Origin of the sequence: Acinetobacter sp. AS167 (assembly GCF_037152175.1) — a bacterium.
GTDB lineage: Bacteria > Pseudomonadota > Gammaproteobacteria > Pseudomonadales > Moraxellaceae > Acinetobacter.
Window position 1 is genome coordinate 1 of record NZ_JBBCMP010000018.1, and the last position, 57,671, is coordinate 57,671.

Here is a 57,671-nt window from a genome sequence, read left to right on the forward strand (position 1 = left end):
AATCTTAACAACTTAATCAAGTGCCTGATTTATCAGAAGTTTTATTTAACATCACCGCCGATGGATGTGCATTCTACAGCATTCCATTCCCAACACAACCCCTTTTTTTAAACTTTTTTATCGGATGTGCGTTTTTTCCTCAAAATCAGCATTTTTTTATGCTTTTTATCTATTTTTTAAGCATTTTTCATTAGTTTTTTCATATTAAAGTTATTTTTATGCTTTGTTTTCCACTCTCGAATCACAAAATCTGAGCTTTATTCACCTAAATCAGGATTCAAAAAGAAAAACCGCATCAATTTGATGCGGTAAATCCTATACTTTGTGCACTTTTATATTTTGCAGTCATTTCATCTGTTAAATGCTGCAGAATAGAATCCACATTTTCAAAAGGATGAAAACAGGACTGTCGTACAATCACAGAGAAGTCTCCGACACTTAAACGATCTAAAGATTGCAGTTTTACTTTTATATCGGCTTCATGAACAACAAGTTTGAGCTGTATACAGATATTTTCCAGTAAAGCCAAACGCTGTGCATAATTTAAAAAATCAAAATGCATTTTAAAATCGAAACGGCGTAATGCAGCTTGATCAAGTTCATCAAAACGATTGGTTGTCGCCACTACGACGCCATTAAAGCTTTCGAGTTGAACCAAAAACTCATTTACTTGCGAAACTTCCCAAGAGCGGGTTGCTTGACGGCGGTCTTGTAATAAGCCATCTACTTCGTCCAACAACAAAATTGCCTGTAAGTCTTCGGCTTCTTGAAACGCTTTAGCAAGGTTTTGTTCTGTTTCACCCACCCAAGCAGAAATTAAGTCTGAACCACGGTTAATCAGTAAAGGTCTATTGATAGTTTCAGATAACCATCGTGCAAATGCAGTTTTACCTGTTCCAGATGCTCCGTATAAACATAAACGGCCAAAACCATGTTGCAGGATACCAGATGCGATCTCCGCAAGATTCTGCTTACAATTGATATAGTTCAGATCATAGAACTTGGGCAAAGCATTACTATCTTGCAATTTAATGCTTTGATGACCCTGTGCTTTTAAGGTATTGGACACCAATTTGGTCATGCTTTCCTGAACCACTAAATGCTCATTGTGCATTTGAGCCGCTTTGGCAACACGATAACTACGGCGTAAAATTGCTGGAGATAATTGCTCAACATTGGCCAAGGCTTCCTGATACAAAGGATTAAGTTCTTGACCACAATGTTGTTCGATAAAGCTTCTGCGTTGCTTTTTAGGTGGCACTTTAATTTCAAGCACCATATCAAAACGGCGTATAAACGCAGGATCGAGCTGATCAGAATTAGACACCCAAATCGTTGGTGTACGATTTTGCTCTAAAATACGATTGACCCAAGCCTTACGACTTTGTGCAGTGCTTTTCATCCCCACGCCATTTTCGGTGTCATTAAATACATCCTCAACTTCATCAAACAGCAATAAAGCAGATTGACTGTCGAAAATGCACTGCGCTGCACGATACGCACATAAACGGCCTGTGGCTGAAATTGCATCACCATCTTCATCTTCACAGGAGATTTCAAAAAGTTGCACCGCCATTTCATCTGCAAGGGTCTTACACAGTTGTGTCTTTCCTGTGCCTGAAGTGCCATAAAGGAAGATATTTACCCCCTGTTGCTTACTCATTTTGACTTGCTTTAAGTAAGCTAGGAGTAAAGTCAATTCAGTGTGTAAATGAGGATAATCCTCTAAGGTTAATTCAGCAGGCTGACTTTTATTAATGGTTCCAACAAACAGATCCATCACATCATTGGTTTTCACCAATAACTTATCAGCCAATTGGTTTGACACCAAATTCAATTTCCCACGTAAATAATTACGATAGTGTTGTTGAACACTGATTAAGCCACTGCAATGTAAACGCCCTTGTACAGACAAAGCCTGCCGAATTGCTTCATAAGGTAAATCTAAAACCACAGCCACAGCACGTATGGTTTTAGACGCAGTCAATTCACCGATGGTATCCGCAATATCATCTAGAAGTTGTTCACTGTTTAACATCACGATAAAGCCTAAAATCGTGCTTTCAACAGCATTTAAATCCAGTAATTGCTGTATTAACTTTAGGTTATATTGCAATTCAGCATTGAACTGAAAATTATCTAATAAATTTTGCTGTTGGCTATTTTTATGCAAATGGTTAAGTTCCTGATAAGCAGCTTGCTCATCGAACTTATCTGCAAGTAATGCTTCAGAAAAACCTAACTTTTTTGCAATCCATTGATGACTAAAGCAATGATCAGAAATAAATTCTTTTGCACCACCTAACTCGACCAAAAATCGAAAAGCCCAAAGTTTTACAATCGGAGAAATTTCAGCAAAATCCGCTACGTCAACCTGATGCATATTTTGTGCAAAAGGTTGATTAATATATTCGTTCATATATTCACTTTTTTCTTTTCATGACTAAGGCTAAACTTTTTTCAATTTGCATTTTCTGCAAGCAAAGTCATCCCTCAGAACATGTATATTCTTTAAAATAAGGTTTATTTTCGTTTAATTTAAACGATTAAAAATGTATAGGGTCTATTTAAAGCCCAAAATGAGAAATACGTTAAACAACATGATTTTTCTCCCGAATATTGAATTTAACAGCTGATTCAAATCACATTTTAAGCACCCTGCTTAAAATGATGGGTTCAATCAAGATATTATGGTTATCCTGCAACCAGTGAGTGGTTGTAAACAATCTTGTCAAAAGGCAACGTTACAAGATCAAATTGAGGCAAGTAAAAAGAAAATTGAGGTTGTCTTTGTGATTATTTAAGCCATCGTGGCTAAATTTTGGCTCATTTTAAAGTTAAGGATAGATTTTTGCAATTATTTATTACGCATTCATCACGAACATAGGATTTTGTCAGTTTCCACTAACGCCCCAACAAAAAACCCGCCGAAGCGGGATTTTGATTGTCTGTTTCAGTTTATTTTGCTTTATCGATAAATAGCTGGGTACTGTATTCAGCCGTTGCTAATTTATTAATTTTCTTTTGACCTGTCTGACCAGCCAAACCTTGGGCATATTTAAGGAAAGCCTCCGCATAGTCTAAGCCAACATTCACACGGCGCTCACCAGTAATGGTTTTCAAGGTGGTATAGTAGTCACCACCATTCGCAAGAAAATCAATCGTGATCGCTTTGTAAATCTTATTGAGATCAAGATTTTCATATTGCCCAGATGCATTACGTACTTGTATTTGGTTAAGACGCTGGCCTTTGTCTTTAGTAAAGTCAACATTCCAACGCATACCACCAGTATATGGGTAGCTACCCGTATTATTCTGGGCAATCACACCATCTATTGCATCCTCTAAGGTGGCTTTAACTTCAGCACCCGTCAAATCTAAACGCAACAATGTATTCTTGAACGGTAAGACATTATAAATTTTACCAACTGTCACATCCCCTAAAGCAACATCTTCACGGACACCACCACCATTTTGGAATGAGATATCAGCGCCAAAGAAGGTCTTTCCTTGTTGTAAAAACGCTTCAGCAATAATTTGTTGAATATCTCCACCATGTTGATCGACGTGGGTATTCTTATTACAGATATCGCCGAGTGTTGAACGATTTACATCCCGTTGTGTACCAGGGACTCGACGTGAACAGAGATTATCTGTGGCTTGACCTACGATTTCTTGAGCAAATTTTTTCTTTTGTTCCTGATACGGTTTTAAAACATCCAAGGTGTTTTGTAGTGGCATTACAACAGTAAATGGGGCCTGATCTGTTTTAAATTGCGTCAGAATTGCTTGTTTTTCAGTTTCGGTGACTGCTTTTGCGTCTTTGGCGGTACGGGTAAAGTTATTCCCAATGAGTACATGTGGTGTTCCACTACAGCTTTCGACATTCCCGTTTTTGTCAAACTTCACATTTAAATCGCCCACGATATAACTGTACTGCCAAGCTTGCGCGACGCAGACCAATTGACCATCTTTGTTTCTCAGCTGTGTTGGATAAGCACCTTCAGGTGTCATGCCATATTTTTTAAGACTGTCAGGGCCCAATAACGTATGTGAATCACCCCCAATAATCACATCAACATCGGTAAGTGATTTTGCCAGCTGTTGGTCTAAGTCATATCCCACATGGGTTTGAAGAATAATATTTTTAATACCTTGTGCTTTATATTGATTTATTTCTTTTTGTGCTGTTTCAATTTCATCTGCAAACAATGTATCAGCATTCGGTTGAGAAGAGTTTTTGGTTTTCTTGGCAACCGTTAAACCAATGATTGCAAATTTCACTCCCTCCTTTTCAAACACTTGTGACTTCAAAATGCGATTGGTTTTATACAACGGTGAAGATGCACCAAAACTGACATTGGCCGTTAAAATTTGGGTTTTGTCTTTACAAGAACTTTGATCCAAGAAACCAATAAATTTCTTTAATCCATCATCTTTAGAATCAAACTCATGGTTACCCGGCGTAAATGTATCAAAACAAACGGTGTTCATTGCATCTGCGTCTGCTTTACCATCTGTTAAGTTATAGTACAAATCGCCAGTGATCGCATCACCAGCATGTATTTTTAAAGCATTTTTCTTTTCTACTGCAAGTTGGTTAATTAAGCTGGCAACACGTGCAAATCCACCGCTTGCAACACTAAACTCTTCATCCCCTGTCCCCACATTGCTTTTAAATTTAATGCTTTCTTCATCTAAATGTGAATGATGGTCATTAATATGCAAGATATTCAGTTCTAAAGCTTTTGCCTCTATTGGTTTTTCAGTATTTGAATGATCATTATCATCATTACAAGCAACCAACAGCGTAGACAGTACACTTAGCAAAATGATTTGCTTTTTATTATTAATCAACATGATATTTCCAACAAGCAATAAATATTTATGGCCTAGTATGTTGATCATTTGTTTAATTTTGATGAATAATTAAACATTATTGCTCAGCAACAAGGTTTCATCAGAGCTTAAATATTCAAATTGTTTTCTGAACACCGACAAACACAGCATACCGATACTTTGAACAACAGCTCACTTTATGATTTTTTTCTTTAATGTATTTTTTAAACGTTGAAGTTTCAAAAAGTTGTATTCAAATTCAGTTGTTTCAAAAATAAAAAACCAATCAAATTTGATTGGATTTTATAACAAGTTAAACCTTAATCTGCTTGATAAAAAGGTTTATCACCCATCAAAGTGGCTCGATTCATAACACGGTGCTGAGGACGGTAATCATCAACAGCATAATGGAAGGTACAACGATTATCCCAAAATGCCACATCATTGGCCTGCCACGACCAACGCACTACAAACTCTGGTTTCTGAATATGTTCAAACAACATTTTCAAAACAGCATCGCTTTCTTTGGCTTCGAGTTCATTGATTCGTGTGGTAAAACCTTCACTCACAAACAAAGCTTTGCGACCTGTGACAGGATGAGTACGAATCACAGGATGGCTAATCGGAGGATGTTTTTTCTTAGCCTGTTCTAGCTTTTCTAATTCGGCAGGATCACCACCAAAACGATCTACTGGAAATGAACGTGCAATATCATGTGTTGCAGTTAAACCAGACAACATCGCTTGCATCGGTTTGGATAATGCTTCAAACGCCGCTGTTCCACTTGACCAAAGTGTATCTCCACCCCATGCAGGGACTTTTTTTGCACTTAAAATTGCGCCCATTGCTGGTGCTTCAAGAAAAGTCACATCGGTATGCCACAATGCATTATCCCGTAAATCATTTAATTCCGTATCTAAAACCATGATTTCTGGTTGTTCTGGAATATTAGGGTAAATTGGGTGGATGTGTAACTGACCAAATTGACGCGCCAAAGCTGCATGTTGCTGTGCAGTCATCGGCTGATTTCTGAAAAAGATCACCTGATGTTTCAATAAAGCTGCTTCAATCAAAGCCTTTTGTTCAGATGTTAAAGGCTGATTGAAATTCACACCTTCAATCAGCGCACCAATCGTTGGATTTAATGGGGTAACTTTAAAAATATTTGAAACAACAGCGTTCATTTCTTCCTCGATCATCTCACGATATATTAAAATGTTAAAACTAAATATGGCGATATGCTATCGAACAGTGTAGCGAAAATAACTTACTGAGATTGCTTATCCCAAGGGACTAATTTCCTTTGTAAACGACGTAAACCAATTTCCAAAATAAAGGCAATCACAGCAATAATTAAAATCCCCACAATCACCACATCTGTAGCCAAAAGCTGTGAAGAAGATTGCACCATAAAGCCTAAACCTTCAGAAGCTCCAACCAACTCTGCTGCCACCAAAGTCGACCATCCCACCCCAAGACCAATACGGATACCGGTTAAAATACTCGGTAAAGAACTTGGTAAAACCACATGTTTAATAATTTGCATTGGGCTTGCACCCAAAGACTGTGCAGCACGAATTTTAGCTTGATCGACTGAACGTACACCGGTTGCTGTTGCAATAACAATCGGTGCAAAAATTGCCAGATAAATCAGTAGCACCTTGGATAATTCACCAATACCACACCAAATTACAATCAAGGGTAAATACGCCAGCGGCGGAATCGGACGATAAAACTCAATGATGGGATCTAAAATACCCCGTACAACTTTATTACGACCAATCGCAATCCCAACTGGAATCGCAGTGATGACCGCAGCAATTAATGCCGTGCCAATACGACCCAAACTTGCACCAATATGACTCCACAAGCTAATACTCATATAGCCATTGCTGAACAAATCATTGAAACGCTGCAAAACGGCGGTTGGTGATGGTAAGAATAAAGCATCAATCCAGCCTAAAGTGGTGACCAGCCACCAAATTGCAATCAAAGTAATGATCGTGATACTACTAATCAAGGTAATATTGACTTCACGTGGAACCTTCACCACCACAGTCTGAGATTCAACTGTACGAGGGATCAATTTAGGGTCTAATTGTGCTGTCATTACTCCACCTTTTCCACTTGAGTTTGGTCACTCTGAGCAACATGGTATTGATCCTGATTATTTTGAATAAACACACAACTCAACACATGCTCTCGCATTTCAATAAACTTAGGATCTGATTTAATACTTCGTGCTGGCTCACCATGGGCATAGCGTTTAGCAAAATCCAACTCTAGCTTTTCCACAATTCGCCCAGGATTCGGTGCAAGAATAATTAGATCTGTTGCTAGAAAAACAGCTTCTTCGATGTCATGGGTAATTAAGAATGTGGGTTTGGACGTGCTCTTCCAAATATCTAATAATAAGCACTGCATTTGTTCACGAATAAAGGCATCCAAAGCACCAAAAGGCTCATCCATCAATAATATTTTAGGGTCAGAAGCCAAAGCACGTGCTAAACCAACCCGTTGACGTTGCCCGCCTGAAAGTTCCCAGATATGGCGTTGACCAAAGCCTTCTAAATTCACCAATTTGAGTAATGCTTGTGCACGGTTTTGACGTGTTTTTTTATCAAATCCTGCAAGCTCTAAACCAAAAGCAATATTGTCTTCTACATTTTGCCAAGGCAATAAAACATCATCTTGGAACACCACACCACGGTCTCGGCTGGGTGCAATGATTACTTCGCCATCCAGTTTTAATGTGCCTGCTTGTGGCTGAGTAAATCCAGCAATCAGATTTAATAAGGTTGTTTTACCACTGCCTGAAGCACCTAATGCAACCATCAGTTGCTCAGAGCCCAGTTGAAATGAAACATCTTTCAGTACCGGTTGTTCAGCACCCGGATACTGTGCTTGTACGTGTTCTACACTCAATACAGCCATGATGAATACTTCCGATCTCTATTTCGATGTTTGAATAAAACGTGTGTTAATAAACTGTTGATAATTTGGAGAAACTTTTCTCACCAGACCCTGTGCTTTTAAAAAGTTCACTGAATTGACAATATTCTGTGTGGTCCGCCCACCAAGGTATTGAGTGCTTAATTGCGCCTGACGTTCTGGATAGGCGGCACCAGCAAGAAGCGCTGGCACATCTTGAGCATCTACACCAGTAATTTTGGCAATTTTTTGCACTTCAGCCGAGTTGGCAGTCCAACGACTTTTATTCTGGTTATAGGATTGATAATAGTTCAGTGTCACTGTTGAAAACTTTGCTAAGACTTCAGGATGCTTCTGTGCAAAATCTTTACGTGCCACCCAAACTTCAAATGTAGGAGATCCCCATTGCCCAACCTGCCCTGCATCTGTGATGACCTTACCTGTTTTCTTAATATTGGCAAGTGCAGGTGACCAGACAAAAGCTGCATCTATATCGCCTCTGCGCCATGCTGCATTAATTTCAGCTGGTTTTAGGTTCAACAACCGTATTTGATTGGTTTTAATATTCCAATGCTGCAAAGCCCCCAATAAACTGTAATGGGAAGTCGAAGCAAATGGGGTGGCCACCTTTTTCCCAATTAAGTCCTGAGGACTATTAATTCCTGAGCCATTTCTCACTACTAAGGCTTCCGCACTTTTCAGATCGGTAGAAATTAAAAACACCTCTATAGGCAAATTATTGGCAACAGCTGCCCCCAAAGGACTTGAACCAATCAGTGCGATATCTACAGAACCTGAAGCCAATGCAGTTAAAACTTCTGCGCCACTATTAAATAAGCGCCAATCCAGTTTTTCCCCAATTACTTTGTCATACACACCGTCAGCCTGTGCAACTTTGGCAGGTTCTATGTTGGTTTGATAACCAATGACGATAGGGCGAGCATTTGCCAAACCACTATAGCTATATAAACTTATGGCTGAGCAAAGCAAAATCAGTTGCTGAAATTTCATGATCAATGTGTGGACTAGAATAAATAAAAATAGATGGGAATCAGCCTCATGGTACGGTTTTTTTGTATATTATTAAAAATACGTTTTTTAGATTTACTTATATGTTTTATTGATTAACAAAACTTGAAATCTATTTTATTTTTCTAGATCGATCAAAATTAACAAGATTTTAATTAGGCCACTAAACCCACACCAACAAACAAAACAATATCACAATAATATTTTATTAGGATAAATAAATCACATTAAGCAAGCCATTCAATGGTTTACTCATCGGAAATAGAGTAAAAACTCTATTTTTATTCAAATAATATTACTATATTTAGTATAAATAAAACGCGTTTTAAGTATAAGGATATAACATGAAAAAGGAATTTCTTGCCCTTACTACAATCGTATTATTAGGAATATCAAGCACCTCTCAAGCAAAACAAGAAATCTGTGTTTTTGATTTATTAGGGAAAGCTGGCGAATCCTATAAAATGATGGAAGAGTGGGCACTCGCTGCAAAAACATGGAATACCGATGTCCAGCTGATTGCTTACCAAAATGAAGAGCTTGCTGATAAAGATTTTAAAAATGGTAAATGTGATGCTGCCTATATCACCACAATGCGTGCACGCCAATACAATAAATTCGCAGGGTCTATTGACGCGCTGGGGGGGGTTCCAACCAATGCCATTGCACTCAAGGCGATTACCTTTGTTTTGGATAAGCGTAATGTAAAACGCTTAAAAACCAAGATAGACAATGAAGAAATAGAAATTGGTGGAATCGGTCAAATTGGCCCTGCATATATCTTTGTGAACGATCGAACCATTAATACTATTGAAAAAGGTAAAGGTAAGAAATTTGCGGTATTGGCGTATGACAAAGCACAGATTGCAATGGTTGAACGTGTCGGAGCAATTCCTGTTCCTTCGGATATTTCCAATTTTATTAAGAAGTTTAATACAGGTGAAGTACCAATGGTGGGTGCGCCAGCTTACGCCTTTAAACCTTTAGAAATGGAAAAAGGGCTTGGCTCTAAAGGTGCATTGATCAATTTTCCAGTGCTAAATGTCACTGCAGATTTGGTATTTAGATCTCAAAAATTCCCTGCTACTTTTGGCAATGATTCTAGAACGTGGTTTATCAAGCAACTTCCTCGTCAATTCAGTATGGTCAAACGTTTAGAAGAAGGCATTCCAGCTAAATATCGTTTGAATTTAAGTAAAGCAGATACTGAAAAATATCAAAAGCTTTTACGAGATGGACGTATGGATTTAACCCGACAAGGTATTTACGATCCGACCATGATGTCAGTGCTTAAACGGGCGCGATGTACTGTAGATCGAACCAACTTTGAATGTTCTTTGGCGGGTGAGTAACCTCTCATCAAAAGTTGTTGATAAAAATCAGGCAATGGAGGCATCCATAAATTGCCTGATTTTTTATTTTAAAATTTACTGAGCTGAAGGTTGTTCAACTAAACTTGGGTCATTGGTTGCTTGAGCAGGTTGTGATTGCTGAATCGTTGCATCTCCCTCAACAGCAGTACCTTGTTGAGTCGGATCTACAGTCGCAGTTTGTGCCGATTGCTGTTGATCTGCAGAACCCATTGGTGCTGATTGGGTTGTTTCAGGTGCTTGTGTTGTTTCACTTGATGTACACGCCGTACTCATAACCGCAACACCAGCCAATAGCATAAAAATAAGACCTGATTTTTTCATCATAAATTCCTTTATCACTCTATCAAAAAACGGCAACACAGGACTGCGTTGTCGTGCTGACTATGATTGCTATTTTTTCTGCAAACTTCGTTGAAGCTTGGTTAGACTTTTAAGGTGTTGCCGTATAAGTTATGCAAAGTTTATTAAATCAATGATTTATATTGACCGATTTTATTTTTCATTATACTTGTTTCATTTCACTAGATTTTTTGATGGGATTAAATGCGGTTAGGCAAAAGTCTACCTGATAAAAGATATACTTTTACCATAAAAGTTTCGGATTACTTACATTGTTAATGGCTTTTTACAAGACAAAAAAAAAGCTTATCCAAGAAGATTGGATAAGCGATGAAAACATTGTTCAAACTAAAAAAAGAAACTACAGCCATAGAATCTATGGAGCATGATAATTAAATTATTGCTTTTTCGCAAAACCTTATTTTCAATAAGTTTAATCGGTTTTACATGTAAATTAAGCATTTTAATCTGTTCATTCAATTTTAATTTTTGAATTTACTCATCATTTTTGAGCAATAGCTGCATCTATCATCAATAAAGTTAAATTTTTAATCTAAAAAAATAATCACTGATTTGATGATTATTCCAACAAAAATATCTTTAAAGTTTGAGATTTCTCCCTTAGATCAGCTTTTTTCACTGAATTTCATTAAATAATCTCTAAAACTGCTTGAATTTTAGCGGCTCGCCCACATTTCTTATTCATTAATGAATTAAACGATCATGGCAGTTCAAAAATGAACACAGTGCAAAACTGCTGCCGATAAGGACTGTACATGTTTAAGAACCCATTTAAACGGAGTAAATCAATGGCAACTGAGCAGAATCAAGAAGCCCAAGATATTCAAAACGAGCAAGCCGAACAGCAAACTCAGGCTGAAAATGAACAGGTTGAAGTTACCGTTGAAGCTTTACAGGCTCAAATTAGTCATCTTGAAGAGAGCTTAAAACTCGAAAAAGCACGTACTGCAAACGCGGTTTATGAAGCACAGAAAAGTGTAGAACGTATTCAACGTGATGCTGAAAAGCATAAAGACATCGTGTTAGAAAAGTTTGCGAAAGAATTATTAAACTCTGTCGACAACCTTGAGCGTGCCATCCTCGCAGGTGGCGATGAAGAAACACCTGTACTAGAAGGCGTAAAACTGACCTTGAAATCACTTCTCACCACTTTAGAAAAATTCGGTGTTGTTGAAGCAGACACAACCAATGGTTTCAACGCGGACTTACATCAAGCTGTCGGGATCGACCCAAATGCACAAGCCAACCAAATTGGCACAGTTTTGCAAAAAGGCTACACCTTAAATGGTCGACTACTTCGCCCTGCAATGGTGATGGTTGGTCAATAAAGGTAATAAATAGGAGCTTTTTAAAAATATTTTCATGAATTTTCACAAATCATGACTTGAAAATTTTTGAATGGCTCTCATATCGGATAACAAGAAAATCCCTTTTAACTCCCCTTTGTAAAAAGAGGACACAAGGGATTCAAAAGAATTTAGAGGAATTTGATTTATGGCTAAAATTATTGGTATTGACTTAGGTACAACGAATTCATGTGTTGCTGTACTTGAAGGCGATAAAGTTAAAGTAATTGAAAATGCTGAAGGTGCACGAACAACACCTTCTATCGTGGCATATAAAGATGGCGAAATTCTTGTGGGTCAATCTGCTAAACGTCAAGCAGTGACTAACCCTAAGAATACATTATTCGCAATCAAGCGGTTAATTGGTCGTAAGTATCAAGACCAAGCAGTACAAAAAGATATCGGTATTGCACCATTCAAAATCATCAAAGCTGATAATGGTGATGCTTGGGTTGAAGTAAACGACAAAAAACTTGCACCGCAACAGATCTCTGCAGAAATTTTGAAAAAAATGAAAAAAACTGCGGAAGATTATTTAGGTGAAACAGTAACAGAAGCTGTTATTACTGTTCCTGCTTACTTCAATGATGCGCAACGTCAAGCAACAAAAGATGCTGGTCGTATTGCTGGTCTAGAAGTTAAACGTATCATTAACGAACCAACTGCTGCTGCACTTGCGTTCGGTATGGACAAAAAAGAAGGCGACCGTAAAGTTGCAGTATATGACTTAGGTGGTGGTACATTTGACGTATCAATCATTGAAATCGCTGACTTAGATGGCGACCAACAAATCGAAGTATTGTCAACCAATGGTGATACATTCCTTGGTGGTGAAGACTTTGATAATGCATTGATCGACTATTTAGTTGAAGAGTTCAAGAAAGAGCAAAACTTCAACTTGAAACAAGATCCACTTGCATTACAACGTTTAAAAGAAGCAGCTGAAAAAGCTAAAATTGAGCTTTCTTCATCTAATTCGACTGAAATTAACTTACCATACATCACTGCGGATGCAACTGGTCCTAAACACTTAGTGATGAATGTAACACGTGCCAAACTAGAAGGTTTAGTTGCTGATTTAGTTGCGCGTACAATTGAGCCTTGCCGTATCGCACTTAAAGATGCAGGTCTTTCGACTTCTGACATCTCTGACGTGATTTTGGTTGGTGGTCAATCACGTATGCCAATGGTTCAACAGAAAGTACAAGAGTTTTTCGGTAAAGAACCTCGTAAAGATGTGAACCCAGATGAAGCTGTTGCAATTGGTGCTGCAATTCAAGGTGCGGTATTGTCTGGTGACAAAACTGACGTACTTTTACTTGACGTAACACCATTAACACTTGGTATCGAAACCATGGGTGGCGTATTAACTGCAATTATTGAGAAAAACACTACGATTCCTGCGAAGAAATCTCAAGTATTCTCTACAGCAGCAGATAACCAACCAGCGGTAGATATTTCAGTTTACCAAGGTGAACGTAAAATGGCTCAACAAAACAAATTGTTGGGTAACTTCCAATTAGGCGACATTCCACCTGCACCACGTGGTGTGCCACAAATTGAAGTATCGTTCGACATCAATGCTGATGGTATCTTAAAAGTATCAGCAAAAGACAAGAGTACTGGTAAAGAACAATCGATCCAGATCAAAGCAAACTCTGGTTTGTCTGATGCTGAAATCGAAGCAATGATCAAAGATGCTGAAGCAAATGCTGAAGAAGATCGTAAGTTTGAAGAACTTGCAAAAGCACGTAACGAAGCTGATGCTTTAGTTGCTTCTGCAAACAAAGCTGTGAAAGATCTTGGTGAACAAGTTACTGCTGATGAAAAAACGGCAATTGAAGCAGCAGTTTCTGAGTTAGAAGTGACTGCAAAAGAAAATGATGTTGATGCGATTAAAGCAAAAACTGAAGCTTTACAAAACATCATTATGCCAATCACTCAACGTGCTTATGAAGCAGCTCAAGGTCAAGGCGGCGCTGAAGGCTTCGATCCTAACCAATTCGGTGGTGATGCAGGCCAACAACAGCAAAAAGCTGATGATGGCGTTGTAGATGCTGAATTCACTGAAGTTAAAGATGACAAAAAATAATTTGTCACTTTAATCTTAGAAAACCGCTCAAGAGATTGAGCGGTTTTTTTATATGATCTATTTTTATCCGTAAAGCTATGGAGTCACTTTTGTTTATCTCTGATATCTCTAAAAAAACTGGACTCTCTATCCATACCCTTCGTTATTATGAACAAGTAGGCTTACTGAAAAATATCCATCGTAATCAATCTGGGCGACGTGTATATACCAAACTTGATCTGGAATGGCTTGAATGGGTAAAACGCTTAAAATCAACAGGCATGCCTTTAGAAAAAATGCAAGATTTTGCCCAATTTCGACTACAAGGAGAGCAAACCTTAAAACAAAGACAAGCGCTTCTTATTGCGCATTCTGCTCAATTAAAACAAGAAATTAAAAGACTCAAGCAAGAACAAAGTATAGTCGACTATAAAATTGAAATATATGCACAAAAAATGCTTGAGCTAGAGTGAACTCGAGCAGTTAATATTTTTGACTCACGATTTGAGTTAGGAGTAGACAATGTTAAGTTCAGGTTTTTACATCACCGCAGAATTAAAAATTAAAGATAAAAACAGAATATTAGAAACCCGTGAAGCCTTACAAGCATTATGTGAGCTCACTCTTCAACAAGAACCTGAATGCACCTTATTTCAACTGCATCAATGTCAAGAAGAACCAACCCGTTTACTACTTTGGGAGCGCTTCGACTCGGAACAGTCTTACCACGCCCATTTTAAACAGCCCTATACACAACACTATCTTTCCAAAGATTTAACCGAAGTGGTGCAACATTTCGTCAGTGATATTGTGCTATAAAAAAGCTCGAAAAATCACTCTAGTCATCGAGTGGTTTTTCTTATTGATCAATTGCCAATCTTCACTAAATCTTTTATCTTAATTATCACAATAATAATGAGTCAAACGATGAAAAACTCTCCTGCTGTATCCAATACTGTGTATTACAGCTTGATCATAGCGCAATTTATATTGCCTATCATTGCAGCAGTCATCGATATATACAGTACTGAACCCGAGTTAGAACTTCTGGATAAAACGCTTTACCAAGACCCGCAAGCTTGGGAATTGGGGGTTATGTCAGTTGCAGGCTTAATCATCCTCATCATCACATTTGGTTTATGTTTAAAAAAAGAATGGGCAAGAAAGGCTTATCTCTATACATTTTTCCCAATATTTCTGATTTATTTTATGCCCTTTATGCATTGGATTTATATGACCAGTTATGCAGCGATTTTTAACGATCTGGCCTTTGTTTGTTCTGGAATTTTATTGATGATTTTAGTGACTCCATCACTCTATCAACCTATTTTTGAACACGATTAATCATGTATAAAACGCTTGCTATCAGCATTGGCTTATATCTCTTTTTAGAGATTCTATGTCATGGTTTTGCATTTTTTGCAGGGAAAATAGTGAGTAAAGCGGATAAACAAAAGCTTAATCATCCTTTGCACCTTGAATTTACACGGCAAACTTTTTATCGCACCATGTTACTGGTCAGCATTGTATTGATGAGCCATTTTTATACTGAAATTGCCTATTTTGAACAGAATGCTTGGATTCGTTTGACATTAAGTATCAGCATTATTTTACTCATTCTATTTATACTCTGGTGGCTAAATGCTTTTATTCTGCACCAAGTGGTTTTAAAGCAACAACAACAATCCGTCTCTCCAGTATTTAAACAGAAAATCAGCTATATCATGCTGCATCCTTTACAATTCAAAGCTTTATATATCAGCCCTGGCTATTTAAAAAGATCTGTTTGGATGAATCGATTACTCAGCGTTTTTGCTTTTATTCTCTTATTTATTGATATCCAAGTCCTGTTTAACGCTTAAATAAACAGATTATGTGAATGAACCTTCCATCGCGATGCCCAAACTCAGTGCGATGATGGTAAATAATCCTTTCATCAACAAAAGTAATCCTGCAAATATGCAAATGATCATGATGATTCTTTGCTTTTTGCTCAGGCTTTCACGTATCTGTAAATTGTATAGACTGTCAGCTTGTTTTTGCATGGATAAATGATCGGTGATGGTCTGAGAAATCTTATCTTCGATTGGGTTTAATGACGAACCATCGAGTACCTCTAAAAAATAGTGTCCAACATCCAACTCACAATAAAACATCAGCATTGAAGCACGAGAAAAACCATTTTTACTTGCTCTTGCAGTACTTGGTGATAGCTTCACAATCTGCTGAAGATCTGTATTGGTGATTTGTGGATGAATCAATAGCATAGGTGCAAGTTTAAATAATGGACCCTCTTGCCAAATTGCATAGCCGCCCTTTTTGCTGATTTTAAAATTTTTAATTTTTTGATTTAAGACTAAGTCCAGCACTAAACGTGATCGAAACATAAGAAATAGGCTGTAGAAAGCCCTTATCAAACAAGCGATACCAAGGATTAGAGAAATCCAGCCTAAAATCAGCGTTCCATTCATATTGTTGTTTTCCACCTAAAGCAGCTTGTTAAAAACATCATTAATTGAAATCAATATTTATAATGATCACGCAAGCTTTACTTGCTTAAGCATTTGCGATTGTTATATTTTCAGATAAATTATCCACAACAACAATTATTTTTAAATCAATCATGCGTTTTTGGATTCTACTCTGTGTAATTGCCTTTACTGCTTATTTTGCGATACAACGCATGATGTATCCGCAATTGAATCATAATTCTGCCATTGATCGTATCACGCATCCTTTAGATACCCGTTTACGTTATCGTATTGGCGAAGTAGATCCGCGTTTTCATGTCAGTAAACAGCAAGTACAAAATTTGGCACAACAAGCCACAGATATTTGGCATTTAGGAACCATGAAAAGTCTCTTTGTTTATGATGATCAGGCCAAACTGACGATTAACTTAATTTATGACGAACGCCAAGCGGAATCTAGTGCCAGAAACCAAGAGTTGCGTATTTTGCAGAATACCCAACAATATACCCAAGGCCAAAAGCAAAAAATTCAGCAACTTCATGCTGAGTTGGATCGTACCAATGATAAATTGGACCTCCAAAAAACCAATTATCAACGTAAAGTTGACCAGTATAATCAGCTGGTCAATACTCTTAATCAATCCCATCAAAATTTAGATGCCTCAGCAAGATTTCAGCTAGATCAGCAGAAAAATCAACTGATCATCGAGCAGAACCAACTCAAACAACAGTTAGATATTTATAATCAAAAAGTCTATGAATTAAATCACCAAGTTGAACAACTCAACACAGTCAATCAACAATACAATCAATCTGTGGATCACTTTAATAGTCGTTTCCAACCGCGCCAATTTGATAAAGGCGTATTCGATGGTAAAACCATTAATATCTATGAATTTGCATCAGACGAAGATTTACGTGTCACGATTGCACATGAGCTTGGGCATGCTTTGGGCTTAGCGCACAATAATGATCCTAAAGCACTCATGTACCCAATGATGAAAGAACAAGATTTGAAAAATTTTAGATTAACCACAGCGGATTTAGCCATGCTAAACTCAAGACAACGATAAGCAAAATTTAGCGATGATTATCAATTTTAAATCCATAATTTATTTATGTATTTAAATCAGTTTTATGCAAAATCATGTTATTGTGAACCCCTGAAGCAATAAATTGAGGAGATGACTGTGAGCTATTATCATATTATTTTAGAAGTAAATGATCATATCAGCACGATTGAGCAAACTCGTGATATTGAAATTTTTGATATTACTGAACTTCAACCTTATCTCCATTCCATTCTGCTGCCTTATTTCAACGAACAAATCATTGAACTAGAAGACGACAATGTCGAGTTTAAAGATGTTCTACACCTTGAAATTAAACAGACCTTATTGCCAATTCAACATTTAATTGAAGAAGAACAAAAACAGTTACCTAGCGATACCGATGTAACCATTACAGCCTATGAAATCTTTAATGATCGTGATCATACGCAGGATGTTACTGCCGTCATTTTAGATGTCCTAGAAGCGGTCAAAATTGACCCTTTCGCAATTGAATAATCCACATAAAAAAGGTCTGCTTATGCAGACCTTTTAAGTGAGATCAAACGTTTATTTCATCATATTCTTTGCAGCTTCATTTCTAAAAGCTTTTAAAATCTGTTGCCCTGCTCGACCTGTTGGACTCAATCCTAACTTCACTTGCTCTTGCTGAATAGCCTGACGCGTTTTATCGCCAATCAAGCCATCTGCATCGCCAATCGCATAGCCTTTTTTCAATAAGTAATTTTGAATTTCTCGGCGTTCTGTACGCGATGTTCCTGCATCGTCAGTTGGCCATGCGGTTTGAAAACCGCCCTTGCCTTGTAACCGATCAGACAAATGCGCAATTGCCAATGCATAACTTTCCGCAGCATTGTACGAATAAATTGCATCAAAGTTTTTAAACACTAAGAATGCTGGACCATTTGCACCCGCAGGCATCATTAAACCGGCCTGAGCGCCTTCCGATAAATTGCCTTGAATGATTGGAGTACCATCAACACGAGTAAAACCACGATTTACCCAAGTGCTCAACGATTTTTTATTACGACGACTTTCGCCACTTACAGAAGCGCCAGCTGGAATTTTTACTTCAAAGCCCCACGGCATTCCGGTTTGCCAGCCACGTTTTTTCAAAAAGTTTGCTGTTGATGCCAAAGCATCCGAAGTACTTGAAACCAAGTCGCGTCGACCATCACCATCAAAATCCACGGCCAATTCTTCATACGTTGAAGGCATAAATTGAGTATGACCAAATGCCCCTGCCCATGAACCTTTTAACTGTTCTTCGCGTAAATCACCTCGTTGTAAAATACGCATTGTGGCAAAGAATTCACCTCGGAAATAACCTTGTCGACGCCCTTCACAACTTAAAGTTCCCAACGCTTGTAATAAAGGATATTTTCCTGAAATGTCACCAAAATTACTTTCCACGCCCCAAACAGCAACAACCGTTTCTGCTGGAACGCCGTACGCTGCTGAGACACGGTTTAAAACTTCACGATGCTGAGCCAGCATTTGACGGCCTTTTTCTACCCGCTCTTCATCGACCAAACCTGAAAGATAATCCCAAATCGGTGTTGAGAACTCAGGTTGATAATCCAGTTTGCTAATGACCGAATAATCAGGTGTTAGATTTTGCGTATAACGATCAAAGGTTGTCCCACTAACACCTGAACTGATTGCTTGCGAACGTAAATTTGCAATACAGCTTTGAAAATTAGAATTGGGTGTATAGCTTGTATTCGGTGTTGTTGTAATTGGTGAGCTAGATACAGCCTGACCGTTAATGATTAATTCAGCATTGGCATGCGATGCTGCCAACAAAACAGATCCACAAATCAAAGTTAAATGACGCATAATATCCACAAAATAGTTTTAAATTTAAATTATGTGAATACCATAGCAGTCTGTGAATAAAATGACAGATGTAAAAACGTAAATTTTGAATTCATTTTTCGATTTTAAATTCATAACACACAGTTCACTGTTTTGAATTTAAATATAGTTATCCACACCCCAGTAAACTGATCATTTTTTAAATTCAAAACTTTCACACAAATTTGAATTCAAAAACATCATTATTTTAGCAACCTTAGATTTAAATTTAAAATTCCACTCAATCCCATCAAAACTCGCTTAAGTGTTTATTTTTATCCACAATTTGGATTTTAGATTGATGAATTAAAACTTATCCACAGTCGTTATTTTCACTTCGAACAAGCAAAAGTTTAAATTTAAAGTTTTAAATTCAAAAACCACGCTCAAATTAATTTAAATGCAAAGTGGATAACTTTTTGGGTTTTGCTGTTAATACTTTTGAATTCAAATGTTTTAAACCCTTTAAATTTGAACTTTGAATTTAAATATAGATGCTTGTTTTTCTGTTTATTGAAGCTGTTTTTTCATCATTCTTGTTTTTATAGCCCCAGAAAATGATCCATTTTTGGGTCATTGCTTAGCGATAAAATAGGGGGAGCGTCATGATACAGAACAGTAGAATAGAAAAAAGCGGGCAAGAGTTTGACCGCTTTTTTTACATACAAAATCAAGCTTAAATGTTCATATCTTCGCTTAATGACAATGGATTAGGTAAAATCTTCGCCAATTGACGACATAAAGTCGTTAATTCAGCAGCATCATTTGGCATCAGGGTGATATGACCAATTTTACGACCTTCACGTTCTGTTTTATTGTAAAGGTGTAAATGTGCACCTTTTAACGCTAAAACATCTTCGGATTTCGGATGTTGCCCAATGATATTTACCATCACTGTTGGTCGAACCACTTCGGTTGAACCGAGTGGTAAACCTGCCACTGCGCGAATGTGATTTTCAAATTGCGAACATACTGCGCCTTCAATTGACCAATGCCCAGAGTTATGCACACGTGGAGCCATCTCATTGGCATATAAGCCTTTTTCAGTCACAAACAATTCAAGTGTTAACACACCGACATAGTTCAAATGGTTTAACAAACGGGTGATGTATTCCTGCGCAACGGGCTGTAAATCAGCACTGTTTGGAGCAGGAACTATTGAATGTGAGAGAATACCATTGTGATGATGATTTTCAGCCAAAGGCCAAGTTTTTACATCACCATCAATACCACGCACCGCAATAATTGAAACTTCACGAGAAAAAATCACAAAACTTTCAGCGATTAATGATCCTGCTGGCCCCAACTCAGCCCATGCCTGATCAATTTGATCGACTGAACGCAGTACAAATTGACCTTTACCATCATAACCACCTGTCGCAGTTTTAAGTACGATTGGTAAGCCTAATTCACTCACTGCAAGCTTAAGCGTCTCCAATGAATCGACTGCTTTGTACGGCGCAACAGGAATTTCCAGCTCATCAAATAAAGCTTTTTCAGAAAGACGATGTTGTGCGATTGCTAACGCTTGGCGTGGCGGATACAGATCTTTTTGCTTGGTTAATACATCAACATCAATCAATGGCGTATTTTCAAATTCCAAACTAAAAACATCTGCACTGGCAATAAAATCTTGTAACCCATTTTCAGCTTTAGTGCTAAAAACGTGTCCCAATATTGCAGATGGACAATCCGCATCAGCTTCAAAAAATGTGCATTGGATATTTAATGGGAGCGCAGCTTGCGCCATCATACGGCCGAGTTGACCACCACCAAAGATACCGATGGTTTTATTCATAACCTGTGTCCCGTTTTTAAGCTTGACCCGGAATATTTTTACTTGCCACTTTATCGGTTTGAGCGGCACGGAAATCTGCAACATTTTTTGCGATTTCAGGGCGAGTTAAACCTAAAATTTGAGCGGCCATGATTGCGGCATTGGTTGCACCCGCAGGGCCAATTGCTAATGTGCCAACTGCAATACCTGCAGGCATTTGTACGATAGACAACAATGAATCAACGCCATTTAAAATTGAAGATTTCACAGGAACACCCAGCACAGGCAAATCTGTTTTTGCTGCACACATTCCTGGCAAATGCGCTGCACCACCTGCACCAGCAATAATCACCTGAATACCACGTTCACGTGCTGTTTCAGCATATTCAAATAAGCGGTCTGGCGTACGATGCGCAGAAACTACTTCGGCTTCAAAAGGAACACCAAGCTGTTTCAGCATATTGGCAGTGTTTTCGAGAGTTGCCCAGTCTGATTGAGAACCCATAATAATTCCAACGAGAGGAGCGTCTTGTACAGCGGCCGCATTCATTGCATATATTCCATAAACGAATGTAAGGAAGTTTAAATACTGGTGATCAGTGTTTAAATGAATATCAAGAAGCGCACTATTATAGACTGATTTTTCATCTCACGAAAATTTAACAGACGTAGGAATTCAATTTTTTTTAAGGGAACAACCTAAAAGCCGTTTGATTTGAGAATTAATATGATCTCGAAGATATAAACAGCAGAAAAATTGCTAAAGATTTGGACATAATATGAATATGCTGTCTGAGTGTAATCCTTTTTAATTCATAACATCATAGCTGATCTATTGGCTTCTAAACACAAAAAATACACAGCCCATCAAACATAAACCCGCCCATAAATAATCTAATTTAAATGGTTGTTTAAACAAGAAAATCATAAACGGAACAAACACCAACAGTGTCACCACTTCTTGGGTTATTTTCATTTGCCCCAACGACCAACCATGTTGCGCCAATAGACGTGTTGCAGGAATCATAAAGCTGTATTCAAGTAAGGCAATGATCCAACCAAACAAGATCGCTTGCCACAGAGGTGCGTCATGTAAGAATTTTAAATGCCCATACCAAGCCAAGGTCATAAAACAGTTGGAGATAATTAGTAATAAAAGGGGGAGAGATAAAGCCATATTGATACCAATTAAATTATCAAAATATATTTTTGAACATTCAATGTCTGAACATTAAAGCACTAAGGTAATTTTTTACGTTTTTTGAAATAATAAATGAGCGAGCCTATTTCCAAAGTACCAAGCAACAATACAGTATCTAATACTTGTTTCAATAGCGATTGATCATCATAAAATGAGCTCAATATACCAATTAAAGCCACCCAAATGAGATGAAAAATTAATCCATTTTTTAATTTGTGATCTTTTGAGTCTTTTGTATTGAGGTATCCCATCCAAATGAACGCAAAATATTGGAAGAAGATTAAAATTACAGCTGCGACCATTAAAGGTATGGATATTATTTTTGCAATGCCTGCTATCAAAGCAAAAACAATAATCAAAAAAATAAAATAAGCGATATTTTTAATCAGCAGAAAGATAAAATCATGTATATCCATTTTTAATAGATAATTCAGAGTGTTCAATCGATATTAGCATTGCTAGAAGAATAAAAATACCAAGTGAGAGTTCATTATTTTCAATAAAAACCCACCTTTAAAATCGTAACAAGAAAAACTATCTTTTCGCCTTAACCCTTGCTATCGTTGCTTTCAAATCAAATGAAACGGCTACACCACAACAACAAAGTGATGTGTCTATAAAAGCACTGGAGTTAACACGAATGCATCTGCATATTTTGGGTATTTGCGGCACCTTTATGGGTTCCTTGGCGCTATTAGCGCGTGATTTAGGGCATAAAGTCACCGGTTCAGATGCGAACGTTTATCCACCGATGTCGACCCAACTCGAAAATGCTGGCATTACCTTAATGCAAGGCTATGACCGTAGTCATTTACAACCACATCCAGATCTTGTCATTGTAGGCAATGCAATGAAGCGTGGTATAGATGCAGTGGAATATATGCTCAATGAAGGCTTAGCATATATTTCAGGTCCACAATTCCTTGCTGACCATGTCTTACAAGGCAAACATGTACTTGGTGTTGCAGGTACCCATGGTAAAACCACCACAACAACAATGCTAGCTTGGGTACTCGATCAAGCAGGTTTAAATCCTGGCTTTTTAATTGGTGGTGTACCTTTAGGCTTTAGTGAAAGCGCACGTTTAGGTGGTGGAAAATACTTCTGTGTAGAAGCAGATGAATATGACTCTGCTTTTTTTGATAAACGCTCTAAGTTCGTACATTACCATCCAAAAACTGCAATTTTAAATAACCTTGAATTTGACCATGCCGATATTTTTGATGATCTAGCAGCGATTCAAAAACAGTTCCATCATTTGGTCCGTACCATTCCAAGTGAAGGTCGTATTATTGCCCCGATCACTGAAACCAATATTGATGAAGTATTGCAAATGGGTTGTTGGACACCTGTAGTACGTACGTCACTTGACGCCAATAACAGCGCTGAAGTTTATGCTGAACAACTTTCTGCGGATGGTTCACATTTTAAAGTACTTCAACACGGCGTAATTAAAGGTGAAGTGAAGTGGAATATGACAGGACAACACAGTGTTGCCAATGCTTTAGCAACCATTGCAGCAGCTGAACATGTCGGTGTTTCAATTGAAACAGCATGTGAAGCCTTATCGAATTTTGGTGGGGTTAAACGTCGAATGGAATTACTTGATACGGTAAATGGTATTGAAGTATATGATGACTTTGCCCATCACCCAACTGCGATTGATACAACACTTGAAGGTGCACGTAAACGTTTAGGTGAGCGTAAGCTTTGGGCGATTATTGAACCTCGTTCAAATACCATGCGTATGGGCAGTCATAAAGATGGCTTGGCACATTCTGCACGTCTTGCAGATGAAGTGATGTGGTATCAACCTGAAGGTCTGGACTGGGATTTAAAGCCTGTCATTGACGCTGCAACCAATAATGCCATTGTGGCTCGTACACTGGATGACATTATCAGTACTGTTATTACACAAGCAGGTGAGGGCGATGCTGTGGTGATTATGTCCAATGGTGGTTTTGGTGGATTACATCAAAAATTGATTGCAGCTTTAAAAGCAAAATAAGTCGAAATAAAGTTTAGAAAACCCACAAAATTTTGTGGGTTTTCTTATTGATTTACTGAAGGTGTCCTTTCAATAAATTTAAAATCCTTAAGCTTGACCCACCCTTCAACTAGATCATCTTCTATATTTTGATCTGGATCATTAAATACCACATAAACCCAGTCTTGTTTTTTTCTGTCTTTATAGATTGAATAAGCCGTAACATTATCATTGTGAAGCACAAAAGTATCATTCATCTTACAGATGTTTTTGGGCGCTGAATAAAAATAAATACGATGTTTAGATTTGCCTAACAACTCCCAACGGGGCTGTATTTCTTGCTCTTTTTTATAGGTTTGCAAATTTAATTCAAAACAACTCATTGCTAAACTGAACGATGAACTGCTCAATAACAATACAGTGATTATCATTTTTTTAAACATGTTTAATCTTCTAACCGAATATGAATCTGAACGGCCCAATGAGCATTGGGCACACAATACAGCTAAGCTTTCACATCAACAAAACTTTTATCACGTTTAAACATGACTTCGACATAGGAACAAGTTGGTACAATTTTAAGCTTCTTTTCACGTGCAAATTCAACCAAAGTATCCAACAACTGACGCGCAATTCCTTGACCACGCAAGGAGTCATCTACCCAGGTATGGTTCGCAATGATCTGATGCTCACCATGCCATAAATAACTGATCTCAGCAATTCGCTTACCTTGTTCATTATCGAAGTAAAATTCACCTTTTTGTTGATTATCTACATGTTGGAATTGCATATATTTTTCTCATGGATGTTCTAAACACTATTCCACTGTAGCAAAGCAAACTTAAGATTTCAAAACATCCTGAATCGATTGATCTTTATCAAACACTGATTTTGAAAAAGGGCAGAGTGGAATAATTTTTACATTCTTTGAGCGTGCCATTTCTACAACTTGATCTAATAATTTTCGACCTACACTTTGACCACGCAATTCATCTTCTACAACTGTATGATCAATAATCAACATATTTTCACCCGCCCATGTGTACGCCATTTCAGCCAAATGGTGACCTTCTTCACCAATATAAAATTCACCTTTTTTACCATCATCTTTATGTCTGATTTCTAACATTTTATTTACTCTTATATACGTTTAAATTTATAGGCCTATTCAAAATGCCATAACTATATTTGAATTATTGTTAAATTTTGTCTGACAGTTCTATTTTTTATACAACAAACTTAGCTTAACTTTATCCACAATTCAGCCTAAAATTTAGCGCTAACCTCTTTTAATATTGACCATGTCTGCCTTATCTCCCCAAACTTCAACACCACAATCTGCCCCCAGTGAATCCCAGCAATGGATCAGTGTGATTAGCCTTGCTTTTGCAGCATTTATTTTCAATACCACAGAATTCGTTCCTGTTGCTTTACTGAGTGACATTGGAAAAAGCTTTGCGATGCCTGCAACTGATGTTGGCATCATGATTACTCTATATGCATGGGTCGTTGCACCCATTTCATTGCCGATCATGTTATTGACCAAAAATATTGAACGACGGTTTTTACTGATCATCTTGTTTATGGTCTTTGTGGCCAGTCATGCATTATCTTATTTTGCATGGAGTTTCGATGTACTCCTGATCAGTCGAATTGGTATCGCATTTTCTCATGCTTTATTTTGGTCAATCACAGCATCACTGGCAGTACGAGTCGCCCCCAAAGGTAAGGAATTTCAAGCTTTGGGGCTATTGGCCACAGGTACAGCATTGGCGATGGTTTTAGGTATTCCATTTGGACGAATGATTGGTGAATCTTATGGTTGGCGTAATACTTTCGCTTTGATTGCAATGGGTGCAGCTATAGTTTGCGTCATCTTAGCCAAAACATTGCCACGCTTACCAAGCGTCAATTCAGGTTCTCTGAGTAGTTTAAAGGTATTTTTAAAACGCCCAAGCCTAATGATTGTTTTTGCTCTGACCATTATTGTGATTACCGCGCAATTTACCGCATACAGTTATATTGAACCTTTTGCTCTGAATGTTGCGCATTTTAGCTCGACACAGACTACAACCTTATTATTAATCTATGGCGCAGCGGGTTTCTTTGGCTCTTATTTATTTGGTAAATTTGCCAAAAAATATCCAAAATTTCCAATACCATTAAGTAGTGCTGTATTGGCTGTTTCGATGTTATTGTTGACTTCACTGAGCACTGATTTTACCAACTTTAGTCTACTGAGTTTATTTTGGGGTATGGCAATTATTTGCTTTAGCTTAGCTCAACAAGCTAAAACCTTGGCTTTAGCTTCTGATGCAACTGATGTCGCAATGGCGATTTATTCAGGGCTCTATAATGTGGGCATTGGGGGAGGTGCTTTGCTGGGTGGCATAGTGACTACCAATTATGGGCTCAATCAGATTGGCATCGTTGGCGGTATGATTGCTGTTCTTGGGACCCTGTTAGCTTTAGTGCTTGTACAACGTAAAGATTTTATTCAAAAAAATAGGGTCTGTTGACAATTCGTCTACGTTTGCGACTACGTGTGTTTTTTAGGCGATACTAGGCGCGAAATACGAAATTTAGTCATTCTAAATAATGAGAAACATCGTTTCGCAAGGTAACACGTAGCGGCAAAAAACACACTAGTCCCGAAGGGTTGTGGTTAAAATTATCTCAGCCTTCGTTATGAAACTCGAAAATAGACCCACTATTCTCTTCGTTTAATGCCTTGCCTGCTCAATTTTAACCTACAACGCAAGCCATTTATGAAATGCCAACAGACCCTAAATATCTTTTTACAAGATTTAAAGTGACATGCTGAGTTAAAAACTTTAACTTACATTAAAGTACTTTGATAAAACAATGATCATCAATGCAACCCATCATTTTATTTAAATTATTAACCACCACGCTGCATCGGCAGTGTGGTCGTATACATTTAAAATAAAATGTAGAAACCAACCCTGCCAATGAGCGGGGTTATTTTTTGCTCCGTGATTTGGTCAATATTTACGGAGAAACTCATGTCTGAGTATCACAATAAACAAGCCTTACTCGTTATTGATCTACAAAATGGCCTATTTCATGCACAGCATCCTCCATTTCAAGCTGATCAATTGTTGAAAAACATCAATCAGCTCATTGAATATGCGCGTGTTAAACACATTCCGATTTTTGCGATTCGTCATGTTGGTCTAGCAGACACAGGACTCGCCCCAAATAGTCCAATGACTCAACTGATCGCTGAATTAAATATTGATCCTAATACAGATTACATCTTAGAAAAAACACGGCCAAATTGCTTTTTCCAAACAGATTTAGCACAACAATTAGAGTCGTTAAATGTTGAAGAAGTGATCATCTGTGGTTTAAAAACTGAATTTTGTATCGATAGCACAAGTCGTGCGGCAAAAGACTTAAATTATAAAGTGATATTAATTTCAGATGCGCATAGCACAATCGATTCAAAGGTTCTCAATGCTGACCGTATTATTCAGCATCATAATTCAACACTTAATCCAGCTTTTGTTGCGCTAAAAACCAGCGCTGAATTTTGTACATAAAATAAACTACATAAAAATACATTCAAAATTTGCACATTTTTAATAAATATGCGATTCTCACTAGATATTAAGAAATGAAAGATTTCTTACACAGTATATTGAACAAGGGGAGTAGCCTCCTTTAATCAGAATATCGTCATTACGCTTTGAAAAAAGCCGGTATCTGAGCATTTGAGATTGATGTACATAACTCAAATGTAGGCAAGACCTTGATCATGTTGACACAGATGTTTAATCATCTGGCAACAGGTCAAGGTTTTTTTATGCCTGATTGCCAGATTCGGAGAGTTTTATGGAAACTATTGGCAATCCATGGCTGTATCTAGCGTTCTTCGCTATTGTTATTGTCATGCTACTGATCGACTTTTTAGGCTTTAAACAAAAAGAAGGGCAAGAAGTCAAAATTAAAACTGCTGCCTATTGGAGCATTGCATGGGTCAGTGTTGCAGCATTATTTGGTGGTGGTTTATGGCTGTATTTACAACAGACCGCGGGTGTTTCTATTGCCAATAGCAAAGTCATGGAATACTTTGCAGGTTATCTACTTGAAAAATCGTTAGCGATCGACAATGTCTTTGTCTGGTTGATGATTTTTGCTGCATTTGCAATTCCACAAGGCTTACAACGTAAAATTCTGCTCTATGGTGTATTAGGTGCAATTATTTTACGTACCATCTTTATTTTTATTGGCGCATGGTTCGTTCAAGAATTCTCTTGGGTGCTTTATCTCTTTGGTGCTTTCTTGGTTTATACTGGCTATAAATTCCTTAAAGGACAGGATGAAGAAGAAACCAATATCGAAGATATGGCTATTCTAAAATGGTTGCGTAAACACATGCGAATCACCCCAAAATTAGAAGGTGCTCAATTCTTTGTTCGTCAAAATGGCGTGTTGTGGGCAACCCCGTTATTCCTTGTCTTAATTTTAGTTGAAGCTTCCGATGTGATCTTTGCGGTCGATTCTATTCCTGCGATTTTTGCGGTGACCAGTGACCCCTTTATTGTATTAACTGCGAATTTAATGGCGATCTTAGGTCTACGTGCAATGTTCTTCTTATTGTCGGGTGCCGCGTCTAAAATGCATTACTTGCCTTATGGCCTAGGCATCATCTTAGTCTTCATTGGCTTTAAAATGTTAATGCTGGATGTCTTCCATATGCCGATTTGGATTTCGTTAGGTTTCATTGTGATTGTCTTGGCAATTACAGCTTGGCTCTCTATTCGCCATAGCAAAAAGCACCATGAAACAACTTTATAAACACTAGATCAAGCCTTCCAATTGGAAGGCTTTTTTATGATCAACAATAATACTCAACGATTTAAATTGTATAGACAGTATGGAAATGAAATCTTTATCCATCAGCATAATCATCTGTTGTAATAGCCATCTGTTGTCTTGGAGTATGCTCTTCACTATGCTTTGATTGATTTAAATCCTGATCGCCTAATCATCCACAACAAGCAGCTTTTCCCATCTGATCAAAAAGTGTTTAGCCTGAATCCGTGCTAAAAAAACTGGATAACTGACTAAACGTTTATTCCATCTTAATTTTAATTCAAACAAATCATTTAGTCCAAACGGCGCAATAATTTCGATATCATCATTTTCAAGTAAACGTACTGCAATTGCAGTTGCCGTTTCAACCCATACGGATAAAGCATCGAATAAGGATTGGTATTGAGAGATAGAACATCCATCATCTGTTTTATACCACAAATGCACATAGGCTTGATTAACCACATCCCATTCATTATTGGGAAATTTTTGCTTTAACAATTCAGTCAAACGTTGCTCTTTAAGGCCTTGTTGATCATTTAAATCATAGAAAATAACATCGATTTCAATCTGATCAAATCCATAACCCTGATGATGTAAAATAGACCATACCAAGTTACGAATTACACCTGCACTCAAATATGCATGTGCATGAATATCTCGCAAATACTGTAATCGGAGCATCAATTCAGGACATGAATAGATGATCTGTTTTAACTGCCTAGTATTGTCCATTATTGTCTTATTTCACCATTTTACTAGACTCTACCGATTATTGTTATAAAGATAAACTCACAATATAGAATATGCCTTTAACCACTAATTTTAGTTATATTTCGATAAAAAATTCTCGCTGCTAAAACAATAAAAAATAACATTATTCAATTTTTTAGAATGCTTTCGCGTAAAACTGCATACAACACCTGATACAAATTTCAGGTACAATCAATCGAAAAAAGGATAAATTGCAGGTTTTACATGTCTTGTGTTGTACAGAAAACAGCGGTTCGTGGGCGTTTTCTTGATATTAAAAATACCGTTTCTCAAGCAGCTCAAATATTTGATGAAGTTCGTTATATCGAAGATGGTTTACTCATCACAGAGCAAGGTAAAATCACATGGTTTGGCCCTTGGGAAAATGCACAGTCTCACCTGACAGATGATATTCAAATTGATCACTACCCAGAACAACTGATTGTGCCTGGTTTTATAGACACCCATATCCATTTTCCTCAAACAGAAATGGTGGGTGCATATGGTGAACAACTTTTAGAATGGTTAAATACTTATACTTTTCCAACAGAAATTCAGTTTGCAGATAAAACCTATGCCGACAAAATCGCACAGTTTTTTGTCCAAGAATTACTTAAAAATGGCACCACGACAGCACTGGTTTTTTGTACAGTACATCCGCAATCAGTCGATGCCTTGTTTGAAGCTGCAGAACAGCATCAGATGCGTTTAATCGCAGGTAAAGTCATGATGGATCGTCATGCACCTGAAGCACTCACAGATACTGCTGAAAGTGCATATATTGACTCTAAAGCACTGATTGAAAAATGGCATGGTAAAGGTCGTAACCTATATGCCATTACCCCGCGTTTTGCTCCAACCTCTACACCTGAGCAATTGGCAAAAGCAGGCCAGTTAAAAGCAGAGTATCCAACGGTATATGTGCATACCCATCTTAGTGAAAATAAAAATGAAATTGCATGGGTCAAAGACTTATTCCCAGAGCAGAAAGGTTATCTGGATGTCTATCACCACTATGGTTTAACAGGAGAGCGTTCTGTTTTCGCACATTGTGTTCATTTAGAAGAGCATGAGTGGGATTGTATGCATGCAACTGATTCAGCGATTGCATTTTGCCCGACATCCAATTTATTTTTGGGAAGTGGTTTATTCCCATTAAAAAAATCCTGGGAAAAACAGGTGAAAGTCGGCTTAGGGACAGATATTGGTGCAGGAACAGCCTTTTGCCAATTACAAACCCTCAATGAAGCCTACAAAGTGCAACAACTCCAAGGTGATAAACTTTCGGCAATGGAAGCGCTTTACCATGCAACACTGGGTGGAGCGAAAGCGTTACATTTGGATGAGCAATTGGGCAATTTCAATATCGGTAAAGAAGCCGATTTTGTTGTGCTAGATTTAAAAGCAACGCCACTACAACAACTGCGTCAGGAACGTGCTAAAAACATAGACGATGCATTATTTGCCTTATTTACCATGGGGGATGATCGTAATATTCAAGCCACCTATATTTATGGACAAAAAACCTATGAGCAAAGCGAAACAAAAAACGCGTAAATCGAAGAAAAAACTAATTTTGATTGGTACAGTTTTTGTGATCTGTGCATTCATTTTAAAACGTGATGCACATTAATCATTTTGGTTTAAATTAGGACATTTACATTTTCAAATGTCAAAAAAGATGCATCTTGATCTGATATGTTTTAAAATTATGTCATCTTTTAGGGTGTTGCTAGTCAACACCTTTTTTAATTTTAGAATTTGATGTTTACGTTTTTAGGTATTTCCCATGACTATTGAAATGAAAGTGATGATTTCTGCTGAAGAAATTCATGCAAAAGTTCAGGAACTTGGTAAAAAAATTGATGCACATTATGCCAATAGCGAGAAAGAACTTGTCTTAATTGGTTTATTGCGTGGTTCAGTGATCTTTATGGCTGATTTATGTCGTGCAATCAGCAAGACTCATGAACTCGATTTTATGACCGTTTCAAGCTATGGTGGCAGTACAACATCTTCTCGTGATGTCAGAATTCTCAAAGATTTAGATGGCGAAATTCGCGGTAAGGATATCTTAGTGGTAGAAGATATTATTGACTCTGGCAATACCTTAAGCAAAGTATTGGAAATTTTAAGTACACGGCATCCCAACTCGATCGAGCTTTGTACTTTAGTCAGCAAACCGTCTCGCCGTGAAATCGATTTAGACGTGAAATTTCTTGGCTTTGAAGTTGAAGATAAATTCATTGTGGGCTATGGCTTAGACTATGATCAAAAATATCGTCATATTCCATTTATTGGAGAAATTGGTCTTTAATTGAGACTTCATCACATCATTTTAACTAAAATGAGTTAAGCGACTTCGGTCGCTTTTTTTTATTTTTTTAGCTGTTATAGTGAACAAAAATGCAACAACTTGTAGCAAATAAGCGCTTTTACTTCACAACAGAATATTTGATTATTAAACTCATTCGACACAGTAACTCACGACAAAATAAAGAAAAAGGAGAAAGATTATGATGTCACTGATTAGTGCAATTGTGATTGGTTTTATTGCAGGTTTGATTGCACGTGCGATTCATCCAGGCGATGACAAAGCTGGTTTCATTGTAACAACAGCACTTGGTATTGTAGGTTCATTAGTTGCAACCTATGGTGGTCAATTACTCGGCTTATATCCAAAAGGTGCCTCAGCTGGATTTATTGCCTCAGTCATTGGCGCAATAGTTGTACTCTTTATCTATAACATAATTGCCAAACGTACTTAAATTTTCTTCTCCATAAAAAAAGCACCTTGAATGGGTGCTTTTTTACGCCGTTAGCTTTCTAAGTATTGTTTATAATCCAAAATTTTTCCATATTTTCTCAATTTCTTCAGCAGGGTAGGCGCCCATGACTTTATAACCATTTGAGAAAATAATCGCTGGTGTTCCATGCAAACCTAATTTTTTACCCAATTCCAAATTACGCTCGATAGGGGTTGCACAATTTGCTGGCGCTGTCGGCTTAATCCCATTTTGAATTAAATTTTTCCATGCATATTCTTTATTTACAGAACACCATACTTGCTTAGATGGCAAAATCGATTGTGCTTTGATCGAATAGATAAATGTATAAATTGTCACATCATTGAGCTTGGCTAAATTCCCTTCAAGAGTCTTGCAATATGGGCAATTTGGGTCAGAAAAGATTGCAAGCTGACGCTTACCATTCCCCCTGACTGTTTTTACCGCATCATTCAAAGGTAAGGCTTTAAAATCTATAGTATTTTCTTTAACTGCTAAATCTTTAGTTAAATTATGCTGATCTTTCAAACGAATCATTGAACCAATAAATAAATGCTGAGCATCCTCATTGACATAAACAATTTGATTATCCAAGGTTCCACTATATAAACCCTGCATTTCTGTGATTTGCAGATTATTAATTTTTACATTGGGATACTGCTGGGCTAATTTTGCTTTCACAGTTTCAACACTGGCAAAACCAGCTGTACAAAAAGCTAGGCTTAAGCTCAATGCGATAAATTGCTTTAACATAAATCGATAAAATCAAAATAAATATTGAGATGCATTAAAGCATAATTCATCAACTGACTTGTTTAAAAACTGTGATTGATCCTTATCTCTGATTGCAATGGTTCTCTGCCAATCACAGTACCTTGAACTGTTAAAAAAGCTGTACTTTATTCTTGCTCAGGTTTCACGTGAAACCCAACTAAACATCGCGGTTTTATTGATTTCAACAGAAATATGCACCAATTGTTTATGAATAGATAAAGCATGACGTACCTGATCTGCATTTAAATTTTTATCATTGGATTCAAGCGCTAAAATCACTGAAAATTTGCCTTTAGCAACTTTCCACACATGAATATCGGTTATTTTGGCTTCAAAATTTAGACGCTCAATCACTTTACGTACTTCCTCGACGATAGGATCATCCATTTCCGCATCCAATAATGTTTGGGCCGTTTCTTTGATTAAACCCAATGACCAACGTCCGACTAAAATTGCCCCAACAATCCCCAATACAGCATCCAAAAAATCCCAACCCAAATACTTTGCAGCAAAGAGTGCAATAATCGCCAAGACAGAGGTCAGTGCATCTGCAACCACATGTAAAAACGCAGCTTTTTGATTTAAATCATGTCCATGATGGTCATTATGCATATGTGAATGATGGTGATGGTGATGGTGATGGTGATGGTCAGCATGATCGTGTAATAACCATGCACAAACCAAATTGACCAATAAGCCTAAAATAGCAATCAAAATCGCTTCATTATAATGAATCTGTACAGGATGAAATAAACGCACTAGCGACTGGAAGGCCATAAATAAGGCCACCACCATCAATAGAATTGCACTGCTATAGCCAGCAAGAATTTCAATCTTCCATGTGCCAAAACTAAAACGCGAATCCTGCGCATAATAATGAGCGGCTCGATAAGCAGCATAAGCCAAGCCTAATGCCAGCATATGCGAACTCATATGCCAACCATCTGCGAGTAATGCCATGGAATTAAAAATCCAGCCTCCCGCAATCTCAAAAAACATCATCAATCCAGTCAAAATGGTCGCCCATAAGATTTTCTTTTGTGCTAAAGGATTACCTTGATCAAATTGATGGCTATGCTTTCGCTGAATGGTTTTGAATTGCATGAGACATGATCCTATATACTCCCCTCAAGTATATAATTTCAATTTAAAATATACTATAAGGGAGTATATAAAATAGCGGATTAGTTTATGAGTCATTTACATCAAGATAAAAAAGTCCTCAATCGTGTGAAACGACTAAAAGGACAAATTCATGCGATTGAAGAAGCTTTGAATGATCAAAGCAGCTCATGTATCAGCGTTTTACAGCAAGTTGCGGCAATTAAAGGTGCCGTGAATGGCTTAATGAATGAATTGATTGAGCAGCATTTAACCGAGCATGTGATTAAAGACACTCAAGCCGTGGATGAAGCTGAATTACAAGAATTTTTAAAGTTGCTAAAACGCTATTCATAACTCAATTCACAGTCATCTGTGCTTGAATGTTTAAGTTTCCATTGACCCTTTACTGATTAAGTTTTAATCTTTCCATACTCAATTCCTTCCATGCCGAACTTTGTATTGAACAGGTTTGGCATTTTTATCTGCAAAACATTTGCATTTGAAGTCCTATATTTATGAATCAACAATCATGGCGTTCATTTTTAATGATCAGCCTAGCCTTATGTATTGGTACGATTGGTACAGCGCTTGCTAGCCCCTTATATCCAATTTATCAACAACTTTGGCAATTACTTCCAAGCCAGATCACCTATATTTTCGTGGCCTATATGTTTGGTTGCTTAACCACATTATTATTTTTAGGACGTAGCAGTAATAGTTTTGGTTTTATTCGTACCTTACAAATCGGGCTATTGTTTGCTGTGATTGGCTTAACACTTTCAGTGTTTGCATCAACCACATATTTGCTTGGATTTGGGCGCTTTATTATTGGTATTGCCTCTGGGTTGATCAGTACCTCCGCAATGTTAGGTTTGATTTATACCATTCCTGACTCACATAAGCAGAATGCAGCACAGTTAAGTTCAATTATTACCGTGATTGGCTTTGGACTTGGCCCGTTTATTGGTGGTGCAATCGCACAATTTTCTGATCGCCCACTTGTCACACCTTATTTACCCGTAATTGTTGCAGCAATCATCAGTTTGCTGAGTTTATTTACGATTAAAACCATGAGGTTTGAAAGGCAGCCATTTTCTATTGCGCCCCACTTACAACTGCCAGAAGCTCAATTTAAAAAACTGTTTTATATCGCCAGTTTTACCGCATTCTGTGCTTTTGGCTCATTTAGTTTATTTGCCTCATTAGCACCCTCCTTTATTCGAGATGTGATTCCTTGGCATGGGCCATTGGTCAGTGGTGCAACCATTGCCAGTATCTTAATGGTTTCTGCAATCGTCCAATTTATCGCAAAGTCTTTTGATATGCATAAAGCATTGAATACTGGCTTAGTCTTATTGATTTCCAGCTATATTATCTTATCGATCTGTATGACCATGCAGTGGAGTTTCTTATTCTTTTTGAGTGTGGTTTTGGTCGGAATGGGGCATGGTTTAACGTTACTGAGTGCTTTTGCATTGATTCACCACATGACCAATGTTGAAAATCGGGCAGCTGTGGTTTCCACTTATTTGTTTATTGCCTATTTTGGTACCATTGTGCCGATCATTAGCGCAGGCTTTTTATCTGATCATTTCGGTTTAATGGTTGGTGTTTTAGGCTTTTGTGCAGGAATTGGTATCTTATGTATTTATTTATTGATCAGTCATTTAAAAACTAAAGCTAGATCAAACATCTAGGCGCTGTGCGCCTAGATGTTGGTTAAAATCGATTATTGAATAATCTCAATTTTAACCACTTCTATATCAGTGGGTTTATAGCGGTGAGTATCCACTTCCCCTACAACTTTAACTTTGGTACCCGGTTTTAACTTTTTTAAATCGATAAGATCATCATCCACTTCGATCCCGATGGTTCCTGTACTGTCTTTTAGCTCATAATGTTCATGTTTTATTTGACGAACAATTGTCCCCGTCAAGGTAACAGCTGTTTCATCATTGGCACGTATTGCTTGTCCAATGGTGATCTTGTTTTTGGCAGCTTCTTGAATAATCACATGATCATCTTTACCTGCCCAAACATTTGACGTCATCACTAAAACAGCAATCGCAAGCAATAAAGGAGTTTTTTTCATGAAAAGAAGCCTTTGTTGAATATGTAATTGATCTTACAGTAAACAATTATAAGATTGATGTAAATTCAGCTTACAAAAGCACAACTTTTCATCAAAAAAAGCGGACTCATGTCCACTTTTAATCTTTTACAGTAAAAGATTACTTTCCAATACAGAACGAGCCAAAAATTACCCCTAACAGATCATCAGCACTAAAATCGCCTGTGATCTCAGCTAAGGCATTCTGTGCTAAACGCAACGATTCAGCGACCAGTTCACCCGCATGATAGACCTCAAGTTGCTCATGTGCTTCTGCAAGATAGTGCTGAGTGCGCTTCATTGCGTCTAAATGGCGAGTCCGTGCAATAAAGGTATCTTCTTCAGGATGGAAGCCAGCATGCGCTGTAATCGCATCTATAAGCGCTTGTACGCCCATTTCCTGCTTGGCCGACACGCTAATATGGCGAAAACCTTGAAAATCACTTAATTCAGGTGAATGTGTAGTTAAATCACACTTATTCCCAATCAACATCAAGCGTTTAGTTTCTAAATGATCTTCAAAATAGCGCTCAGCAAGTGCTAAAGGATTTTCACCTTGGCTGAGATCATAGACCAAAAGTAATAAATCCGCTTGTTCAATTTCTTTGATTGCTCGGCGAATGCCTTCTTTTTCGACCACATCACCTGTTTCACGTAAGCCCGCAGTATCGGTCAGTGTGATAGGCAAGCCATTTAAAGTAATTTTCTCATGCAGTACATCACGTGTTGTTCCTGCGATATCCGTAACAATGGCACGGTCATTTCCCGCCAAGGCATTCAATAACGAAGATTTACCCGCATTGGGCTTACCTGCAATCACCACTTGCAGACCTTCACGTAATAACTGTCCCTGGCGCGCAGAGTGTTGTACAGCAGAAACAGAAGATTGCACATCTTCAAGCAGATGAAGAATTTTTCCATCTGCCAAAAAGTCAATTTCCTCTTCAGGAAAATCAATCGCCGCTTCAACATGCAAACGTAAATGAATCAGTTTTTCCAACACGGTATTCACTTTATTGGAAAACGCACCTTGCAAAGAACGTACTGCTGAACGTGCAGCTGCTTGTGAGGTCGCATCAATTAAATCTGCAATCGCTTCAGCTTGAACCAAGTCCATTTTGCCATTTTCAAAGGCTCGCATGGAAAACTCGCCTGCTTTGGCGGCGATAGCACCCAGCTCAAACAATCGTGCAAGAAGTGCATTTTGAATTACAGGACCACCATGTCCCTGCAATTCCACCACATCTTCACCCGTAAACGAGTTTGGATTTGGAAAGCAAATTGCTAGGCCCTCATCCATCACTTCACCTTTTTCATCAAAAAACTGACGAAAACCAGCAAAGCGCGCTTGAGGAAGCACTTTTTGAGTTAAAGCTTGTGCAATCGCATAAGCCTTAGGACCAGATAGACGAATCACACCTACACCACCACGTCCAGGTGGAGTCGCAATTGCTGCAATTGTGGTTTGGCTTACAGGGTTGCTCATCTAAATTACTCAAACTTTGACAATAAAAAAATCCGCCTAAGATTACCATCTTAAGCGGATTTTTTCAGCTATTGCTTAATCTATGAAGATTAAACCACTTCGCTTGCGACTTTGGCTTTAGCAACATTTTTGTTGATAAACCATTGTTGCAGAATCGTGATCGAGTTGTTCACAATCCAGTATAAAACCAAGCCTGAAGGGAAGAACAGCATAAATACTGTAAACATGATCGGCATGATTTTGAAGACTTTAGCTTGCATTGGATCAGTAGGTTGTGGGTTCAACATTTGTTGAACAAACATCGTTACACCCATGATCAACGGCAAAATAAACCAAGGATCCATTGCAGATAAATCTTGAATCCAAAGCATCCATGGTGCATGACGAAGCTCAACAGATTCCATCAATACCCAATACAATGCTAAGAAGATTGGCATTTGCAACAACAATGGTAGACAACCCGCAAGTGGATTAACTTGCTCACGTTTGTAAAGCGCCATCATTTCTTGTGAGAAACGCATGCGGTCTTCACCAAACTCTTCTTTCATGCGTTGCATTTCAGGTGCAATCACACGCATTTTCGCCATAGAGCGATAGCTCTTAGACGACAAAGGCCAAAGAATAAGCTTAACCAATACAGTCAATAAGATAATTGACCAGCCCCAGTTACCCACAAGATTATGGAAGAACTGTAAGCCAGCAAATAATAATTTTGCAATTGGCCATAACCAACCATAGTCTACAGTTTGGTTTAAACCAACAGCCAAGTCTTTTAATTCAGATTGAATTTTTGGACCTGAGTAGAACGTTGCATCAATGCTCATTGCTTTTCCAGCTGGAACATTGATGGTTGGAGAAGTAAACCCGATGATATTCATACCATCTGCAGATTTACGAGATTCCAATTTTGCTGTGTATTCTTGACCGCCAAAATGACCTGGCATCCAAGCACTTACAAAATAATGCTGAACAATCGCAACCCATCCGCCTTTTGCTTCAGTGTTGAGTTTTTCATCGGTAAAATTTGCAAATTTTAGCTTGTTATAATGCTCATCAGGGGTACCCCAAGCGCCACCCAAATATGTTCCAAGTGTAAAAATCCCTTGCGAGGTTTTTCCTGGATCATCTGAGTTATCACGCTTAATTTGACCAAACATTTGTCCTTGCCAATTTTGCGCACTACGGTTGACAACCTGATAGCTCACATCGATTGGATATTGACCTTGTTTAAAGGTAAATGTTTTGATGATTTCAACGCCATCTGCTGTTTTAAATACCATTGGTACAGCTAAAACTTGAGATGTTTTGCCATCTTTGTCCTTGGCTGCTTTGGCATCTGCAATAGTATAAGCAGTTTTTTCAAACGCATAGTTTGGACGATCTGGCTTACTGTCCGGACCATTCAATCCAATTAACCCAGATTGCGCAACATAGGTACGTTTTGCATCACTTTCAAGCATAACAAAAGGCTGATCACTGTCTTTGCTCTTGTCATGATTCAGTAATTCAATACGAACAATATCACCACCTTTAGGACTAATCCAAAGATGATAAAGGTCAGTTTGTACTGAAATCAATTGTTGATTTGCTGTGGCTGGTGCAGCTGTATTCTGTTGTGCAGCAGCTATATTTGCTTGTGGAACATCGCTAGTGGCCGCAGTTGCTTGACCTTTTGGCAGATCGGCAGACACATCATGCGCTACAACAGCCTGCGGTGTCGCAGCCTTCGATGTATTGTCATGACCATAGTCTTTTTGCCAAGCCAAAATGAGCAAATATGCGGTGACTAACATGGCCCCAAGGATTGCAAACCTGGCCCATTGTTGCATATCTATTACCCCAAGTGGTTAGAGTGATTTTGGTTCAATAAACGTTCACGCAAGGGTACAGGAACATGAAGCGTTTGAGAATCTATTTGCTGAAATGAAATAAAACGAATTGTTTTTTTTGGCACAGGATCATAACCATACCCACCCCAAGGATGACAACGACACACGCGTTTGGTTGCTAACCAGCTACCTTTTAATGCGCCGTGCGTATGGATTGCTTCTAACGAATATTGAGAACAAGTCGGAATATAACGACAACGAGGTCCAATGAGAGGACTAATCGCAATTTGATAGAAACGAATCAACCAATGCAATAAACGAATCATTGGTATCCTCTATTTTTGAGGGGAAGATTGAGCTATTTTATGGTGCTTTTTAACAATGCGCTGCAATTTTAACCAAGCAAATTGTAATTGCTGAAAAAGCTCAGCATTTGGAACTGCTTCTATACCAACTTTAGGCATCACCACAATATCCAACAAATCTATATTTTGCTGGTTTAAGCGAAAACTTTCACGCGTTAAACGTTTTATTCGATTTCTTTCATGCGCACGGCGCACTTTCTTCTTTGCAACAACAATACCCAAACGGCTTTTAGGCTGTTCGGTGACTTTTGCTAAGAATATAAAATGGGGTTGATGCACTTTAAAAAGCGCACCATCAAATACATCTTTGTAATCAGCAGCGCAGTGGATTCTCACCTCTGGACTGAAACTATAAAGAGACATAACACCCAAGTCGTCTATCAACTGTTTAAAAGATTAAACAGTTAAACTATGACGGCCTTTTGCACGACGGCGAGCTAATACTTGACGACCAGCCTTAGTAGCCATACGAGCACGGAAACCATGAACACGCTTGCGCTTTAATTCAGATGGTTGGAATGTACGTTTCATATCGAAACTCCAAAATTGATCTTTTCTAAAGGTTCGCGATTGTATTGTGCATTCTTTATTCTGTCAATAAATATACACATTTCTTTTATATAGACGCTTTATTTTTACCCAGCCAACAACTTTATATAGATTAAATTGAATAAATTATTAAAAATATATATTCACAGCATAACTTATTATTTTATAATATAAATAAGAGTTACACACAGATATATCCTCAAAGTTATCCATAGGCTGATTCACAATTTAAATTTAATTTCTTAATTTTAAATTTAAAAATCGTGTTGTTTTGAATTTAAATTCATAACTTAAGCTTTATCCACAGAAATCCTGATCCTTATAAATAAATTCAAATTTAAAATTTATATTTATTATTATTAGGGAGCGTTTTTTCTGTGGAAAACAGCTTTTTTAAGATAAATAATAATAACTTACCCTGTGAGTATCCATGTTTCTATTAATTTGATGGATTGTGGATAACTTTCTGTGATAATTTATCCACAGCTTGTGGAAAACCTTATCCACAGTTGCTTTAAATTTAAATTTATTTACAGAAGGTTGCTTTTTTGAGCGAATTAGATTGAATTAACCATGACAGATGTGGATAACTTGGTTAGAATGGCGACCCCTTCACCTACTAGGGTAGGGGTAAATAGTCTTTTTTGAATTTAAAATTGAATGAAGGGGTTTCACATGCTTTGGACGGACTGCTTAACTCGCTTGCGACAAGAGCTCTCTGATAATGTCTTTGCCATGTGGATTCGTCCTTTGGTTGCAGAAGAAGTCGAAGATACTTTAAAACTGTATGCACCCAATCCATATTGGACTCGCTACATTCAAGAACATCATTTAGAACTGATTTCTATTTTGGCGGAACAATTATCTGAAGGGCGAATTCGCAAAGTCGAAATTATAGTCGACTCGCGTCCGGGAGCTATACTTTCTGCCTCTGAACAACCTGCGACAACAACAGCAGCACTTGAAAGTTCGCCTACACCCACCCATCATACAAAAGCTAAAAAAGATAAAGAATATGAAGTTGTTTCTGCAAAAAATGTGAAGAAACGCCAACTAAATCCATTGTTTAATTTTGCTCTATTTGTTGAAGGCCGTTCTAACCAAATGGCGGCTGAAACGTGTCGTAAAGTTTTAACACAACTGGGAGAATCTCAACATAATCCACTATTTTTATATGGTCCTACAGGGCTTGGTAAAACGCATTTAATGCAAGCAGTTGGGAATGCATTATTACAAGCAAAACCAAATGCGCGTGTAATGTATATGACTGCGGAAAGTTTTGTACAAGATTTTGTCAGCTCTCTGCAAAAAGGTAAGGTTGAAGAATTTAAAAAGAATTGCCGTTCTTTAGATTTATTATTGGTTGATGATATTCATTTATTGGCAGGTAAAGAAGCCAGTCTTGTCGAATTTTTCTATACATTCAATGCTTTATTGGATGAGTCTAAACAGATTATTTTAACCTCTGACCGTTATCCAAAAGAATTAACCGAATTGGATCCGCGCTTAGTATCGCGTTTTTCATGGGGATTATCGGTTGGAGTTGAACCACCAGATATTGAAACACGTATCGAAATTTTGCTGAAAAAAGCTGAAAGTAGTGGGATAGATCTTCCTCGCAATTGCGCTTTATTTATTGCACAACAAGTTGTTGCCAATGTGCGTGAGCTTGAAGGCGCTTTAAACAAAGTTGTGGCGATCTCGCGCTTTAAGGGTTCTGCAATCGATCTAGAAGTGGTTCGTGAGTCTTTGAAAGATGTCTTGGCGATTCGTGCCCGAACCATCAGTACTGAAAATATTCAGCGAGTGGTGAGTGAATACTTCCGAATTCCATTGAAAGAATTGGTGGGGCCAAAACGCACACGTATTTACGCTCGACCACGTCAGTTGGCGATGGGGCTAGCACGTGAACTGACTGGAGACAGTTTCCCTGAAATTGGGATGGCATTTGGCGGGCGTGATCACAGTACGGTCATGCATGCATGTGAAAAAGTGCAAAGTTTACGCGACGAAGATCCAATTTTTAATGAGGATTATAAAAACCTCATGCGCCTGTTACAAAGTTAAAATTTGTACAAATTACGCGCTTGCAATGCGGCATAAACTGCCGCATAGTACGTCATTAAAAAAAATTTATTACCCACATTTTCTGTCATATTTAGTTAGAGGAATTCCACCGTGCGTTTGAAAATCGCGAAAGAGAGCTTACTTAATGTTTTGTCCCATGTGGTAGGAGCAGTTGAACGTCGCCATACTTTAAACATTCTTTCAAACGTGAAAATTCAAGCTACAAATCAAGCGCTTACGATTACTGGATCAGATTTAGAAGTGGAGCTTGTTGCAAGTACAACTCTAGCTGAAGGCGCATGTTTACAAGCAGGGGAAACCACTGTTCCTGCACGTAAGTTAGTTGATATTTGTAAATCTTTACCAGCAGCAGCTTTGATTGATTTACAGATTACTGAAGATCAGCGCTGTATTTTAAAATCTGGAAACAGTCGCTTTGTTTTAGGGACGTTGCCTGCTGAAGACTATCCACTATTAACCAATGAAAATAGCCAGGGCACTCAAGTTAAAGTGACTGAACGTGAATTAAAGCGTTTATTTGAAAAAACTTCGTTTGCAATGGCTGTTCAAGATGTACGTTTTTATCTAACTGGTACATTATTGGAAATTGATGAAAATCAATTACGCGCAGTCACCACAGATGGACATCGTTTAGCATTGTGCGAAACATTGGCGTCTTCAACTGCTGCTCAATTGGTTCAAGCCATTGTTCCTCGTAAAGCAGTAGGTGAGTTACAGCGTCTTTTAAGTATCGAAGATGAGCAGCTTACTTTGTTAATTGGTCGTGAATTGCTGAATGTTACCATTCAAACCTCTAGCCGTGATAAAGAACAAGGCGATATTACCGTACGTTTCACCACTAAATTGATTGATGGGAAATTTCCTGATTATCGACGTGTGATTCCACGTGGTGGTGACAAAGTTGTAAATATTCCACATGATGTATTTAAGCAATCATTACAACGTGTTGCGATTTTAAGTAATGAAAAATTACGTGGGGTATTCTTAAATTTTAATGCTGATTCTTTGCAATTACGTGCCAATAACCCTGAGCAAGATGAAGCGATTGAAGATTTAGCTATTCAATATGCCAATGCTCCTATGGAAATGTCATTTAATGCTCAATATATTTTAGAGGTATTAAGTGTTTTAGATGGTGATGATGTTGCAATGACCATGTCTGAAGCGAATCAATCTGTATTGGTACAAGATCCAACACAATCTAATCAAACTTACGTTGTAATGCCGATGCGTGTTTAATTGATTTATTTTTAAATCATAGCCATGCATATTACGCGTTTAAATATACAACGTGTTCGAAACCTCAAGACGGTTGCCCTCCATGAGTTGCAACCGTTTAATGTTTTTTACGGACAAAATGGTTCAGGAAAAACTTCCATTTTGGAAGCCATCCATTTATTGGCAACAGGTCGATCTTTTCGAACACATATCCCTAAAAATTACATTCAAAGTAATCAATCAGACGCCATTGTTTTTGCTCAATCACTGACCGAAAAGATTGGTATGCAAAAGCTACAAAGTGGTGAGCAGTTAATTAAGGTAAATGGTGATACTGTTGCAACCCAAGGGCAACTTGCCAAAATCTTGCCATTGCAACTGATTGATCCGTTAAGTACTGATATTATCGATCATGGTGCAAAACCACGTCGCCAATTATTGGATTGGCTCATGTTTCACGTGGAACCAGATTTCTATCATGCATGGCAATATTATTCACGCGCTTTAAAACAAAGAAATAGCTTACTTAAAACGAAACGTAATCTGACGTTGCTCGATTTAGAGCCGTGGAACAAAATGCTTAGTGATTATGGTGAAATGTTGCATTCTCAACGGGTCGAAATTATTGAGCAATGGAAGTTATATTTACAAGAAGATTTGGGGCAGTTATTGCCCGATTTAAAGATTGAGATGGAATACAGTGCAGGGTTCCATGTGGAACATGGTTTAGCCCATGATTTGATTCTATATCACCAAAAAGATGTTGATCGACGTTATACCGAATATGGGCCTCATCGTGCAGATATTCGATTAAAAACTCCATTAGGTGAAGCGGATGTGGTACTGTCTAGAGGGCAGAAAAAGTTATTGATAATGGCTTTAAAACTATCACAAATTGCCATGTTACATGCCTGTAATAAAGAAACTGTGGTATTATTAGATGATGTAACAGCAGAATTAGATTTAAGCGCACAACAACGTTTAATTGAGCGATTGAGCCAACTTGGTAGTCAAGTTTTTATTACCACACTAGACCATGAATCAGTAAAAAAACATTTACATGATTTGTCTATTTCCTACCAGTTATTCAATGTTGACCAAGGTCAGGTAAGTGTTGTTGCAACATGATTTTAGATTTTAGCCAATTTTGGAAAGACCTATTTTTCACTAGGGAGAAACCATGAGTTCAGAAGATCAAATAGCTTCTCAAACAGAACCCACCATTGAAAAGGCTTATGATTCCTCTAGTATCAAAGTATTACGTGGTCTAGATGCAGTTCGTAAACGCCCAGGTATGTATATTGGTGATACTGATGATGGTTCAGGCTTACACCATATGGTATTTGAGGTGGTCGATAACGCGATTGATGAAGCTTTAGCTGGTCATTGTGATGAAATTTTAGTGACTATTCATGAGGATGAGTCAGTCAGCGTTGCAGATAATGGACGTGGTATTCCAACCGATATTCACCCAGAAGAAGGTGTCTCTGCTGCAGAAGTAATTCTTACTATTCTGCATGCAGGTGGTAAGTTTGATGATAATAGCTATAAGGTTTCAGGTGGTTTGCACGGCGTAGGTGTATCTGTAGTCAATGCACTTTCAAGCAAACTAGAACTTACGATTCATCGTGCTGGCCACATTCATCAACAAGAATATAAACATGGTGATCCAGTTTACCCGTTAAAAATTGTGGGTGATGTTGAAACGACAGGGACTATTGTTCGTTTCTGGCCGAGTACTGAAACGTTTAGCCAAACGATTTTTAATGTCGATATTTTGGCACGTCGCTTACGTGAGCTTTCATTCTTGAATGCCGGTGTACGTATTGTCCTACGTGATCAACGTGTTGCCTTAGAACATGTCTTCGATTATGAAGGTGGTTTATCTGAGTTTGTAAAATATATCAATCAAGGTAAAACCCATCTCAATGAAATCTTCCATTTCACCACACAAGCTGAAAATGGCATAGGTGTTGAAGTTGCTTTACAATGGAACGATACCTATCAAGAAAATGTTCGTTGTTTTACCAATAATATTCCACAAAAAGATGGTGGGACGCATTTAGCTGGTTTCCGTGCAGCGTTGACGCGTGGCTTAAACAACTATATGGAAAATGAAAACTTACTCAAAAAAGAGAAAGTTGCGGTTAGTGGTGATGATGCGCGTGAAGGCTTAACAGCAATTGTTTCAGTCAAAGTACCTGATCCTAAATTCTCATCACAAACTAAAGAAAAATTGGTGTCGAGTGAAGTTAAACCTGCTGTCGAGCAGGCAATGAATAAAGCCTTTTCTGAATATTTATTAGAAAATCCTCAGGCTGCAAAATCTATTGCAGGCAAAATCATTGATGCTGCACGTGCGCGTGATGCTGCGCGTAAAGCACGAGAAATGACACGTCGTAAGAGTGCACTTGATATCGCCGGTCTTCCAGGTAAATTGGCAGACTGTCAGGAAAAAGATCCAGCACTTTCAGAATTATACTTAGTCGAGGGTGACTCTGCGGGCGGTTCTGCAAAACAAGGCCGTAACCGTAAAATGCAAGCCATTCTTCCGCTCAAAGGTAAAATTCTTAATGTGGAACGTGCACGTTTCGATAAGATGATTTCATCTCAGGAAGTGGGTACGCTGATTACTGCATTAGGATGCGGTATCGGTCGTGAAGAATATAACCCAGACAAGTTGCGTTATCATAAAATCATTATCATGACCGATGCTGACGTGGATGGTTCTCACATTCGTACCCTACTTTTGACTTTCTTCTTCCGTCAAATGCCAGAACTTGTGGAACGTGGCTATATTTATATTGCACAACCACCACTGTATAAACTGAAAAAGGGTAAGCAAGAGCAATACATTAAAGACAATGATGCTTTAGAAACGTATTTGATTTCAAATGCGATTGATGAACTTGAATTACGTGTCAATGCTGAAGCGCCTGCAATTCGTGGTGTAGCACTAGAGAAAGTGATTGCCGATTATCAAACCTCTCAAAAAAGTTTGCAGCGTTTAACCGTGCGCTATCCTGCGACTCTGCTTGATGGTTTGTTAAGTCTTGAGCATTTTAAACTTGATCAAAATCATGACCAAGATTATGTACAACAATGGGGTGAAAAACTTCGTGCTGCGATCGAAACAACGCAACCAAGTTTACGTCCAGTGTTGAGCTTGGAATCATTTGATAAAGAAACTGCTGATGGGCTTAAAACGACGATTTATTTCCCGCGTATAACGATTTATGTGCACAATTTACCGCATAGCTATTTATTAGATGCGGGGTTATTGGCATCGGGCGAATATAAGCGTTTATTGCAGAACTCGAAGAGCTGGTTCACTTTGTTAGAAGACGGTGCTTATCTGCAAAAAGGCGAACGTAAAATCAACGTTTCGACTTTCCATCAGGTTTGGCAACACATTTTGACAGATTCACGTCGCGGCATGATGATCCAACGCTATAAAGGTTTGGGTGAGATGAATGCTGAACAGCTTTGGGAAACTACGATGGATCCTGAAAACCGTAATATGCTGCAAGTGACCATTGATGATGCGATTGAAGCCGATCGTATGTTTGCATGTTTAATGGGCGATGATGTAGAACCACGTCGTGCGTTCATTGAGGAAAATGCATTAAATGCAGATATTGATGCTTAATTAAACTCATTCTAACCAGTAAATAAGGGAATAGACCTCGGTTTATTCCCTTTTTTATATCGTTATTTTAATTTTGATAGTACTTTTGCTTCTATTTAAAAATTTAAAGCAAAAAAACCAGCTTATCAAAGCTGGTTTTTTGTAGGCTTTAGCTTATTTCATCTAAAGTATTATTCACCACCAAGCGTACATTCAAAGTTGGCTTTATCTACTGAACAACGTGCTTTTTTCAACACAGACATCATACCTGCGTCATAAATACCTTGTTTAGTCAGTTCTAAACGGCCATCACGCATTAACTTTTGGTATTTCAGTTTATCTTCAGCGGTTAAATTCATTTTGTATTTTGCTGGAATAGTTGCTTCTAGACGATTAATCATAGCAAAGCTTTTTGGCAAGTTTTTCACAAAATAATCACGAGATTTTTGACCAAAGCCTGCAGGGAATTTTTCAGGACGGATGACAAAGTCAGCAGTTACTTGTAATACTGGGAAGTTAAACATTGCCCCATTTGCACCTAAACCTTTTTGAATTTCAAGAGGTTTGTAGGCATAAGCAGGTGCTCCGACCATATCAACTTGACCATTGTTAAATTTTGCAACAAAGTTTGTGATATCTGAAGGAACAGCTTGTGCACCAACACGTTGTACTAGAATTTTTTGAGCGCTATCATAGCTTAAAACAGCAAACTTTTTACCAGCGGCTTTTTCAATTGAGTTGATATTTTTATCACGTACAAAAATAAATGCTGAACCAAGTGGTGCAATACCAGCAACTTCGTATTTTTTACCACCCAATGTTGTGGTCATTTTTGCAGCATTACGCGCATCTAAGGCAAAAGTAATGGCTTTTTGTGCAATCGCATTACTTGGCACACCGCCAATAGAGTCGATTGAACCCACAAATTTATTGTATTGACGTGCACGCATTGCAGTCATAAATACGCCATCGCATTTGCCTGCTTTAAAGTCGTTATCTGCAACAGCTTCGTCTTGTTTTGGGATGAGATTGATATCAGCGCCCCAACTTTTTGCTGATAATGCCCATTCTTGCGCCATTTGAAATGACTCACCTGACTTACCTAATAAATCAAATACGCAGACATCTGTCGCAGCTTGAGATGCTGAACTAAATCCAACGATTGAAGTTGCAGCAATAGCGAATACAATTTTTTTCATATTTTCTTCCTTATCTATTTATCCATCTTTAGGAACTTTTCCATAAGCGCAATATTAATCAGCTTTGTTTGAAAAAAATAGAGCATTTACTCCATTTATTATTTTTTTTTTGACAATTATTGTGAATTAGCGAGTTAACTCTCATTTCAGAGGCAAGCTTTTTATAAATAAATCAGTTTTTTAAGCTGAGTTATGTTTTTTCATTACAAATTGTTCGAAATTCATGATCTATGTAATTTTAAATAATTTTGCTGAAATTAAAAAAAATAGATGAATGTTCATTATAAAAAGCGACGAACGGTTAAATTTTGCACTTGAATTTTGTTCTATTAATAACCAAAATAATGTTGATAAGTATGTGGGTAACTTGGCAATTAGGCCTAAATTCAATGAATACAGACTGATTTATTTGCATATTAAATTTCAAAATCGTTAAAAATTCCTCTTAAAAAATGAGTCAGAAGAACTATTTTAAAATTTTAACTTATCCACAAACAATTGATAAAAATATTTTTAAATTCAAATGAATTGTCCTTTTTAAAGCCTTTTTTACTATTATTTAGATATGCTAATATGTTCCACGGTGTGAATTATCTATTATAAATAAAAGTTATGATTGTATTTTGTGGATTTGAAGATGCTTTTAGGCTTGGAAGTGACTGGATGTTAAATAAAATAAGCTTATGATTTTTATTGGATTATTGTGTTAAAAAGCCTTCTTTTGATCTGTGGGTCTCGAATAATGAGAATCAATACGAGAATGTGTTTGCATAGCGTGGCTATGTATTGAATTACTGAAGATTTATGAGAAGTGATAAAGCGCTTTAAATTTTGTTGAAATGATTAAGTTGCGGTTAAAAATTTAAATAATAAAATGTTTTAATTAGTTAGGTTGTTGATTATTAATGTTATTTTATTAAAAATAAAGCTAGAAAAAGCATCTGCCTATTTCTAGCTGATTTGAGGAGCTTATTGTATTAAATAGTACTTTTTAATTAAAAGTGCCTTTTAATCGAAAGAACTTTCTAATGTTTCTAGTTCCATCATCAATTCAAGCATTTTTTCTTCAGCTTGTTCTAATTTTACTTTTAACTCTGTCTGTTCATTCATGAGTTTGAGTAAATCTTCTTTACGGTTTGCCTCATAAAGGGTTGAGTCTGCAAGTAATGCTTCAATTTCTACAAGTCTAGGTTGAATTTTTCCAATTTGACTTTCAATTTTCTCGATATTTTTACGAATAGGACGGCTCAGTTCACGTTGACGAGCTGCTTCTTTACGTTGTGCTTCTTTATCGAGTTTTGAAATACTTGGTTTTTCAACCACCTGAGATTGAACAGGGGCACTAGGCTGTTGTCCATTCTTGATCATATCGATACGTGCTTGACGTAACCACGTTGCATAATCTTGTAAATCCCCGTCAAATTCCTTACTTTGACCTGCATGGACCAAAATAAGTTCATCACAGACTGAAGCGATCAGCTGACGCTCATGGGAAACTAAAACCACAGCCCCTTCAAAATCCTGTAAAGCCATCGTAAGTGCATGGCGCATATCTAAATCTAAATGGTTAGTAGGTTCGTCGAGAATTAAAACATTTGGACGTAACCAAACGATTAAAGCCAAAGCCAAACGCGCACGTTCACCGCCAGAGAAGCTTTCACTTGGGGTGTCCATACGTTCGCCACTAAAGCCAAAACTTCCTAAAAAGGAGCGTAAGGCTGCTTCACTGATTTTCGGGTCAGCAATGCGAGAAAGTTGTAACATCGGGCTGGCATTGCCATCTAAAGCATCCATTTGATGCTGGGCAAAATAACCAATATTGAGTAATTCTGAATCTTTACGTAAACCTTGAATCAGTGGCAAATCACCCACTAAAGATTTGATTAGGGTCGATTTACCTGCACCATTCATTCCCAGTAAACCGATACGACTACTTGGTGTAATCTGCAAATTTACATTGGTGACAATCAATTTATCGCCATAGCCAATATCTGCATGTTCAAGTGTGAGCAGTGGTGAACTCATTTTGCTTGGTTCACGGAAACTAAAGGTAAATGGATTATCCACATGTGCAGGGGCAAGCTCTTGCATACGTTCAAGTTGTTTAATGCGGCTTTGCGCTTGTCGTGCTTTAGTCGCTTTGGCTTTAAACCGGTCAATAAATTTTTGTAAGTGTGCTTTAGCTTCTTGTTGCTTTTCAAAAGCTTGTTGTTGTTGTGCTAATCGCTCAGCACGTGTAGTTTCAAAAGTTGAGTAGTTGCCGGTATATAAAGTCAGTACTTGATTTTCGATATGCAAAATATGATCTGTGATTGCATCTAAGAAATCGCGGTCATGTGAAATTAAAATGAGTGTCCCTTCATATGCCTTGAGCCAATCTTCTAACCATAAAATTGCATCTAAATCTAAATGGTTGGTCGGTTCATCGAGTAATAGTAAGTCTGAACGACTCATCAGGGTACGAGCAAGATTTAAACGCATCCGCCACCCACCAGAGAAACTTGAAACCAAAAGTTCTGATTGATGCTCAAAAAAACCTAAACCGGCCATCAGTTGAGATGCTTTAGATGCAGCTGTATAGCCATGAATTTCTTCAAAACGGCTATATAAATGCGCTAACTCATCATTACTCAAATCTTCAGAATGGTTTAGTTTGTCTTGTATTAGCCAATATTCTTCATCGCCAGATAATACAAAATCAATAGCTTTCATATCTAAGGCTTTGATTTCCTGAGCCATATGGGCAACGGTCCATATATTTGGACGGGTTAAGCTACCACTGTCTGACTCCATTCCACCCAAAAGTGCTGAGAACAATGTGGATTTACCCGCACCATTTACACCTGTTAAACCAATTTTCCAACCAGGATGAAGTTGCATAGACGCTTTTTGGAATAAAATGCGTCCACCACGGCGAATTGAAAGTTGGTCTAACTGAATCATAGGAAACTGACTATTGAATATCGGATGCGGTATAGTAAAGGATAAATGGTAGAGTTCAAAAAATGTATTTGATAAAAGAAGTGACAAAATGTCTTTTCTTGAGTGAAAAGCACAATAAATTGGGTAAATAGGATCAATTCAAAAAAATAAACAATGCTTTATGGTGCATGCTTAAATAAAAAAAGCGTATATCTCGCAAACCAGCAATAATCATTAGAATATTTTAATTTTAAAACCACTCAATAAAAAACCGCTCAATGAAATCAGCTCAGCTACTTATTTTTATCAGAATTTTGCCCTGAATTTTTTATCTCATCTAAAAGTTGGTTAAAAAATTAATACAAAATATCCAATTTATGTAGAATTAATCACAGTATCACCTAAAAATATGCAGTTAAAGTAAAAGACTCGGATTGCTTTTACATCTACAAGGATAAATCTATTTATAAAAATATGGATGTGAGATGATGAATAAAATAGGATATTTACCGATTATTTTTTCAGCTTTTTTCACCTCTGCTACACGCAAAACAAAATGTGTGTGTGTTTGATTTACTGGGTAAAGCGGGTTAATCTTATAAACTCTTGGAAGAATGGGCTTTAGCAGCCAAAGCATGGGGCGCTGATATTAATTTAACCGTGTATCAGTCAGAAGAAGCCGTGGATAAAAAATTTAAAACCAATAAATGTGATGCTGCTGCAATGACCACCATGCGCTCACGTGAATACAATAAATTTGGTGGATCTATTGATGCTTTGGGAGGAATTCCCAACAATGAAATTGCCAGAAGAGCGATCAACTATGCCTTGGATAAACGCAATGCAAAAAGATTAGTTTCTGAAAAAAATGGGGTCAAATATGAATTGGCAATGATTACCCCGATTGGTATTGCTTATATCTTTGTTAAAGATCGCGCAATGAATACTTTGGAAAAGGGTAAAGGTAAAAAGTTTGCATATCTGCATTACGATCTTGCACAAAAGGTTGCCGTTGAACGTGTAGGTGCAATCGGGGTTCCTTCTGATATTTTTAATTTTGTGAAAAAATTTAATGATGGTGAGGTGGATGCGATTGCTTCGCCAGCCTATGCCTATAAACCATTGGAAATTTATAAAGGTTTAGCTAGCAATGGTGCAATGTTTACTTATCCCGTAGTGAATGTGACTGCCGATTTAATTATTAAACCTGAGCAGTTTCCAGAAGGTTTTGGTATTAAGTCACGTGAGTGGGCTGTGAAGCAGTTACCAAGTTCATTTAAGAAAATATAAAAAATGGAAGCTGAAATTCCAGCAAAATATAAATTAAATGTATCTAAGGATGATGCACTCCGTTATCAGAAATTATTGCGAGAAGGGCGGATTGAGTTAACAAAAAGAGGGGTGTACGATCCTGTGATGATGTCGGTACTGAAAAAAGCACGCTGTACGGTAGATCGCACCCACTTTGAATGTTCACTTGCAGGTGAATAAATTTATTCAATAAAAAAAGCCATCAATGTTGATGGCTTTTCTGGTTTTATTGGCTTACACGGGATTAATCGGTAAAGTTCACTTTTGCAATGGCTTTTTTACTTGCCTGAATAACCAAAGTAACATTTTCTTTTACAGTGAAGTTTGCATCCACAACTTCCCAATCTACTTTTACGGCTCCACGTGAAACAGCATCTTTAGATTGTGCTGAATTCTTGGTTAAGCCTGCGGCACGTAAAATAGAAACAATCGAGATTTCTCCGTTGTATTCACCACGAGAAATAGTCACTTCAGGCGTACCTTCAGGTAGCTCGCCTTCAGTGATTAAGTTACCCGCACCTTTATGTGCATGTTCAGCAGCTTCTGCGCCATGGAAGCGTTCAACCAACTCAAGTGCAAGAATTTTCTTAATGTCTTGCGGATTACGACCTTCAGCCATTTCTTTGAGAAGAACGTCAATTTCGTCCATAGACTTAAAGCTGAGTAATTCAAAATAGCGTTCAATCAAGCTGTCAGGCATAGACAATACTTTTTGGTACATTGCGCCTGGGGCATCAAATACACCAATATAGTTGCCTAAAGACTTCGACATTTTATTGACACCATCCAAACCTTCTAGGATTGGTACGGTAATGCATACTTGAGCTTCTTGGTCATAACGACCTTGAAGAGTACGCCCCATGAGTAAGTTAAAGGTTTGGTCTGTACCACCAAGCTCAACATCAGCTTCAAGCGCGATAGAGTCGTAACCTTGAACCAAAGGATATAAAAACTCATGAATAGCAATCGGTTGATGGCTATTATAGCGTTTAGTGAAATCATCACGTTCGAGCATACGCGCAACAGTTTGTTGCGAAGCCAATTGAATCAAATCAGCAGCGGTTTTTGTTGCAAACCATTCCGAGTTAAAACGAACTTTGGTTTTATTTGGATCAAGAATTTTAAACACTTGTTCTTGATATGTTTTGGCATTTTCTAAAACTTGTTCACGCGATAGCGGTGGACGAGTCGCACTCTTACCTGTTGGGTCACCAATCATGGCAGTATAATCACCAATCAAAAAGGTGACATCATGACCTAGATCTTGAAACGCTTTTAATTTGTTAATTAAAACAGTATGACCCAAATGTAAATCTGGTGCAGTTGGATCAAATCCTGCTTTAATTTTTAAAGGACGATTTTCTTTTAGTTTCTTCAGAAGATCTTCTTCAGAAATAATTTCGTGAGTGCCTCGGCGAATGAGGGCAAGTTGTTCTTCAGCCGGCAGGAAATTTGACATTACAAAAACCCAAATACTTCAGTTAGACTATTTGTGCGATATACTAACATTTTTTCAGCATAATGCAGGCGAAGAATATCTCATGACAACAATCTATATTGGCGTAATGACTGGAACCAGCATGGATGGCGTCGATTTTGTTGCTGCTTCATTTGATCCTTTACATCTCCATGCCACGCTTACAGTCGCTTTTGATCCTCATTTACGTGATGAATTAATGGCATTGACCTTACCTGATGATAATGAAATCGATCGAATGGGTAAGGCTGATGTTGCTCTTGCAACCATGATTGGCAATGGTATTAACCAACTCATACAAGAAAATAATTTAGATAAAAGCCAAATTAAAGCGATTGGTTGTCATGGACAAACCATTCGGCATCGCCCAGAACATGGGTTTACTTTACAAATTGGTGATCCAAATATTATTACGGAAATTACTCAAATTCCTGTGATTTCAGATTTTCGTCGTCGTGATATGGCGGCAGGTGGGCAGGGTGCTCCTCTAGTTCCAGCGTTTCATCAAGCTTTATTCCAGCATTCAACCATTCATCGAGTGATTCTCAATTTAGGGGGGATTGCCAATGTCAGCATGCTGCCTGCTGGTGATGAGCAGAATGTTTATGGTTTTGATACAGGTCCTGCCAATATTCTTATGGATGCGTGGTGTCATCGTTATACCGGACAACCTTATGACGAAAATGGCAATTGGGCCGCTTATGGTCAACCGATACGTTCATTATTAGACCGCCTGCAAGCAAATGAATACTTCTCTAAAGAACCTCCAAAAAGTACAGGGCGTGAGGACTTTAATTTGGAATGGTTAGATGAGCAGATTTTAGATTGGCGCAATGATTTAGAATACGATGAATTAGAAGATACCCCTGAAAATATTCAGGCAACATTGATGAAACTCACGACACGTGCCATCAAGAAAGCCATTTATCGTTCGCCCCTAGATACGGGTGAGGTCTATGTTTGTGGTGGAGGTGCTTATAACTCACATCTACTTGAACAACTCCGTTGGCGTCTACGTAAGCACAACTGGTCTGTACAATCGACTTCTGCATTAGGTTTAGCACCGACATGGGTAGAAGCAACCGCATTTGCGTGGCTCGCCATGCGCTTTGACCAACAGTTAAGTGGCAACCTACCTGCTGTTACAGGGGCAAAAGGCTATCGTATCTTAGGCACGATTACAGTAGTTTAAAACTAATATGCTTGTTAAAGTGAGTTATACACCTTAGCAATCAATATTTACATAAGAATAAATGCGCTGTAAAACAAATGAAAGCAACCAAAATGAAACCAGTTTTGCTGATTTATAATTGCTACTGATTATTTTACTTCAAACTGTGGTTTCATTTTTGCTTGGCAGTGTGAGATATTTTGTAGAACAATGATCGACCTGTTTAGCGCTGAGATTGTCCTTTACTGCTGTTAAAAAATAGCGCATAAGCTTCCAATATCAATAAAAATTAAAACTGAGATCACAATGAACTTAGCGATACAGAAACAGCGCATAGAATCATTTCAAAGAGAGGGTTTTAGCTTTGATGTGATAGATTCGGGTCCTTGGGATGGGCAGCCTTTTGTCTTGTTACATGGTTTTCCTGAAACCAATAAAAGCTGGCAAGAAACTGCAGAGATCTTGAATCAAAACGGTTATCGTACTTTTGCTGTTAATCAACGTGGTTATAGTTTAGGTGCACAACCGCAAAACCGCCGTGATTATAGAAGTTCTGCTTTAGTTGAAGATGTAAATGCTTTAATCGATATGATCCAACAACAGGTTTATTTGGTTGGACATGATTGGGGGGCAGTGGTTGCTTGGGATGTTGCTCAACGTTATCCTGAAAAAATAAAACATTTGATTACGATTTCTGTACCGCATAAAGCGGCATTTATGCGTTCGATGTTAAGTAGTAATCAATTGTTAAAATCTTACTATATCGGTTTATTCCAGTTACCTAAAATTCCAGAATTATTATTTGAGAAACTACCCAAGTTGGGTCTGGGTTTATTAAAAGATTCAGGTATGACCGCAAAACAACTTGAAGATTTCCAACAAGACATCGTGGAGGAAAAGCGTCTAAGTTATGCATTAAATTGGTATCGAGGACTTCCATTTAGTTCAAATAAAAATTTAACCCAACCAGTTTATGTGCCGACTTTATTTATTTGGGGCAAACATGACTCAGCGATCGGTTCTAAAAGCGTGGCGTTAAATCATCATTATGTAAAAGCAGCTTATAAAGAAATTGTGATGGATGCGACGCATTGGATACCAGTACAGAATGCTAAACAATTAAGCCAACATATTTTAGAAACGATTTAAGATTGATGTCTCAAGCATAAAAATGCCCTCACAAGAAGAGGGCATGATTTGCTTCAAAAATATGCTTTGAATTAAATTGAGAATGATGAACCACAACCACAAGTTGTTGTTGCATTCGGGTTTTCTACAATAAAACGTGAGCCTTCTAAGCCTTCAATATAGTCAACTTTAGAACCGACGAGATATTGATAACTCAACGAGTCAACCAACATTTTTACATCACCATTTATAAATTCAGCATCATCTTCATTCATACTTTCGGCAAAGTTAAAACCATAAGAAAATCCTGAACAGCCGCCACCCGTTACATAGACACGTAACATCAGATCTTGATTACCTTCGCTATCACGAAGTTGGCGAACTTTATTTGCAGCATTGTCAGTCAGCTCAAGTGCTTGGGCGGTCATGATATTGTTCCTCAGATTTCAAATGGCTTAAATGAAAAGACCATATATTCAGTATAACATACTCAATATATGGTCAGTGAGTGAACTTTAAAGTAAATTCAGACTAAATTTATCAGATTTAATCTAGAATTATTTGTAGTTCTCATCTTGTAGCGCACATTCAAAGTTTTTCGGATCGTTTTTACAACGGA

Annotated in this window: 54 protein-coding genes and 1 pseudogene (1 of these 55 running past the window's edge); 25 read left to right on the plus strand and 30 right to left on the minus strand. The window is 37.8% G+C overall.

Features of this window, described 5'->3' with window-relative positions; translation table 11 throughout:
* Window positions 1-295 precede the first annotated feature (295 nt).
* The 6 genes from WFN33_RS18975 to tauA all read right to left on the minus strand — a co-directional run bounded on the left by WFN33_RS18975 (window position 296) and on the right by tauA (window position 8,781).
* Entirely contained in the window at window positions 296-2,419 is a 2,124-nt protein-coding gene (locus WFN33_RS18975) for an AAA family ATPase (protein WP_336954585.1), read from the minus strand.
* Window positions 2,420-2,958: 539 nt separating this feature from the next.
* Complete coding sequence (locus WFN33_RS18980; protein WP_336954586.1) at window positions 2,959-4,860, minus strand: 5'-nucleotidase C-terminal domain-containing protein; 1,902 nt, start codon at window positions 4,858-4,860, stop codon at window positions 2,959-2,961.
* Window positions 4,861-5,159: 299 nt separating this feature from the next.
* Window positions 5,160-6,023 carry a taurine dioxygenase gene (gene tauD, locus WFN33_RS18985; RefSeq protein WP_336954588.1) on the minus strand — a complete coding sequence of 288 codons (864 nt, stop codon included), beginning with the start codon at window positions 6,021-6,023 and terminating at the stop codon, window positions 5,160-5,162.
* A gap of 83 nt (window positions 6,024-6,106) precedes the next feature.
* Window positions 6,107-6,949 carry a taurine ABC transporter permease TauC gene (gene tauC / locus WFN33_RS18990; RefSeq protein ID WP_336954590.1) on the minus strand — a complete coding sequence of 281 codons (843 nt, stop codon included), beginning with the start codon at window positions 6,947-6,949 and terminating at the stop codon, window positions 6,107-6,109.
* Entirely contained in the window at window positions 6,949-7,773 is an 825-nt protein-coding gene (gene tauB / locus WFN33_RS18995; RefSeq protein WP_336954591.1) for a taurine ABC transporter ATP-binding subunit, read from the minus strand. The genes tauC and tauB overlap by 1 nt, the downstream gene beginning before the upstream one ends.
* 18 nt (window positions 7,774-7,791) lie before the next feature.
* Window positions 7,792-8,781, minus strand: a complete 990-nt coding sequence (gene tauA / locus WFN33_RS19000) for a taurine ABC transporter substrate-binding protein (protein ID WP_336954593.1) — start codon at window positions 8,779-8,781, stop codon at window positions 7,792-7,794.
* Window positions 8,782-9,143: 362 nt separating this feature from the next.
* On the opposite strand from tauA, the gene WFN33_RS19005 reads away from it, so the two are divergent.
* Window positions 9,144-10,151 (plus strand): putative solute-binding protein, encoded by a 1,008-nt coding sequence (locus WFN33_RS19005; RefSeq protein WP_336954594.1) that lies wholly within the window; start codon window positions 9,144-9,146, stop codon window positions 10,149-10,151.
* Between the two features lie 75 nt (window positions 10,152-10,226).
* On the opposite strand, the gene WFN33_RS19010 is transcribed toward WFN33_RS19005, so the two are convergent.
* On the minus strand, window positions 10,227-10,493 hold the full coding sequence (locus tag WFN33_RS19010; RefSeq protein WP_004818138.1) for a hypothetical protein: 267 nt from the start codon (window positions 10,491-10,493) through the stop codon (window positions 10,227-10,229).
* An 827-nt stretch (window positions 10,494-11,320) separates the two neighbouring features.
* Here WFN33_RS19010 and grpE point away from each other — a divergent pair.
* From grpE to WFN33_RS19040, 6 genes are all read left to right on the plus strand, one after another.
* Window positions 11,321-11,860, plus strand: coding sequence for a nucleotide exchange factor GrpE (grpE, locus tag WFN33_RS19015; RefSeq protein ID WP_004719014.1), 540 nt, complete (start codon window positions 11,321-11,323; stop codon window positions 11,858-11,860).
* 166 nt (window positions 11,861-12,026) lie between these two features.
* Window positions 12,027-13,970 (plus strand): molecular chaperone DnaK, encoded by a 1,944-nt coding sequence (dnaK, locus tag WFN33_RS19020; RefSeq protein WP_336954595.1) that lies wholly within the window; start codon window positions 12,027-12,029, stop codon window positions 13,968-13,970.
* Between the two features lie 89 nt (window positions 13,971-14,059).
* Entirely contained in the window at window positions 14,060-14,422 is a 363-nt protein-coding gene (locus tag WFN33_RS19025; RefSeq protein ID WP_336954596.1) for a MerR family transcriptional regulator, read from the plus strand.
* Window positions 14,423-14,471: 49 nt separating this feature from the next.
* Window positions 14,472-14,768, plus strand: a complete 297-nt coding sequence (locus tag WFN33_RS19030; RefSeq protein WP_336954597.1) for a putative quinol monooxygenase — start codon at window positions 14,472-14,474, stop codon at window positions 14,766-14,768.
* A 108-nt stretch (window positions 14,769-14,876) separates the two neighbouring features.
* Window positions 14,877-15,293: a hypothetical protein gene (locus WFN33_RS19035; RefSeq protein ID WP_336954598.1), complete on the plus strand. Its 417-nt coding sequence runs from the start codon at window positions 14,877-14,879 to the stop codon at window positions 15,291-15,293.
* 2 nt (window positions 15,294-15,295) lie between these two features.
* Window positions 15,296-15,811, plus strand: coding sequence for a hypothetical protein (locus WFN33_RS19040; RefSeq protein WP_336954599.1), 516 nt, complete (start codon window positions 15,296-15,298; stop codon window positions 15,809-15,811).
* Window positions 15,812-15,820: 9 nt separating this feature from the next.
* Here the strand turns inward: WFN33_RS19040 and WFN33_RS19045 are convergent, their stop codons facing one another.
* Window positions 15,821-16,336: a hypothetical protein gene (locus tag WFN33_RS19045; RefSeq protein ID WP_336954600.1), complete on the minus strand. Its 516-nt coding sequence runs from the start codon at window positions 16,334-16,336 to the stop codon at window positions 15,821-15,823.
* A gap of 236 nt (window positions 16,337-16,572) precedes the next feature.
* Between WFN33_RS19045 and WFN33_RS19050 the strand changes: the two genes are divergently transcribed.
* Window positions 16,573-17,493: a matrixin family metalloprotease gene (locus WFN33_RS19050; RefSeq protein ID WP_336954601.1), complete on the plus strand. Its 921-nt coding sequence runs from the start codon at window positions 16,573-16,575 to the stop codon at window positions 17,491-17,493.
* A 111-nt stretch (window positions 17,494-17,604) separates the two neighbouring features.
* Window positions 17,605-17,988: a hypothetical protein gene (locus WFN33_RS19055; RefSeq protein ID WP_154130490.1), complete on the plus strand. Its 384-nt coding sequence runs from the start codon at window positions 17,605-17,607 to the stop codon at window positions 17,986-17,988.
* A gap of 51 nt (window positions 17,989-18,039) precedes the next feature.
* Here the strand turns inward: WFN33_RS19055 and WFN33_RS19060 are convergent, their stop codons facing one another.
* The 5 genes from WFN33_RS19060 to WFN33_RS19080 all read right to left on the minus strand — a co-directional run bounded on the left by WFN33_RS19060 (window position 18,040) and on the right by WFN33_RS19080 (window position 22,741).
* Complete coding sequence (locus WFN33_RS19060) at window positions 18,040-19,329, minus strand: lytic murein transglycosylase (RefSeq protein ID WP_336954602.1); 1,290 nt, start codon at window positions 19,327-19,329, stop codon at window positions 18,040-18,042.
* A 694-nt stretch (window positions 19,330-20,023) separates the two neighbouring features.
* On the minus strand, window positions 20,024-21,145 hold the full coding sequence (locus WFN33_RS19065) for a 5-(carboxyamino)imidazole ribonucleotide synthase (RefSeq protein WP_004718994.1): 1,122 nt from the start codon (window positions 21,143-21,145) through the stop codon (window positions 20,024-20,026).
* A 16-nt stretch (window positions 21,146-21,161) separates the two neighbouring features.
* Window positions 21,162-21,674 (minus strand): 5-(carboxyamino)imidazole ribonucleotide mutase, encoded by a 513-nt coding sequence (gene purE, locus WFN33_RS19070; RefSeq protein ID WP_004718991.1) that lies wholly within the window; start codon window positions 21,672-21,674, stop codon window positions 21,162-21,164.
* 282 nt (window positions 21,675-21,956) lie between these two features.
* The gene (locus tag WFN33_RS19075; RefSeq protein ID WP_034613299.1) at window positions 21,957-22,301 is read right to left on the minus strand and encodes a DMT family protein; all 345 of its coding nucleotides are present in this window, start codon (window positions 22,299-22,301) and stop codon (window positions 21,957-21,959) included.
* A gap of 62 nt (window positions 22,302-22,363) precedes the next feature.
* Window positions 22,364-22,741, minus strand: coding sequence for a hypothetical protein (locus tag WFN33_RS19080; RefSeq protein WP_336954603.1), 378 nt, complete (start codon window positions 22,739-22,741; stop codon window positions 22,364-22,366).
* 224 nt (window positions 22,742-22,965) lie between these two features.
* Between WFN33_RS19080 and mpl the strand changes: the two genes are divergently transcribed.
* Window positions 22,966-24,333 (plus strand): UDP-N-acetylmuramate:L-alanyl-gamma-D-glutamyl-meso-diaminopimelate ligase, encoded by a 1,368-nt coding sequence (gene mpl, locus WFN33_RS19085; RefSeq protein ID WP_336954604.1) that lies wholly within the window; start codon window positions 22,966-22,968, stop codon window positions 24,331-24,333.
* 44 nt (window positions 24,334-24,377) lie between these two features.
* Here mpl and WFN33_RS19090 read toward each other — a convergent pair whose 3' ends face one another.
* The 3 genes from WFN33_RS19090 to WFN33_RS19100 all read right to left on the minus strand — a co-directional run bounded on the left by WFN33_RS19090 (window position 24,378) and on the right by WFN33_RS19100 (window position 25,441).
* Window positions 24,378-24,755: a hypothetical protein gene (locus tag WFN33_RS19090; protein ID WP_336954606.1), complete on the minus strand. Its 378-nt coding sequence runs from the start codon at window positions 24,753-24,755 to the stop codon at window positions 24,378-24,380.
* A gap of 62 nt (window positions 24,756-24,817) precedes the next feature.
* Window positions 24,818-25,102 carry a GNAT family N-acetyltransferase gene (locus WFN33_RS19095; RefSeq protein WP_336954607.1) on the minus strand — a complete coding sequence of 95 codons (285 nt, stop codon included), beginning with the start codon at window positions 25,100-25,102 and terminating at the stop codon, window positions 24,818-24,820.
* A gap of 51 nt (window positions 25,103-25,153) precedes the next feature.
* Window positions 25,154-25,441 carry a GNAT family N-acetyltransferase gene (locus tag WFN33_RS19100; protein ID WP_336954609.1) on the minus strand — a complete coding sequence of 96 codons (288 nt, stop codon included), beginning with the start codon at window positions 25,439-25,441 and terminating at the stop codon, window positions 25,154-25,156.
* Window positions 25,442-25,613: 172 nt separating this feature from the next.
* On the opposite strand from WFN33_RS19100, the gene WFN33_RS19105 reads away from it, so the two are divergent.
* The 3 genes from WFN33_RS19105 to WFN33_RS19115 all read left to right on the plus strand — a co-directional run bounded on the left by WFN33_RS19105 (window position 25,614) and on the right by WFN33_RS19115 (window position 29,136).
* Window positions 25,614-26,831 carry a sugar transporter gene (locus tag WFN33_RS19105; protein ID WP_336954611.1) on the plus strand — a complete coding sequence of 406 codons (1,218 nt, stop codon included), beginning with the start codon at window positions 25,614-25,616 and terminating at the stop codon, window positions 26,829-26,831.
* A 507-nt stretch (window positions 26,832-27,338) separates the two neighbouring features.
* Window positions 27,339-27,878, plus strand: a complete 540-nt coding sequence (locus tag WFN33_RS19110; protein ID WP_336954612.1) for a cysteine hydrolase family protein — start codon at window positions 27,339-27,341, stop codon at window positions 27,876-27,878.
* A 292-nt stretch (window positions 27,879-28,170) separates the two neighbouring features.
* On the plus strand, window positions 28,171-29,136 hold the full coding sequence (locus tag WFN33_RS19115; protein ID WP_004718969.1) for a TerC family protein: 966 nt from the start codon (window positions 28,171-28,173) through the stop codon (window positions 29,134-29,136).
* A gap of 186 nt (window positions 29,137-29,322) precedes the next feature.
* Here WFN33_RS19115 and WFN33_RS19120 read toward each other — a convergent pair whose 3' ends face one another.
* Window positions 29,323-29,889 carry a nucleotidyltransferase family protein gene (locus tag WFN33_RS19120; RefSeq protein WP_336954613.1) on the minus strand — a complete coding sequence of 189 codons (567 nt, stop codon included), beginning with the start codon at window positions 29,887-29,889 and terminating at the stop codon, window positions 29,323-29,325.
* A 243-nt stretch (window positions 29,890-30,132) separates the two neighbouring features.
* Here WFN33_RS19120 and guaD point away from each other — a divergent pair, with 243 nt between their 5' ends.
* The 3 genes from guaD to WFN33_RS19135 all read left to right on the plus strand — a co-directional run bounded on the left by guaD (window position 30,133) and on the right by WFN33_RS19135 (window position 32,675).
* The gene (gene guaD, locus WFN33_RS19125) at window positions 30,133-31,464 is read left to right on the plus strand and encodes a guanine deaminase (RefSeq protein ID WP_336954615.1); all 1,332 of its coding nucleotides are present in this window, start codon (window positions 30,133-30,135) and stop codon (window positions 31,462-31,464) included.
* A 232-nt stretch (window positions 31,465-31,696) separates the two neighbouring features.
* Window positions 31,697-32,224 carry a hypoxanthine phosphoribosyltransferase gene (gene hpt / locus WFN33_RS19130; protein WP_336954616.1) on the plus strand — a complete coding sequence of 176 codons (528 nt, stop codon included), beginning with the start codon at window positions 31,697-31,699 and terminating at the stop codon, window positions 32,222-32,224.
* A 199-nt stretch (window positions 32,225-32,423) separates the two neighbouring features.
* Window positions 32,424-32,675: a GlsB/YeaQ/YmgE family stress response membrane protein gene (locus tag WFN33_RS19135; protein WP_336954617.1), complete on the plus strand. Its 252-nt coding sequence runs from the start codon at window positions 32,424-32,426 to the stop codon at window positions 32,673-32,675.
* A gap of 69 nt (window positions 32,676-32,744) precedes the next feature.
* Here WFN33_RS19135 and WFN33_RS19140 read toward each other — a convergent pair whose 3' ends face one another.
* On the minus strand, window positions 32,745-33,446 hold the full coding sequence (locus WFN33_RS19140) for a DsbC family protein (RefSeq protein WP_336954618.1): 702 nt from the start codon (window positions 33,444-33,446) through the stop codon (window positions 32,745-32,747).
* A gap of 156 nt (window positions 33,447-33,602) precedes the next feature.
* The gene (dmeF, locus tag WFN33_RS19145) at window positions 33,603-34,571 is read right to left on the minus strand and encodes a CDF family Co(II)/Ni(II) efflux transporter DmeF (RefSeq protein WP_336954619.1); all 969 of its coding nucleotides are present in this window, start codon (window positions 34,569-34,571) and stop codon (window positions 33,603-33,605) included.
* Between the two features lie 87 nt (window positions 34,572-34,658).
* Here dmeF and WFN33_RS19150 point away from each other — a divergent pair, with 87 nt between their 5' ends.
* Both WFN33_RS19150 and WFN33_RS19155 read left to right on the plus strand, forming a co-directional pair.
* Window positions 34,659-34,925: a metal/formaldehyde-sensitive transcriptional repressor gene (locus WFN33_RS19150; protein WP_004818177.1), complete on the plus strand. Its 267-nt coding sequence runs from the start codon at window positions 34,659-34,661 to the stop codon at window positions 34,923-34,925.
* A 161-nt stretch (window positions 34,926-35,086) separates the two neighbouring features.
* The gene (locus WFN33_RS19155; protein WP_336954621.1) at window positions 35,087-36,268 is read left to right on the plus strand and encodes an MFS transporter; all 1,182 of its coding nucleotides are present in this window, start codon (window positions 35,087-35,089) and stop codon (window positions 36,266-36,268) included.
* Window positions 36,269-36,300: 32 nt separating this feature from the next.
* On the opposite strand, the gene WFN33_RS19160 is transcribed toward WFN33_RS19155, so the two are convergent.
* The 6 genes from WFN33_RS19160 to rpmH all read right to left on the minus strand — a co-directional run bounded on the left by WFN33_RS19160 (window position 36,301) and on the right by rpmH (window position 40,892).
* Window positions 36,301-36,663 (minus strand): NirD/YgiW/YdeI family stress tolerance protein, encoded by a 363-nt coding sequence (locus tag WFN33_RS19160; RefSeq protein WP_004818181.1) that lies wholly within the window; start codon window positions 36,661-36,663, stop codon window positions 36,301-36,303.
* Between the two features lie 139 nt (window positions 36,664-36,802).
* A complete protein-coding gene (gene mnmE / locus WFN33_RS19165; protein WP_336954623.1) occupies window positions 36,803-38,167 on the minus strand; it encodes a tRNA uridine-5-carboxymethylaminomethyl(34) synthesis GTPase MnmE in 1,365 nt (454 codons plus the stop codon).
* Window positions 38,168-38,256: 89 nt separating this feature from the next.
* Complete coding sequence (yidC, locus tag WFN33_RS19170) at window positions 38,257-39,996, minus strand: membrane protein insertase YidC (RefSeq protein ID WP_004718941.1); 1,740 nt, start codon at window positions 39,994-39,996, stop codon at window positions 38,257-38,259.
* A 5-nt stretch (window positions 39,997-40,001) separates the two neighbouring features.
* Window positions 40,002-40,322, minus strand: coding sequence for a membrane protein insertion efficiency factor YidD (gene yidD / locus WFN33_RS19175; protein WP_004718939.1), 321 nt, complete (start codon window positions 40,320-40,322; stop codon window positions 40,002-40,004).
* Between the two features lie 9 nt (window positions 40,323-40,331).
* A complete protein-coding gene (gene rnpA / locus WFN33_RS19180; RefSeq protein WP_004718937.1) occupies window positions 40,332-40,724 on the minus strand; it encodes a ribonuclease P protein component in 393 nt (130 codons plus the stop codon).
* A gap of 33 nt (window positions 40,725-40,757) precedes the next feature.
* A complete protein-coding gene (rpmH, locus tag WFN33_RS19185; RefSeq protein WP_000831329.1) occupies window positions 40,758-40,892 on the minus strand; it encodes a 50S ribosomal protein L34 in 135 nt (44 codons plus the stop codon).
* Between the two features lie 693 nt (window positions 40,893-41,585).
* Here rpmH and dnaA point away from each other — a divergent pair.
* The 4 genes from dnaA to gyrB all read left to right on the plus strand — a co-directional run bounded on the left by dnaA (window position 41,586) and on the right by gyrB (window position 47,865).
* On the plus strand, window positions 41,586-42,977 hold the full coding sequence (gene dnaA, locus WFN33_RS19190; RefSeq protein WP_336954624.1) for a chromosomal replication initiator protein DnaA: 1,392 nt from the start codon (window positions 41,586-41,588) through the stop codon (window positions 42,975-42,977).
* A gap of 111 nt (window positions 42,978-43,088) precedes the next feature.
* The gene (dnaN, locus tag WFN33_RS19195; protein WP_336954626.1) at window positions 43,089-44,237 is read left to right on the plus strand and encodes a DNA polymerase III subunit beta; all 1,149 of its coding nucleotides are present in this window, start codon (window positions 43,089-43,091) and stop codon (window positions 44,235-44,237) included.
* A gap of 24 nt (window positions 44,238-44,261) precedes the next feature.
* Complete coding sequence (gene recF / locus WFN33_RS19200; protein WP_336954627.1) at window positions 44,262-45,344, plus strand: DNA replication/repair protein RecF; 1,083 nt, start codon at window positions 44,262-44,264, stop codon at window positions 45,342-45,344.
* 52 nt (window positions 45,345-45,396) lie between these two features.
* Window positions 45,397-47,865, plus strand: a complete 2,469-nt coding sequence (gene gyrB, locus WFN33_RS19205; RefSeq protein ID WP_336954629.1) for a DNA topoisomerase (ATP-hydrolyzing) subunit B — start codon at window positions 45,397-45,399, stop codon at window positions 47,863-47,865.
* 170 nt (window positions 47,866-48,035) lie between these two features.
* Here gyrB and WFN33_RS19210 read toward each other — a convergent pair whose 3' ends face one another.
* A complete protein-coding gene (locus WFN33_RS19210; RefSeq protein WP_336954631.1) occupies window positions 48,036-49,043 on the minus strand; it encodes a putative solute-binding protein in 1,008 nt (335 codons plus the stop codon).
* Between the two features lie 1,008 nt (window positions 49,044-50,051).
* The gene (locus tag WFN33_RS19215; protein WP_336954633.1) at window positions 50,052-51,986 is read right to left on the minus strand and encodes an ATP-binding cassette domain-containing protein; all 1,935 of its coding nucleotides are present in this window, start codon (window positions 51,984-51,986) and stop codon (window positions 50,052-50,054) included.
* Window positions 51,987-52,453: 467 nt separating this feature from the next.
* On the opposite strand from WFN33_RS19215, the pseudogene WFN33_RS19220 reads away from it, so the two are divergent.
* A pseudogene (locus WFN33_RS19220) lies at window positions 52,454-53,456 on the plus strand (putative solute-binding protein).
* Window positions 53,457-53,520: 64 nt separating this feature from the next.
* Here the strand turns inward: WFN33_RS19220 and tyrS are convergent.
* Window positions 53,521-54,735, minus strand: coding sequence for a tyrosine--tRNA ligase (gene tyrS / locus WFN33_RS19225; RefSeq protein ID WP_336954634.1), 1,215 nt, complete (start codon window positions 54,733-54,735; stop codon window positions 53,521-53,523).
* Between the two features lie 82 nt (window positions 54,736-54,817).
* On the opposite strand from tyrS, the gene WFN33_RS19230 reads away from it, so the two are divergent.
* Window positions 54,818-55,945: an anhydro-N-acetylmuramic acid kinase gene (locus WFN33_RS19230; protein ID WP_336954636.1), complete on the plus strand. Its 1,128-nt coding sequence runs from the start codon at window positions 54,818-54,820 to the stop codon at window positions 55,943-55,945.
* Window positions 55,946-56,230: 285 nt separating this feature from the next.
* Entirely contained in the window at window positions 56,231-57,073 is an 843-nt protein-coding gene (locus WFN33_RS19235; protein WP_336954638.1) for an alpha/beta fold hydrolase, read from the plus strand.
* Between the two features lie 71 nt (window positions 57,074-57,144).
* On the opposite strand, the gene erpA is transcribed toward WFN33_RS19235, so the two are convergent.
* Window positions 57,145-57,480 carry an iron-sulfur cluster insertion protein ErpA gene (gene erpA, locus WFN33_RS19240; protein WP_004718915.1) on the minus strand — a complete coding sequence of 112 codons (336 nt, stop codon included), beginning with the start codon at window positions 57,478-57,480 and terminating at the stop codon, window positions 57,145-57,147.
* A 129-nt stretch (window positions 57,481-57,609) separates the two neighbouring features.
* Window positions 57,610-57,671 carry the end of a putative solute-binding protein gene (locus WFN33_RS19245; RefSeq protein WP_004818193.1) on the minus strand. The gene runs 943 nt beyond the window's last position, so the window shows 62 of its 1,005 coding nt (coding positions 944-1,005); its start codon lies off the right edge, out of view; its stop codon occupies window positions 57,610-57,612.

What these genes read in the sequence shown, in the direction of transcription:
- WFN33_RS18975 (WP_336954585.1), bottom strand. Translation starts at nt 2,419, where the DNA reads ATGAACGAATATATTAATCAACCTTTTGCACAAAATATGCATCAGGTT.
- WFN33_RS18980 (WP_336954586.1), bottom strand. Translation starts at nt 4,860, where the DNA reads ATGTTGATTAATAATAAAAAGCAAATCATTTTGCTAAGTGTACTGTCT.
- tauD (WP_336954588.1), bottom strand. Translation starts at nt 6,023, where the DNA reads ATGAACGCTGTTGTTTCAAATATTTTTAAAGTTACCCCATTAAATCCA.
- tauC (WP_336954590.1), bottom strand. Translation starts at nt 6,949, where the DNA reads ATGACAGCACAATTAGACCCTAAATTGATCCCTCGTACAGTTGAATCT.
- tauB (WP_336954591.1), bottom strand. Translation starts at nt 7,773, where the DNA reads ATGGCTGTATTGAGTGTAGAACACGTACAAGCACAGTATCCGGGTGCT.
- tauA (WP_336954593.1), bottom strand. Translation starts at nt 8,781, where the DNA reads ATGAAATTTCAGCAACTGATTTTGCTTTGCTCAGCCATAAGTTTATAT.
- WFN33_RS19005 (WP_336954594.1), top strand. Translation starts at nt 9,144, where the DNA reads ATGAAAAAGGAATTTCTTGCCCTTACTACAATCGTATTATTAGGAATA.
- WFN33_RS19010 (WP_004818138.1), bottom strand. Translation starts at nt 10,493, where the DNA reads ATGAAAAAATCAGGTCTTATTTTTATGCTATTGGCTGGTGTTGCGGTT.
- grpE (WP_004719014.1), top strand. Translation starts at nt 11,321, where the DNA reads ATGGCAACTGAGCAGAATCAAGAAGCCCAAGATATTCAAAACGAGCAA.
- dnaK (WP_336954595.1), top strand. Translation starts at nt 12,027, where the DNA reads ATGGCTAAAATTATTGGTATTGACTTAGGTACAACGAATTCATGTGTT.
- WFN33_RS19030 (WP_336954597.1), top strand. Translation starts at nt 14,472, where the DNA reads ATGTTAAGTTCAGGTTTTTACATCACCGCAGAATTAAAAATTAAAGAT.
- WFN33_RS19035 (WP_336954598.1), top strand. Translation starts at nt 14,877, where the DNA reads ATGAAAAACTCTCCTGCTGTATCCAATACTGTGTATTACAGCTTGATC.
- WFN33_RS19040 (WP_336954599.1), top strand. Translation starts at nt 15,296, where the DNA reads ATGTATAAAACGCTTGCTATCAGCATTGGCTTATATCTCTTTTTAGAG.
- WFN33_RS19045 (WP_336954600.1), bottom strand. Translation starts at nt 16,336, where the DNA reads ATGTTTCGATCACGTTTAGTGCTGGACTTAGTCTTAAATCAAAAAATT.
- WFN33_RS19050 (WP_336954601.1), top strand. Translation starts at nt 16,573, where the DNA reads ATGCGTTTTTGGATTCTACTCTGTGTAATTGCCTTTACTGCTTATTTT.
- WFN33_RS19055 (WP_154130490.1), top strand. Translation starts at nt 17,605, where the DNA reads ATGACTGTGAGCTATTATCATATTATTTTAGAAGTAAATGATCATATC.
- WFN33_RS19060 (WP_336954602.1), bottom strand. Translation starts at nt 19,329, where the DNA reads ATGCGTCATTTAACTTTGATTTGTGGATCTGTTTTGTTGGCAGCATCG.
- WFN33_RS19065 (WP_004718994.1), bottom strand. Translation starts at nt 21,145, where the DNA reads ATGAATAAAACCATCGGTATCTTTGGTGGTGGTCAACTCGGCCGTATG.
- purE (WP_004718991.1), bottom strand. Translation starts at nt 21,674, where the DNA reads ATGAATGCGGCCGCTGTACAAGACGCTCCTCTCGTTGGAATTATTATG.
- WFN33_RS19075 (WP_034613299.1), bottom strand. Translation starts at nt 22,301, where the DNA reads ATGGCTTTATCTCTCCCCCTTTTATTACTAATTATCTCCAACTGTTTT.
- WFN33_RS19080 (WP_336954603.1), bottom strand. Translation starts at nt 22,741, where the DNA reads ATGGATATACATGATTTTATCTTTCTGCTGATTAAAAATATCGCTTAT.
- mpl (WP_336954604.1), top strand. Translation starts at nt 22,966, where the DNA reads ATGCATCTGCATATTTTGGGTATTTGCGGCACCTTTATGGGTTCCTTG.
- WFN33_RS19090 (WP_336954606.1), bottom strand. Translation starts at nt 24,755, where the DNA reads ATGTTTAAAAAAATGATAATCACTGTATTGTTATTGAGCAGTTCATCG.
- WFN33_RS19095 (WP_336954607.1), bottom strand. Translation starts at nt 25,102, where the DNA reads ATGCAATTCCAACATGTAGATAATCAACAAAAAGGTGAATTTTACTTC.
- WFN33_RS19100 (WP_336954609.1), bottom strand. Translation starts at nt 25,441, where the DNA reads ATGTTAGAAATCAGACATAAAGATGATGGTAAAAAAGGTGAATTTTAT.
- WFN33_RS19105 (WP_336954611.1), top strand. Translation starts at nt 25,614, where the DNA reads ATGTCTGCCTTATCTCCCCAAACTTCAACACCACAATCTGCCCCCAGT.
- WFN33_RS19110 (WP_336954612.1), top strand. Translation starts at nt 27,339, where the DNA reads ATGTCTGAGTATCACAATAAACAAGCCTTACTCGTTATTGATCTACAA.
- WFN33_RS19115 (WP_004718969.1), top strand. Translation starts at nt 28,171, where the DNA reads ATGGAAACTATTGGCAATCCATGGCTGTATCTAGCGTTCTTCGCTATT.
- WFN33_RS19120 (WP_336954613.1), bottom strand. Translation starts at nt 29,889, where the DNA reads ATGGACAATACTAGGCAGTTAAAACAGATCATCTATTCATGTCCTGAA.
- guaD (WP_336954615.1), top strand. Translation starts at nt 30,133, where the DNA reads ATGTCTTGTGTTGTACAGAAAACAGCGGTTCGTGGGCGTTTTCTTGAT.
- hpt (WP_336954616.1), top strand. Translation starts at nt 31,697, where the DNA reads ATGACTATTGAAATGAAAGTGATGATTTCTGCTGAAGAAATTCATGCA.
- WFN33_RS19135 (WP_336954617.1), top strand. Translation starts at nt 32,424, where the DNA reads ATGATGTCACTGATTAGTGCAATTGTGATTGGTTTTATTGCAGGTTTG.
- WFN33_RS19140 (WP_336954618.1), bottom strand. Translation starts at nt 33,446, where the DNA reads ATGTTAAAGCAATTTATCGCATTGAGCTTAAGCCTAGCTTTTTGTACA.
- dmeF (WP_336954619.1), bottom strand. Translation starts at nt 34,571, where the DNA reads ATGCAATTCAAAACCATTCAGCGAAAGCATAGCCATCAATTTGATCAA.
- WFN33_RS19150 (WP_004818177.1), top strand. Translation starts at nt 34,659, where the DNA reads ATGAGTCATTTACATCAAGATAAAAAAGTCCTCAATCGTGTGAAACGA.
- WFN33_RS19155 (WP_336954621.1), top strand. Translation starts at nt 35,087, where the DNA reads ATGAATCAACAATCATGGCGTTCATTTTTAATGATCAGCCTAGCCTTA.
- WFN33_RS19160 (WP_004818181.1), bottom strand. Translation starts at nt 36,663, where the DNA reads ATGAAAAAAACTCCTTTATTGCTTGCGATTGCTGTTTTAGTGATGACG.
- mnmE (WP_336954623.1), bottom strand. Translation starts at nt 38,167, where the DNA reads ATGAGCAACCCTGTAAGCCAAACCACAATTGCAGCAATTGCGACTCCA.
- yidC (WP_004718941.1), bottom strand. Translation starts at nt 39,996, where the DNA reads ATGCAACAATGGGCCAGGTTTGCAATCCTTGGGGCCATGTTAGTCACC.
- yidD (WP_004718939.1), bottom strand. Translation starts at nt 40,322, where the DNA reads ATGATTCGTTTATTGCATTGGTTGATTCGTTTCTATCAAATTGCGATT.
- rnpA (WP_004718937.1), bottom strand. Translation starts at nt 40,724, where the DNA reads ATGTCTCTTTATAGTTTCAGTCCAGAGGTGAGAATCCACTGCGCTGCT.
- rpmH (WP_000831329.1), bottom strand. Translation starts at nt 40,892, where the DNA reads ATGAAACGTACATTCCAACCATCTGAATTAAAGCGCAAGCGTGTTCAT.
- dnaA (WP_336954624.1), top strand. Translation starts at nt 41,586, where the DNA reads ATGCTTTGGACGGACTGCTTAACTCGCTTGCGACAAGAGCTCTCTGAT.
- recF (WP_336954627.1), top strand. Translation starts at nt 44,262, where the DNA reads ATGCATATTACGCGTTTAAATATACAACGTGTTCGAAACCTCAAGACG.
- gyrB (WP_336954629.1), top strand. Translation starts at nt 45,397, where the DNA reads ATGAGTTCAGAAGATCAAATAGCTTCTCAAACAGAACCCACCATTGAA.
- WFN33_RS19210 (WP_336954631.1), bottom strand. Translation starts at nt 49,043, where the DNA reads ATGAAAAAAATTGTATTCGCTATTGCTGCAACTTCAATCGTTGGATTT.
- WFN33_RS19215 (WP_336954633.1), bottom strand. Translation starts at nt 51,986, where the DNA reads ATGATTCAGTTAGACCAACTTTCAATTCGCCGTGGTGGACGCATTTTA.
- tyrS (WP_336954634.1), bottom strand. Translation starts at nt 54,735, where the DNA reads ATGTCAAATTTCCTGCCGGCTGAAGAACAACTTGCCCTCATTCGCCGA.
- WFN33_RS19230 (WP_336954636.1), top strand. Translation starts at nt 54,818, where the DNA reads ATGACAACAATCTATATTGGCGTAATGACTGGAACCAGCATGGATGGC.
- WFN33_RS19235 (WP_336954638.1), top strand. Translation starts at nt 56,231, where the DNA reads ATGAACTTAGCGATACAGAAACAGCGCATAGAATCATTTCAAAGAGAG.
- erpA (WP_004718915.1), bottom strand. Translation starts at nt 57,480, where the DNA reads ATGACCGCCCAAGCACTTGAGCTGACTGACAATGCTGCAAATAAAGTT.